Origin of the sequence: Methylobacterium sp. 275MFSha3.1, assembly GCF_900108435.1 — a bacterium.
In the GTDB taxonomy this organism is placed as follows: Bacteria; Pseudomonadota; Alphaproteobacteria; order Rhizobiales; family Beijerinckiaceae; genus Methylobacterium.
The window spans coordinates 1-55,169 of record NZ_FNWP01000021.1; the positions used below are offsets into that span (position 1 = coordinate 1).

General features: G+C 72.4%; 53 protein-coding genes (1 of these 53 running past the window's edge). 22 read left to right on the plus strand and 31 right to left on the minus strand.

Annotated elements, in window-relative coordinates:
* Nucleotides 1-299: 299 nt before the first annotated feature.
* From BLW78_RS22395 to mscL, 3 genes are all read left to right on the plus strand, one after another.
* Nucleotides 300-1,010 carry a phosphatidylserine decarboxylase gene (locus tag BLW78_RS22395; protein ID WP_091682188.1) on the plus strand — a complete coding sequence of 237 codons (711 nt, stop codon included), beginning with the start codon at nt 300-302 and terminating at the stop codon, nt 1,008-1,010.
* Between the two features lie 7 nt (nt 1,011-1,017).
* On the plus strand, nt 1,018-1,893 hold the full coding sequence (locus BLW78_RS22400) for a CDP-alcohol phosphatidyltransferase family protein (RefSeq protein WP_020092369.1): 876 nt from the start codon (nt 1,018-1,020) through the stop codon (nt 1,891-1,893).
* 69 nt (nt 1,894-1,962) lie between these two features.
* Nucleotides 1,963-2,382: a large conductance mechanosensitive channel protein MscL gene (gene mscL, locus BLW78_RS22405; RefSeq protein ID WP_020092370.1), complete on the plus strand. Its 420-nt coding sequence runs from the start codon at nt 1,963-1,965 to the stop codon at nt 2,380-2,382.
* A gap of 4 nt (nt 2,383-2,386) precedes the next feature.
* Here the strand turns inward: mscL and BLW78_RS22410 are convergent, their stop codons facing one another.
* From BLW78_RS22410 to BLW78_RS22475, 14 genes are all read right to left on the minus strand, one after another.
* Nucleotides 2,387-2,662: a hypothetical protein gene (locus BLW78_RS22410; protein WP_091682192.1), complete on the minus strand. Its 276-nt coding sequence runs from the start codon at nt 2,660-2,662 to the stop codon at nt 2,387-2,389.
* A gap of 132 nt (nt 2,663-2,794) precedes the next feature.
* On the minus strand, nt 2,795-3,208 hold the full coding sequence (locus BLW78_RS22415) for a DUF1236 domain-containing protein (protein WP_091682356.1): 414 nt from the start codon (nt 3,206-3,208) through the stop codon (nt 2,795-2,797).
* Nucleotides 3,209-3,334: 126 nt separating this feature from the next.
* Complete coding sequence (locus BLW78_RS22420; RefSeq protein ID WP_020092373.1) at nt 3,335-4,075, minus strand: NepR family anti-sigma factor; 741 nt, start codon at nt 4,073-4,075, stop codon at nt 3,335-3,337.
* Nucleotides 4,076-4,238: 163 nt separating this feature from the next.
* Nucleotides 4,239-5,024 (minus strand): class II glutamine amidotransferase, encoded by a 786-nt coding sequence (locus BLW78_RS22425; RefSeq protein ID WP_020092374.1) that lies wholly within the window; start codon nt 5,022-5,024, stop codon nt 4,239-4,241.
* Nucleotides 5,025-5,102: 78 nt separating this feature from the next.
* On the minus strand, nt 5,103-5,414 hold the full coding sequence (locus tag BLW78_RS22430; RefSeq protein WP_020092375.1) for a hypothetical protein: 312 nt from the start codon (nt 5,412-5,414) through the stop codon (nt 5,103-5,105).
* A 1-nt stretch (nt 5,415) separates the two neighbouring features.
* A complete protein-coding gene (locus BLW78_RS22435; RefSeq protein ID WP_056523414.1) occupies nt 5,416-6,075 on the minus strand; it encodes a cytochrome c oxidase subunit 3 in 660 nt (219 codons plus the stop codon).
* Nucleotides 6,072-7,748: a cytochrome c oxidase subunit I gene (locus BLW78_RS22440; RefSeq protein WP_056523416.1), complete on the minus strand. Its 1,677-nt coding sequence runs from the start codon at nt 7,746-7,748 to the stop codon at nt 6,072-6,074. Before BLW78_RS22440 ends, BLW78_RS22435 begins: the two co-directional genes overlap by 4 nt.
* Nucleotides 7,745-8,734: a cytochrome c oxidase subunit II gene (gene coxB, locus BLW78_RS22445; RefSeq protein WP_020092378.1), complete on the minus strand. Its 990-nt coding sequence runs from the start codon at nt 8,732-8,734 to the stop codon at nt 7,745-7,747. Before coxB ends, BLW78_RS22440 begins: the two co-directional genes overlap by 4 nt.
* Nucleotides 8,731-9,219 carry a hypothetical protein gene (locus BLW78_RS22450; protein WP_020092379.1) on the minus strand — a complete coding sequence of 163 codons (489 nt, stop codon included), beginning with the start codon at nt 9,217-9,219 and terminating at the stop codon, nt 8,731-8,733. The genes coxB and BLW78_RS22450 overlap by 4 nt, the downstream gene beginning before the upstream one ends.
* Complete coding sequence (locus BLW78_RS22455; RefSeq protein ID WP_091682193.1) at nt 9,216-10,277, minus strand: hypothetical protein; 1,062 nt, start codon at nt 10,275-10,277, stop codon at nt 9,216-9,218. Before BLW78_RS22455 ends, BLW78_RS22450 begins: the two co-directional genes overlap by 4 nt.
* Nucleotides 10,274-10,804, minus strand: coding sequence for a c-type cytochrome (locus tag BLW78_RS22460; protein WP_091682194.1), 531 nt, complete (start codon nt 10,802-10,804; stop codon nt 10,274-10,276). The genes BLW78_RS22455 and BLW78_RS22460 overlap by 4 nt, the downstream gene beginning before the upstream one ends.
* The gene (locus BLW78_RS22465; RefSeq protein ID WP_091682195.1) at nt 10,801-12,798 is read right to left on the minus strand and encodes a DUF3341 domain-containing protein; all 1,998 of its coding nucleotides are present in this window, start codon (nt 12,796-12,798) and stop codon (nt 10,801-10,803) included. The genes BLW78_RS22460 and BLW78_RS22465 overlap by 4 nt, the downstream gene beginning before the upstream one ends.
* A gap of 2 nt (nt 12,799-12,800) precedes the next feature.
* On the minus strand, nt 12,801-15,773 hold the full coding sequence (locus BLW78_RS22470; RefSeq protein WP_091682196.1) for a TAT-variant-translocated molybdopterin oxidoreductase: 2,973 nt from the start codon (nt 15,771-15,773) through the stop codon (nt 12,801-12,803).
* Entirely contained in the window at nt 15,770-16,429 is a 660-nt protein-coding gene (locus BLW78_RS22475; RefSeq protein WP_020092384.1) for a cytochrome c3 family protein, read from the minus strand. The genes BLW78_RS22470 and BLW78_RS22475 overlap by 4 nt, the downstream gene beginning before the upstream one ends.
* A 354-nt stretch (nt 16,430-16,783) precedes the next feature.
* Here BLW78_RS22475 and BLW78_RS22480 point away from each other — a divergent pair, with 354 nt between their 5' ends.
* The 3 genes from BLW78_RS22480 (at nt 16,784) to BLW78_RS22490 (ending at nt 21,892) form a co-directional block, all read left to right on the plus strand.
* The gene (locus BLW78_RS22480) at nt 16,784-19,369 is read left to right on the plus strand and encodes a P-loop NTPase family protein (protein WP_091682202.1); all 2,586 of its coding nucleotides are present in this window, start codon (nt 16,784-16,786) and stop codon (nt 19,367-19,369) included.
* A gap of 182 nt (nt 19,370-19,551) precedes the next feature.
* Nucleotides 19,552-20,745 (plus strand): L,D-transpeptidase family protein, encoded by a 1,194-nt coding sequence (locus BLW78_RS22485; protein WP_091682203.1) that lies wholly within the window; start codon nt 19,552-19,554, stop codon nt 20,743-20,745.
* 205 nt (nt 20,746-20,950) lie between these two features.
* Nucleotides 20,951-21,892, plus strand: a complete 942-nt coding sequence (locus tag BLW78_RS22490; RefSeq protein WP_020092387.1) for an MBL fold metallo-hydrolase — start codon at nt 20,951-20,953, stop codon at nt 21,890-21,892.
* 9 nt (nt 21,893-21,901) lie between these two features.
* Here the strand turns inward: BLW78_RS22490 and BLW78_RS22495 are convergent, their stop codons facing one another.
* Entirely contained in the window at nt 21,902-22,084 is a 183-nt protein-coding gene (locus BLW78_RS22495; RefSeq protein ID WP_020092388.1) for a hypothetical protein, read from the minus strand.
* A 271-nt stretch (nt 22,085-22,355) separates the two neighbouring features.
* On the opposite strand from BLW78_RS22495, the gene BLW78_RS22500 reads away from it, so the two are divergent.
* The gene (locus tag BLW78_RS22500; RefSeq protein ID WP_091682205.1) at nt 22,356-23,594 is read left to right on the plus strand and encodes a complex I NDUFA9 subunit family protein; all 1,239 of its coding nucleotides are present in this window, start codon (nt 22,356-22,358) and stop codon (nt 23,592-23,594) included.
* A 26-nt stretch (nt 23,595-23,620) separates the two neighbouring features.
* Nucleotides 23,621-24,649, plus strand: coding sequence for a GDP-mannose 4,6-dehydratase (locus BLW78_RS22505; protein ID WP_091682206.1), 1,029 nt, complete (start codon nt 23,621-23,623; stop codon nt 24,647-24,649).
* Nucleotides 24,650-24,676: 27 nt separating this feature from the next.
* Here BLW78_RS22505 and BLW78_RS22510 read toward each other — a convergent pair whose 3' ends face one another.
* Complete coding sequence (locus BLW78_RS22510) at nt 24,677-25,456, minus strand: class I SAM-dependent methyltransferase (RefSeq protein ID WP_091682208.1); 780 nt, start codon at nt 25,454-25,456, stop codon at nt 24,677-24,679.
* Nucleotides 25,457-25,544: 88 nt separating this feature from the next.
* Here BLW78_RS22510 and BLW78_RS22515 point away from each other — a divergent pair, with 88 nt between their 5' ends.
* Both BLW78_RS22515 and BLW78_RS22520 read left to right on the plus strand, forming a co-directional pair.
* Nucleotides 25,545-26,000 (plus strand): Rrf2 family transcriptional regulator, encoded by a 456-nt coding sequence (locus BLW78_RS22515; RefSeq protein WP_210186896.1) that lies wholly within the window; start codon nt 25,545-25,547, stop codon nt 25,998-26,000.
* 74 nt (nt 26,001-26,074) lie between these two features.
* Complete coding sequence (locus BLW78_RS22520; RefSeq protein WP_020092393.1) at nt 26,075-26,452, plus strand: PH domain-containing protein; 378 nt, start codon at nt 26,075-26,077, stop codon at nt 26,450-26,452.
* Nucleotides 26,453-26,483: 31 nt separating this feature from the next.
* On the opposite strand, the gene BLW78_RS22525 is transcribed toward BLW78_RS22520, so the two are convergent.
* The 4 genes from BLW78_RS22525 to BLW78_RS22540 are packed head-to-tail and all read right to left on the minus strand — an operon-like array spanning nt 26,484 to nt 30,332.
* The gene (locus BLW78_RS22525) at nt 26,484-27,692 is read right to left on the minus strand and encodes a CaiB/BaiF CoA transferase family protein (RefSeq protein WP_091682211.1); all 1,209 of its coding nucleotides are present in this window, start codon (nt 27,690-27,692) and stop codon (nt 26,484-26,486) included.
* 11 nt (nt 27,693-27,703) lie between these two features.
* Nucleotides 27,704-28,573, minus strand: coding sequence for an IclR family transcriptional regulator (locus tag BLW78_RS22530; protein ID WP_244527028.1), 870 nt, complete (start codon nt 28,571-28,573; stop codon nt 27,704-27,706).
* A complete protein-coding gene (locus BLW78_RS22535; protein ID WP_020092396.1) occupies nt 28,570-29,307 on the minus strand; it encodes an enoyl-CoA hydratase-related protein in 738 nt (245 codons plus the stop codon). The genes BLW78_RS22530 and BLW78_RS22535 overlap by 4 nt, the downstream gene beginning before the upstream one ends.
* Nucleotides 29,304-30,332 carry an NAD(P)H-dependent flavin oxidoreductase gene (locus tag BLW78_RS22540; RefSeq protein WP_170855220.1) on the minus strand — a complete coding sequence of 343 codons (1,029 nt, stop codon included), beginning with the start codon at nt 30,330-30,332 and terminating at the stop codon, nt 29,304-29,306. The genes BLW78_RS22535 and BLW78_RS22540 overlap by 4 nt, the downstream gene beginning before the upstream one ends.
* A gap of 337 nt (nt 30,333-30,669) precedes the next feature.
* Between BLW78_RS22540 and BLW78_RS22545 the strand changes: the two genes are divergently transcribed.
* From BLW78_RS22545 to BLW78_RS22560, 4 genes are all read left to right on the plus strand, one after another.
* The gene (locus BLW78_RS22545) at nt 30,670-32,739 is read left to right on the plus strand and encodes a 3-hydroxyacyl-CoA dehydrogenase NAD-binding domain-containing protein (protein WP_091682214.1); all 2,070 of its coding nucleotides are present in this window, start codon (nt 30,670-30,672) and stop codon (nt 32,737-32,739) included.
* 14 nt (nt 32,740-32,753) lie between these two features.
* On the plus strand, nt 32,754-33,941 hold the full coding sequence (locus BLW78_RS22550; protein ID WP_091682216.1) for an acetyl-CoA C-acyltransferase: 1,188 nt from the start codon (nt 32,754-32,756) through the stop codon (nt 33,939-33,941).
* A gap of 4 nt (nt 33,942-33,945) precedes the next feature.
* Entirely contained in the window at nt 33,946-35,142 is a 1,197-nt protein-coding gene (locus BLW78_RS22555; protein WP_091682218.1) for an acyl-CoA dehydrogenase family protein, read from the plus strand.
* Between the two features lie 74 nt (nt 35,143-35,216).
* Complete coding sequence (locus BLW78_RS22560; protein WP_091682220.1) at nt 35,217-36,371, plus strand: acyl-CoA dehydrogenase family protein; 1,155 nt, start codon at nt 35,217-35,219, stop codon at nt 36,369-36,371.
* Nucleotides 36,372-36,479: 108 nt separating this feature from the next.
* Here the strand turns inward: BLW78_RS22560 and BLW78_RS22565 are convergent, their stop codons facing one another.
* From BLW78_RS22565 to BLW78_RS22580, 4 genes are all read right to left on the minus strand, one after another.
* Nucleotides 36,480-37,352, minus strand: a complete 873-nt coding sequence (locus BLW78_RS22565; protein WP_020092402.1) for a tetratricopeptide repeat protein — start codon at nt 37,350-37,352, stop codon at nt 36,480-36,482.
* A 332-nt stretch (nt 37,353-37,684) separates the two neighbouring features.
* Complete coding sequence (locus BLW78_RS22570; protein WP_091682221.1) at nt 37,685-38,797, minus strand: 5-(carboxyamino)imidazole ribonucleotide synthase; 1,113 nt, start codon at nt 38,795-38,797, stop codon at nt 37,685-37,687.
* Nucleotides 38,794-39,294 carry a 5-(carboxyamino)imidazole ribonucleotide mutase gene (gene purE, locus BLW78_RS22575; protein WP_091682223.1) on the minus strand — a complete coding sequence of 167 codons (501 nt, stop codon included), beginning with the start codon at nt 39,292-39,294 and terminating at the stop codon, nt 38,794-38,796. Before purE ends, BLW78_RS22570 begins: the two co-directional genes overlap by 4 nt.
* Nucleotides 39,295-39,372: 78 nt before the next feature.
* Nucleotides 39,373-39,633: a YdcH family protein gene (locus BLW78_RS22580; RefSeq protein ID WP_244527029.1), complete on the minus strand. Its 261-nt coding sequence runs from the start codon at nt 39,631-39,633 to the stop codon at nt 39,373-39,375.
* A gap of 131 nt (nt 39,634-39,764) precedes the next feature.
* Here BLW78_RS22580 and BLW78_RS22585 point away from each other — a divergent pair, with 131 nt between their 5' ends.
* Both BLW78_RS22585 and BLW78_RS22590 read left to right on the plus strand, forming a co-directional pair.
* Nucleotides 39,765-39,947 (plus strand): YdcH family protein, encoded by a 183-nt coding sequence (locus BLW78_RS22585; RefSeq protein WP_091682226.1) that lies wholly within the window; start codon nt 39,765-39,767, stop codon nt 39,945-39,947.
* A gap of 205 nt (nt 39,948-40,152) precedes the next feature.
* A complete protein-coding gene (locus tag BLW78_RS22590) occupies nt 40,153-42,081 on the plus strand; it encodes a propionyl-CoA synthetase (protein WP_091682228.1) in 1,929 nt (642 codons plus the stop codon).
* Nucleotides 42,082-42,129: 48 nt separating this feature from the next.
* Here the strand turns inward: BLW78_RS22590 and BLW78_RS22595 are convergent, their stop codons facing one another.
* The gene (locus BLW78_RS22595) at nt 42,130-42,603 is read right to left on the minus strand and encodes a phospholipase A2 family protein (RefSeq protein WP_091682230.1); all 474 of its coding nucleotides are present in this window, start codon (nt 42,601-42,603) and stop codon (nt 42,130-42,132) included.
* 187 nt (nt 42,604-42,790) lie between these two features.
* On the opposite strand from BLW78_RS22595, the gene BLW78_RS22600 reads away from it, so the two are divergent.
* Complete coding sequence (locus BLW78_RS22600) at nt 42,791-43,909, plus strand: NADH:flavin oxidoreductase/NADH oxidase (RefSeq protein ID WP_091682232.1); 1,119 nt, start codon at nt 42,791-42,793, stop codon at nt 43,907-43,909.
* Nucleotides 43,910-43,918: 9 nt separating this feature from the next.
* On the opposite strand, the gene BLW78_RS22605 is transcribed toward BLW78_RS22600, so the two are convergent.
* A complete protein-coding gene (locus tag BLW78_RS22605) occupies nt 43,919-44,668 on the minus strand; it encodes a phosphodiester glycosidase family protein (RefSeq protein WP_091682360.1) in 750 nt (249 codons plus the stop codon).
* Nucleotides 44,669-44,891: 223 nt separating this feature from the next.
* Here BLW78_RS22605 and BLW78_RS22610 point away from each other — a divergent pair, with 223 nt between their 5' ends.
* From BLW78_RS22610 to BLW78_RS22620, 3 genes are all read left to right on the plus strand, one after another.
* Nucleotides 44,892-45,416: a hypothetical protein gene (locus BLW78_RS22610; RefSeq protein WP_020092410.1), complete on the plus strand. Its 525-nt coding sequence runs from the start codon at nt 44,892-44,894 to the stop codon at nt 45,414-45,416.
* Nucleotides 45,417-45,555: 139 nt separating this feature from the next.
* Nucleotides 45,556-46,860: an MFS transporter gene (locus BLW78_RS22615; RefSeq protein WP_026604804.1), complete on the plus strand. Its 1,305-nt coding sequence runs from the start codon at nt 45,556-45,558 to the stop codon at nt 46,858-46,860.
* Nucleotides 46,861-46,862: 2 nt separating this feature from the next.
* The gene (locus BLW78_RS22620) at nt 46,863-47,732 is read left to right on the plus strand and encodes an amidohydrolase family protein (RefSeq protein WP_091682237.1); all 870 of its coding nucleotides are present in this window, start codon (nt 46,863-46,865) and stop codon (nt 47,730-47,732) included.
* A 102-nt stretch (nt 47,733-47,834) separates the two neighbouring features.
* Here BLW78_RS22620 and BLW78_RS22625 read toward each other — a convergent pair whose 3' ends face one another.
* From BLW78_RS22625 to BLW78_RS22635, 3 genes are all read right to left on the minus strand, one after another.
* Nucleotides 47,835-48,032 carry a hypothetical protein gene (locus BLW78_RS22625; RefSeq protein ID WP_091682246.1) on the minus strand — a complete coding sequence of 66 codons (198 nt, stop codon included), beginning with the start codon at nt 48,030-48,032 and terminating at the stop codon, nt 47,835-47,837.
* A gap of 68 nt (nt 48,033-48,100) precedes the next feature.
* The gene (locus tag BLW78_RS22630; protein WP_091682248.1) at nt 48,101-49,420 is read right to left on the minus strand and encodes an MFS transporter; all 1,320 of its coding nucleotides are present in this window, start codon (nt 49,418-49,420) and stop codon (nt 48,101-48,103) included.
* Between the two features lie 118 nt (nt 49,421-49,538).
* Entirely contained in the window at nt 49,539-50,099 is a 561-nt protein-coding gene (locus BLW78_RS22635) for a cupin domain-containing protein (RefSeq protein ID WP_091682250.1), read from the minus strand.
* A gap of 165 nt (nt 50,100-50,264) precedes the next feature.
* On the opposite strand from BLW78_RS22635, the gene BLW78_RS22640 reads away from it, so the two are divergent.
* On the plus strand, nt 50,265-51,599 hold the full coding sequence (locus BLW78_RS22640; RefSeq protein WP_091682252.1) for an omega-aminotransferase AptA: 1,335 nt from the start codon (nt 50,265-50,267) through the stop codon (nt 51,597-51,599).
* A 238-nt stretch (nt 51,600-51,837) separates the two neighbouring features.
* The gene (locus BLW78_RS22645) at nt 51,838-52,899 is read left to right on the plus strand and encodes an SDR family oxidoreductase (RefSeq protein ID WP_091682256.1); all 1,062 of its coding nucleotides are present in this window, start codon (nt 51,838-51,840) and stop codon (nt 52,897-52,899) included.
* 112 nt (nt 52,900-53,011) lie between these two features.
* On the opposite strand, the gene BLW78_RS22650 is transcribed toward BLW78_RS22645, so the two are convergent.
* Together BLW78_RS22650 and BLW78_RS22655 are read right to left on the minus strand one after the other, a co-directional pair.
* Nucleotides 53,012-54,304 carry an ArgE/DapE family deacylase gene (locus tag BLW78_RS22650; protein ID WP_091682258.1) on the minus strand — a complete coding sequence of 431 codons (1,293 nt, stop codon included), beginning with the start codon at nt 54,302-54,304 and terminating at the stop codon, nt 53,012-53,014.
* Between the two features lie 99 nt (nt 54,305-54,403).
* Nucleotides 54,404-55,169: the 3' portion of a LysR family transcriptional regulator gene (locus tag BLW78_RS22655; RefSeq protein ID WP_091682259.1), read on the minus strand. Its footprint extends 125 nt past the window's final position; 766 of the gene's 891 nt are visible here — the last part of the coding sequence; the start codon falls outside the window, past its right edge; it ends in the stop codon at nt 54,404-54,406.

The following is a 55,169-nucleotide window of genomic DNA, read 5'->3' on the forward strand; positions in this document are numbered from 1 at the left end:
CGGGGATCGGATCCCGCGCGTACTTGGCCGACACCTGGGTTCCCGCGGCGTCCCGCGTCCCTCGTGCTCGCCTCCCGGGCCATGCCCCCGGCGCCAGTCGGCGCGCGGGGACGATCACGCGTGTCCGCGAGCCTCGGCGTTTCGCGCCCGAATCGGCGCAGGAGCGCCCCCTGGCCGGAGCGGGCGCCCAAGCCCGCGGTGACCCGCGACCCCTGGAAAGTTGACGGCGGCCCGGCGGACTGCCATCCGCCCGTCCGACACGTCCGCCCGCCCGCGACATCCTCGAGTCTGAAGAGCCCATGACCGACCTGATCGAGACGATCCGCCGGACGCTCGTGCCGATCCACAAGGAGGGCTATCCCTTCATCCTGATCGGCATCGTGCTGACGGTGCTGGCCGGCTACTTCTCCCAGTTCTTCGGCTGGATCTTCCTGATCCTCACCCTCTGGGTCTGCTACTTCTTCCGCGATCCCGAGCGCGTCACCCCGGTGGCGGACGGGCTCGTGATCTCGCCCGCCGACGGGCGCGTGAACCTCATCGCCACCGTCCTGCCGCCGCCCGAGCTCGACCTGCCGCAGGTACCGACCCTGCGGGTCTCCGTGTTCATGAACGTGTTCGACTGCCACGTGAACCGGGTGCCGGTGGCGGGCCGGATCGGCCAGATCCACTACACGCCGGGCCTGTTCCTCAACGCCGAGCTCGACAAAGCCAGCGACGACAACGAGCGCAACGGCATGGTCGTCGAGACGACCCATGCCGGCCAGCCGAAGCGGGTCGGCGTGGTGCAGATCGCCGGCCTCGTGGCCCGGCGAATCGTCGGCTTCGTCGCGGCGGGCGACGTGCTCGGCGTCGGCGAGCGGTTCGGCCTGATCCGCTTCGGCTCGCGGGTGGACGTGTACCTGCCGGCCGGCTCGACCGTGCTGGTCGGCCTCGGCCAGAAGGCGGTGGCCGGCGAGACGGTGCTGGCCGATCTCGGCGGCGGCCCGGAGCGGCTGTTCAAGCGGATCTGAGGCGGCCATGGACGATCTCTTCCCGCCCTTCGCGCCCGACCCGAACGAGCCGCGGCCGCGCCGGTTCAAGCCGGTTCCGTTCCGGATGATCGCGCCCAACATGATCACCCTGATGGCGCTCTGCCTCGGGCTGACGGCGATCCGGCTCGCCTTCGAGGGCAAGTTCGAGCCCGCCGTCATCGCCGTGGTGGTGGCCGGGGTGCTCGACGGCATCGACGGGCGGGTGGCGCGGCTGCTCAAGGGGACGTCGCGCTTCGGCGCGGAGCTCGACTCGCTCGCCGACTTCGTGAATTTCGGCTGCGCCCCGGCCCTGATCCTCTACGGCTTCGTGCTGTTCCACCTGAAGTCGGTGGGCTGGATCGTGGCGCTGATCTTCGCCATCGCCATGGCGCTGCGCCTCGCCCGCTTCAACGCGATGCTGGACGACCCGAACCGGCCGGAATGGAAGAAGGACTTCTTCGTCGGCATGCCGGCGCCGGCGGGGGCGCTCACCGCGATGCTGCCGCTCTACCTGCACTTCCTGGGCTTCGGCATCGAGACCTGGGCGGCGCCCGCGGTCCTGATCTACGTGCTGTGCATCGCCCTCCTGGTGGTCTCCACGGTCCCGACCTACTCGGGCAAGACCATGGGCAAGCGGGTGCCGCGCAGCCTCGTCCTGCCGATCTTCCTGTTCGGCGTCGCGGCCTTCGGCATCCTGATCAGTTACCCGTTCGAGGCGCTGGTGGCGGTGAGCGGCGGCTACCTGCTGACCATCCCGGTCGTCGCTGCCCAGTATCGCCGGCGGCTCAAGGCAGAGCCGGCGCTCCCGGCCGGGGAGCGGCCCGCGGCCGGGGCGGATGCGCAGCCCGAGAGCGGTGCGGAGGCGCGGCCGCCGGCCGTCTAGCCGGACCGGGCGCTGGCCGCCGCGGGATTCTCCCCTACCTTGGCAGCGTTCGTGGAGGGGGTTCCGGAGATGCTCGAGGAATTCAAGAAATTCGCGCTGCGCGGGAACGTGGTCGATCTCGCGGTCGGCGTGATCATCGGCGCGGCCTTCGGGGCCATCGTCAATTCAGCCGTGCAGGACATCTTCATGCCGGTGATCGGCGCGATCACGGGCGGGCTCGATTTCTCGAACTACTACATCCCGCTCTCGTCCAAGGTGCAGGCCGGCTTGCCCTACGTGGACGCGAAGAAGCAGGGCGCCGTCCTCGGCTACGGCCAGTTCCTGACGCTGACGCTCAACTTCGCCATCGTCGCCTTCGTGCTGTTCCTGGTGATCCGGGCGATGAATCGTCTGCAGCACGCCGAGGTCAAGAAGCCCGACGAGGTGCCGGCCGACGTGAAGCTGCTCTCCGAGATCCGCGACCTGCTGGCGACGAAGCCGCGCGTCTGACGGCTCAGCCCGCGCGCGTGTCGTCGTCCGACGGCTTCACCCCGAAGGCGTCGAGGATCTGGTCGAGGGCCTGCCCGACGGCGCCGGTGCCCTCCTCGTGGGTCTTCAGGCGGGTCTCGAGCCTGCGGATCTGCGGCTCGAACGCGTCCGGCACCGGATCGTCGCCGAGGAAACGCGGCTTGTCGGGACCGACCGGCAGCACGCTGCGCAGTTGCTGGCCGAGATGATCGCGCACCGGCTCGGGGAGCGTGGATTTCGGATCGGTGGGAGTGTCGCTCATGATCGCCTCACGGGTCGAACCGTCGTCAACGGCCGGACGGATGAAGCGTTGCGCCGGCGGCCGCGTCTGCGGGACTGCCCCCGGAGCCAAGCTCCGGGGGCGTTCGGGCCGGCATGAGACCGGCCCAGGGTCTTAGTCGATGACCTCGACGATGCGGTGACCGCGGTCGACCAGCACCGGGCGGTCGTTCACCACGGTGTAGCGGTAGCCCGGCTGCACGCGGTACTCGCTCGGGACGTCGTAGTAGGTCACGCCCGAGTTCGGCAGGGTCGCGCCGACGGCGACGCGGCCGTCGTAGTCGTACGAGCGGACGTTGCGCTCGCGGACGTAGCTGCGGAAGCGCGGGGCCATGTCGACGCCGAGGATGCCGCCCACCGTGCCGGTGGCCGCGCCGACCGCGCCGCCGACGATGCCGCCGATCGGGCCGGCCGCGTCGGCACCCGCGGCGGCGCCGCGCTCGGCGCCCGGGATGGTGCCCTGGGCCTGCGCGGCCAGCGGCAGCGACAGGGCGAGGGCCGAGGCGGCGATGAGGGTCTTGAAGGTCATGCGGTGCGTCTCCATTCCGTGGTGTTTCGCCGCGCTGGCGCAGCGAAGCTCGGGCCGGTAACGCCCGATCCCCGGAATCGGATGCATCTTTTTTTGTGGAGCGCCGGCCCGCGGCGGCCCGGGCGCCTACGCGTCCTTGGGCATCGCCGACTGGATGAACCGGTCGGAGCCGAGATCCTCCTCGTCGTAGCCCAGGAGCTCCGCGAGGCGGCCGCGGGCGCGGCTGACGCGGCTCTTCACGGTGCCGACCTTGCAGCCCATGATCGTCGCGGCCTCCTCGTAGGAGACGCCCTCGGCGCCGACCAGCACCAGCGCCTCGCGCTGGTCCGGCGGCAGCTTGGCGAGCGCCGACTGCAGGTCCTCGACGTCGAGCCTGTCGCCCTGGTGCGGCGCGGTGGCGAGCCGGGCCGCGTAGGACCCGTCCTGGTCCTCGACCTCGCGGACCCGCTTGCGATGGTCCGAGTAGAAGATGTTACGCAGGATCGTGAACAGCCACGCGTTCAGGTTCGTCCCCGGCTGGAACCGGGCGCGGTGCTGCCAGCCCTTCAGCAGGGTGTCCTGGACGAGGTCGTCCGAGCGGGCCGGGTTCGAGGTCAGCGACAGCGCGAAGGCGCGCAGCGACGGAACGGCCGCGAGCAGGCCGTTGCGGAATTCGGGCTCGATCGCCTCGCCCCGGGCGCGCAGCGCCGCTTCGAGCTTCTCGATCAGCTCGGCGAAGCGGGACGGCAGCGTCTCCTCGCCGATCCGGTCGTAGACCGTGCGCAGGTGCTCCCCGAGATGCGTGCGGATGCCGGGCGCCAGGTTCGGGCGGCCATCCCGAGTCCCGTCCTCCTGGGACAGGACGGTGTCGGTGTCGTCGCGGGTCATGCGTATCGCGCTCGTCAACTCATCGTGGCTCGACCTGTGGTCCCGAGCGGGTCGAGGCGGAGCGCTTGCCGGCTCGAACCGGTGGTGAGGTCCGGCCGATGCGCTCCTGTTACCGGGATTCTAGCGCATCGGCCGCGGCCATGCACCCTCGGGCAAAACACACTTAAGCTAAGTTGGCCGGTCTCAACAGCCGGATCGCCCCGTCGCGCAGGGTCAGGACGTCGCCGCGGGCGAGATCGGTCCAGCACTCGTCCCGGGTCAGCGCCTGCGTGGCGATGACCGTCACCACGTCGTGCTCGGTGGTCTCCTGGGCGAAATCCACCTGCCAGTCCTCGTCGATCAGGGTGGCCTTCCCGAAGGGGGCGCAGCGGGTGAGGTAGCAGAGGCGCTTGCCGCAATGGGCGTAGAGGGTGCGGCTGTCGGTGAGCAGCATGTTGAACACGCCGAGCGCGTGCAGCTCGCCCGCGAGGTCGGCCACCGCCCGGTCGAGGGTCTCGGGGCGGGGCAGGGCGCGGAACCGGGCCTGGAGCCGGCCGAGCATCCAGCAGAAGGCGTGCTCGCTGTCGGTGGAGCCGATCGGCATGAAGCCGCCCAGCGGCAGCCGCTTCACGCCCTTGAGCTGACCGTTATGCGCGAAGGTCCAGCGGCGGCCCCACAATTCCCGGGAGAACGGGTGGGTGTTCTCCAGGCTGACCCGGCCGCGATTGGCCTTGCGGACATGGGCGACCACGATCCGGCTCTTGATCGGCATGTCGCGCAGGAGCCGGGCCAGCTGCGAGCGGGCGCTGGGCTCCGGCTCGTGGAAGCTGCGACAGGTGCGGCCGTCGTAGAAGCTGATACCCCAGCCGTCGGCGTGCGGCCCGGTCTCGCCGCCGCGCCGGGCGAGGCCCGCGAAGGAGAAGCGGATGTCGGTCGGCACGTTGGCGCTCATGCCGAGCAGTTCGCACATCGTCTTTCAGCCGGGCCATGCGGGGAAGCGGCCCCGTTTAGGAGCGTTCGGCCGTCCCGACAACGGCTTTCGCGCGGGTCAGCGGGCGAGATAGTCGGTCAGCGTCATGCCGACCATGATGGCGACCCAGAAGAAGCCGAGCCCCGAGAACAGCCGGATCAGGGGCGGCTCGTGGATCACCTCCATGGAGACGAGGAGGATCAGCGCCACCATCACGGCGACGACCGCGAGCTCCACGATCCAGACCTGCGCGAAGGGGAGGGTGGCGCCCAGCGTCACGTTGACGGCGAGCAGGGCGAGCAGCGCCAGGAAGGTGAGGACGGGCGTGCGCAGGCGCTTCCGGAGCAGGGCGCGGTCGTCGGCGCTCAGGGTCGCGAGGGGGTTCCGCATCCTACCGGTTCACCACGTAGAGGATCGGGAAGGCGAGGATCCAGACCAGATCGATGAAGTGCCAATACAGGCCGTAGACCTCGATCCAGTTCTGGTGCCGGGCGAGGAACCCGGCCCTGGCGGCCATCCACGTCATGCCGAGCAGGAGCGCGATGCCGGTGAACAGGTGCAGCGCGTGGAGCAGCGTCGCGACGTAGTAGAGGTTCACGAACAGCCGCGCCGCCGGCGTCTCGGCGAGGGCGAAGGGCCTGTCGCTGAGGAACGGCATCATGTGCTCGGCCCAGTCGGCGTAGTACTCGTAGCCCTTGAGCACGAGGAACAGGCCACCCAAAGCCGCGGTCGCCAGCATCGCCCGGACCATGGCGCGCTGCCAGCCCATGCGCGAGAACTCGATCGCCATCGACATGGTCAGGCTGGAGCAGATCAGAACCACGGTGTTGGTGGCCCCGATCCAGAACTTCAGATGCTTGGCCGCCGCGACCGTCGCCTCGGGGTGCTGGATCCGGGTGATCAGCGCCACCAGGAACAGGGCCGCGAACAGCAGCAACTCGGTGATCAGCCACGCCCAGATGCCGAGCGTCGCCGCTTCGCGCTGCTGCGCCACGCTCTCGAAATGGTGGGCGCGGGCGACCCCGACGCCGTCGGCGAGGGGCTCGCTCATCCGTGCTGGTCCCGGGCTTCCTGTGCCTGGATCGGGTAGTCGTAGGGGATGCGCGGCACCTCCGGCGGGGACAGGAAATTGTGCGTCGGCGGCGGGGACGACGTCTCCCACTCGAGCCCCTTCGCGTTCCACGGGTTGGCGGGCGCCTTCCGCCCGAACCAGAGGGAGTAGACGAGGTAGAGCATCGGGAAGAGGTAGCCCGCCGCCAGGATCGTGGCGCCGGCCGAGGACAGGACGTTCAGGAGCTGGAACTCGGCCGGGTAGGTCGCGTAGCGCCGCGGCATCCCCAGATAGCCGAGGATGAACTGCGGGAAAAAGGTCACGTTGAAGCCGAGGAAGATCAGCAGCGCCGAGACCCGCCCCCAGGGCTCGCTGTACATGCGGCCGGTGAATTTCGGCCACCAGAAGTGCAGGCCGCCGAGGAAGGCCAGCACCGTGCCGCCGACCATGATGTAGTGGAAATGCGCGACCACGAAGTAGGTCGCGTGGATGTGCTGGTTGATGGCGAGCGTCGCGAGGTAGAGCCCGGTGAGCCCGCCGAGCACGAACAGGCCGATATAGCCCATCGCGTAGAGCATCGGCGTGTCGAGGCGCAGCGCCCCCTTATGGATCGTGGCCGTCCAGTTGTAGACCTTCACGGCCGAGGGCACCGCCACCGCGAAGGACAGGGCGGAGAACACCAGCGAGGCCAGGTCGCTCTGCCCGTTGACGAACATGTGGTGGCCCCACACGAAGAAGGTCACCGAGGCGAGCCCGATCGACGCGTAGGCGACGAAGCGGTAGCCGAACAGCTTCTTCTGCGCGAAGGCCGGGACGATCTCGGAGATCACCCCCATGCCGGGCAGGACCATGATGTAGACGGCCGGGTGCGAGTAGAACCAGAACAGGTGCTGGAACAGCACCGGGTCGCCGCCGTAGGCCGGGTCGAACACGCCGATGTGGAAGGCACGCTCCGCGATCAGCAGGATCAGCGCGGTGGTGATGACGGGGGTGGCGAGCAGGAAGATCAGGCTCGTGGCGTAGTGCGACCAGACGAAGATCGGCAGCTTGAACCACGTCATGCCGGGCGCCCGCATGGTGTGGATCGTGACCACGAAATTGAGCCCGGTCAGGATCGACGAGAAGCCCACGATCGTGACGCCGATCAGCGCCGGCAGCACCCAGGTGTTCGAGAAGGCGGTGGAGAGCGGCGCGTAGAAGGTCCAGCCGGTGTCGACGCCGCCGAGCACCACCGAGACAAGGGTGAACAGGGCGCCGGCCATGAACACGTACCAGCTCGTCAGGTTGAGCTTCGGGAAGGCGAGGTCCTTGGCCCCGATCATCAGCGGGATCAGGAAGTTGCCGAAGGTCGCGGGGATCGACGGGATCAGGAAGAACCAGACCATCACCACCCCGTGGATGGTGAAGGCCTTGTTGTAGGTATCGTTGGTCATGATCGCGCCGTTCGGCACGACGAGCGCGAGGCGCACCACGCCGGCCGCCAGGGCCCCGATCACGAAGAAGCCGGTGATCGAGGCGAGGTAGAGGATCGCGATGCGCTTGTGATCGGTGGTGAGGAACCACGAGCGCAGGGTCGATTCCGCGTGCAGGTAGTCGGATTTTCGCCCGATCGTGGATTCCGGGGCGTGGGGTTCCCGGCGGGCGGTGCCGCCGACGCTGCCCGATGCGCTCATCGTGTCGCTCCCGGCAGCGTCGCGTCCGCGGCCTTGCCGGAGGCCGGACCCGCGTAGGATTTCAGGAAATCGATCAGCGTGCCGAGCTCGTCCGCCGGGATCCGGCCGGCGAAGCTCGGCATCACCTGCTTGCCACCGCCGGCGAGCCGGTCGCCGTTCGGGTTCAGGATCTTCTCGCGCAGCCACGCGTCGTCGGCGGTGACGGTGCGCCCGTCCGCGAGCTTGACTTGGCTGCCGTAGAGGCCCGCGAGGCTCGGCGCCTTCACGGACGAACCGGGGTCGTGGCAGCCGGCGCAGCCATAGGCCTCGTAGAGCGCCCGGCCCGCCGCGACCTTGCCCTGCTGCGCGCCGGCGTGGGTCAGCCAGTCCTGGTAGTCGCCGGGATTCATGAAGGTGACCTCGCCGCCCATCACGGAATGGTCGGTGCCGCAATATTCCGAGCAGTAGAGATGGTAGGTGCCGGTCTTCTCGGCCTTGAACCACAGGTCGGTGTAGCGGTCGGGCAGGGCCGCCACCTGCATCCGCACGGCCGGCAGGTAGAGGGCGTGGATCACGTCCTGGCTGATGATGTGCAGCCGGATCGGCTGGCCGATCGGCAGGTGCAGGTTGTTGATCTCGGACTGGCCCGTCGGGTGCTGGAACTTCCACATCCACTGCCGGCCGATCACCTCGACCACCATGGCGTCGGGGGGCGGGTTCTTCGACTCGACGAACAGTCGGGCGCCCCAGACGAAGAAGATCAGCGTCAGCAGGAACGGGATCAGCATCCAACTGATCTCGATGAGGTTCGACCGGATGCCCGAGGGGCTCCGGTCCGCCTCGGAGCCCTCGCGGTAGCGCAGGGCGAAGTAGGTGATCGCCACGAAGACCGGCACGGTCAGCAGCAGCGTCAGCACCGTGAAGGCCAGGATCAGCCAATCGGTCTCGATCGCCGTGGCGGAGACCGCGGCGGGCCAGAGCTGGAGGGAATCGTGGCTCGGCGTCATCGCGCGGCGGGCTCCGCCGGTTCGAGGGAGCGGCCGACGGTCAGGTCCATGGCGCGCCCGATCGGGATGCGGGCGCGAGTGTGGGCCTCGTCCCGGTAGCCGTAGCCGGAGAGCCGCGCCGCGGCCTCGGCCCGCTCGCGGTCGAGGTCGGCGTAGGGGTCGGCCTGCAGGTTCGGCGGCGGCGGCGCCAGCCGCGTCGTCTGCTGCGGCGTCAGGGTGGGCAGCGCCCGGCGCTGGCTCGCCGCGAAGGTGCCCATCAGCCAGACCATCGCGCCGACGACCGCCAGCGCCGCGAGCGCGAGGCCCGCCATCACCAGCACGGTGTTGCGGACGTTGACGTCGCGCGTCTCGTGCCCGGGATCGTCGGGATGGCGCTGCGTGTTGGCCGCCGGGCGCGGCGGCCGCCCGTTCAGGAGGCCGCTGCCGCGCAGGGTCAGCCCCGCGAGGATCGCCGGGATCAGGCCGGTGGGTCCGTCCGCGCTCATGCCGGCCTCCCGGCGCGGCGGGCGGTCGAGGCCGCGCGGTCGGCGCGCGGACGCATCAGCGGGCGCAAAGCGGCCGCGAGGCAGGCCACGGCGCCGGCGGCCAGCACGTCGCTCGGGCGGAGGAAGAAGCGGTCGCGCACCGCCGGGGTGATCAGCCAGAACATCTCCAGGGCGTGGATGGCGAGCGCCGCGCCGGCCAGGATCCGGGTGGTCGGGCGGCCCGGCCGCAGGGTCGCGAGCCCGGCCAGGACCACGACCGCGCCGGCCACGATCGCCAGCGCCCGCCCGACCCAGCCGCCGCGGGCGAGGTACCACGCCACCTCGGGCGGAAGGTTGGCCGACCAGACGATCAGGAACTGCACGAAGTGCATGTAGGCCCAGAGGCCGAGGAGGACGACGAGGGGGACGAGCCGGCCCCGGCCGGGGGCCGTGCGGCCGCGCCCCACGGGCTCCGGCTCCTCCCAGGCCAGCAGGATCGCCGCCGCGAAGGCGAGGCCGCTCCACGCCGTCATTACCAGGAGACCCAGGAGGGTGGAGTCGAGCCGCGGATCCAGGGAGGCGACGACGTCGGTGACGAACAGCGTGCCGATGACCGCGTGCAGGCCCACCGCCGGCACGGTCCGCCCCTCGCCGGGCGCCTCGAACGGCCTGGCGAACCGCAGCGCCAGCCAGGTCCAGGCGGCCAGATAGACGATCACCCGGACCGCGAAGAACGGCACCGTGAACCACAGGGCGGCCAGCGGCGTGCGCGCCGGGGCGCTCACCCACGGATAGAGCAGCGGCGCGGCGGCCAGCAGCGGCAGCGCCAGCACGGCCGCGACCGGCATCAGCGCCGTCAGCCGGCGCAGGCCCGCCAGCATCTCGATGCCGCCGCGCTCGCGGACCCGCTTGCCGAAGCGCTCGGCCACGATGACCACCGGCAGGGCGCCGACCGGCAGGGCGAGGAGGACCAGCCACGCCGCGAGATACGAGGCCGCGGCTCCGCGCCAGCCGCCCGCGATCAGGCAGACGGCCAGGAGGACGAGGCCGGCGAGGCCGAGAAGGGCGGGGCGCCTCACCGCGTCGCCTCCAGCCGCGCGCGATCCGCCTCGGGCAGGCTCGCCACCGGGGCGTCCTGGCTCAACTGGAGAGCGCGGACGTAGGCGACGATCGCCCAGCGGTCGGCCGAGGGGATCATCTGGGCCATGCCGAACATCGCCTTCCGGCCGTTCGAGATGGCGTCGTACAGGTCGGACGCGGAGGCCGCGCGCACCGGCCCGGCGGTGAGGTCGCCGGCGGACGGGAAGCCCCGGGCCACGATCATCCCGGCGCCGCGGCCGTCCTGCCCGTGGCAGGGGGTGCAGAACACCCCGTAGCGCTCGCGGCCCTGGTCGAGCAGCGCCCGGCTGATCGCCTGCGGCTGCGGCGCCGCGCGGGCCGGATCGATCCGCGGCACGGTGCCGGCCACCGGCTGGCGCATCGTGATCTCGCGGGGGAAGAACGGGTTCTTGTCCCAGGTCTTGGCCCGGGCCTGATCGGCCATGTCGGCCTCGCCGCAGGCGGCGAACGGCGCGAGGGCCAGGCAGGCGAGGAGGGCGCGCCTCATCGCGGGATCCGCCGGATCTCGAGGGGGCGCCCGGCCTCGGCCGGCAGGGAGGCGAGCCGCCGCTCGATCCGCGCCGCGTCGAACCGGTCGCCCCGCGCCTCGGCGGAGAGGAAGAACCGGTCCTCCGAGGCGCGCAGGAAGCCCGGGATGTTGAAGGCCGGGTGGTTCAGGCGCGGCAGGCGGTTGAGCACGAGGAGCGCGAGGTGGATCGCCACGCAGCCGGCCATCATCGCGAAGGAGACGCTCGGGACCACGAAGGACGGCCAGGACAGGCGCGGGCGGCCGCCGATCAGGAACACGTAGTCGTAGGCCGTGGCGTAGATGCACAGCGCGAAGAAGCCGAAGCCGCCGAGCAGGGCGCCTGCCAGGGCGTAGGGCAGGATCGAGCGCCCCTCCAGGCCCAGGGGCCGCAGGGTGCGGGGCATCGGCACCGGTCCGTGCCCGTCGAGATGGACGTGGTCCGGGCCGATCCCGGAGACCGCCTGGAGGGCGGCGGCGAGGTCGCCCTGGCTCGCGAAGGTCGCGGACACGCCCCACAGGGGCGCGGTGACCGGGTTCTCCTCGGGGCGACCCGTGGCCCCGGACGCGGCCGCGCGGGCGGCCTCCTGCGCGGCCGGCGACGCAGTCAGGGCGAGGCGGCGGCTCTCGACGATCGAGACGGCCGGCAGGTAGCGCAGGAACAGGAGCAGCAGGGTCAGGAACAGCCCGATCGAGCCCGCGAAGGTGGCGATGCCCCAGATGTCGGTCGTGTAGGGCAGCCTCGAGGAGGGCAGGAAGTCCTGCGTCAGGGTGACGACCAGGACCATGACGTGGTCGGCGTAGGCACCGATCGCCACGAGCAGCCCCACCGCCGCGATCGCCGGCGGCGCCGTGCGCGCCCGGGCCGACCAGAGGATCTGCGCGGGCAGGACGAGGCACAGGACCGCCGTCCAGGACACCAGGGCGTGGTCGCCGGTCATGCGCCGGACCAGGACGCCGCGCCCCTCGGCGTCGCCGTTGAGGAAGGTGTCGAAGTACTCGGCCGCGTAGCAGTAGGCGCTGGCGCAGCCGAGGCAGAGCAGCAGCCGCCCGAGGACGTCGAGATGGCGGTCCGTCACCAGGGCGTCGAGGCCGTAGACGAGGCGGATCAGCATCACGGTCACCGCCGTGACGCCGACGCCCGAATAGACCGCGTTGACCAGGAAGCTCACCGGCAGCAGCGTGCTGTGCCAGCCGGGCATCAGCGAGCCCGCCAGCATGACCGAGGCCCCGGTCTGGACCGAGACCACCAGCAGCACGCCGAGGAGCGCCACCGTCCGGTAGGCCTGGACCCAGATCTGCCAGTGGGCCGCCGAGCCGCGCCAGCCCGAGGCGAGGATGCCGTAGACCTGCGCGCGCAGGAGGGAGAGCTTGCGGGTCGGCGCCTTCGCGTCGAATTGGCGGAGCGCCTCGACGTGGGCCCGGTCGCGCAGCGTCGCGAGGTCCGGCAGCAGGCCGATGAACCAGAGGCTGACGCAGATCACCAGGAACGACACGATGTCGATCGCGTCCCACAGGAGCGGCGAGCGGAACTGCGGCCAGAGATCGTAGGTGTTGGGGTAGGGCAGGTTCCAGAAGAAGAACCAGGGCCGCCCGAGATGGATGATCGGGTAGAGGCCGGCGGCCGCGGTGGCGAGCAGCGCCAGGGTCTCGGCGACGCGGTTCACCGCCCCGCGCCACTCCGCGCCGAGCAGGAGCAGGATCGCCGAGACCAGCAGGCTGCCGGAGGCGACGCCGATCCACCAATCGTAGCTCGCGATGTCCAGCGCCCAGACGACGGCGTTGTTGTTCGCCCAGATGCCGGGGCCGGCGTAGAGCAGGTAGCCGAGGGTGAGGAGGAACAGGCCGAGGAGCGAGGCCGCCCCCGCGAAGGCGATCCACCAGCGCCGATTGCCGGGATGCGTCAGCGGGATCTCCGCGACCGCGCCGCCGATGTCCTCGAGGGTCGCGTCGGGCCGGATCAGGGCGCCGGACATGCTCAGCCCTCCCGTCCGTTCGGATCCGCGGCCGGGGCGAGCTCGGCGAGGTAGGTGGTGCGCGGCCGCGTGTTCAGGTGGCCGAGGAGCGCGTATTCCCGCGTGTCCCGGCGGGCGGCCGAGACCTGGCTCCCCGGGTCGGCGACGTTGCCGAAGGTGATCGCCCGGGTCGGGCAGGCACCCTGGCAGGCGGTCTCGACGCTCCCGTCGGGGATCGGCGCGTGGGCGTCCTTGGCCGAGGTGATCCGGGCCGCCGTGATCCGCTGGATGCAGTAGGTGCACTTCTCCATCACGCCGCGGGACCGGACCGTGACCTCGGGGTTGCGCTGCTGCTGCTCCACCGGGGTCGTGCCGCCGGTATAGTCGCGGTAGTTGAAGCGCCGGACCTTGTAGGGGCAGTAGCTCTGGCAGGTCCGGGTGCCGACGCAGCGGTTGTAGACCTGGAGATTCAGGCCCTCGCTGTCGTGGAGCGTCGCCTCGACGGGGCAGCCGAGCTCGCAGGGCGCCTGCTCGCAATGCATGCAGGGCACCGGCTGGAAATGCGTGGTCGGGGCGTCGAGGCCGCCCGCGTAGTAGCGGTCGACCCGCAGCCAGCCCATCCAGCGGCCGAGCGCGACCTCCTCGCGCCCGACCACGGGGATGTTGTTCTCCGCCTGGCAGGCGGTGACGCAGGCGTTGCAGCCGATGCAGGCGTCGAGGTCGATGGCCATGCCCCACTGCGCGGCGACCCAACGGTCCTGGCTCTCCGGGGGCGGGTAGAACGAGGCGGGGGTCGGCGCGCCCTTCGGGTCGCCCGCGGGCGCGGCGCCGAGCGCCTGCACGCGCACGAGGTCCTGCCCCTCCATCGTGCCGAGGTGCTGGGTAGTGACCGGCTTGCGCACGCGGCCGGTCTTCGTCAGCCGGGCGCCGGCGAGGCGCCAAGTCGAACCGGCCGGGCGCAGGGGCGCGGAATCGTAGCCGAGGCCGCGGGCGAGGTGGTCCGGCACGTCGCGGCCGTAGCCGAGGGTGAGGGTGACGGTGTCGTCGGCCTGGCCGGGCAGGATCCAGGCCGGCCCCTCGACCGCGCGGCCGCCGGCCTCGACCCGCAGGATGTCGCCCGTCGCGATCCCCGCGCGCTCGGCGAGGCGCGGGCTCACCGCGACCACGTTCTCCCAGACCACCTTGGTCAGCGGCTTCGGGAGTTCCTGCAGCCACGCGAGGTCGGCGTGGGTGCCGTCCCAGATCGTCGGATCGGGCCGGAACAGCACCTCGATTTCGCCGGCGGACGCGGGGGATGGGGCGGCCGCGGGGGCCGCCGCCTGCGTCAGCGCGACGGTCTCGGCCGGGCGCGCGCTGCCCGCCCAGAAGCCGAGGCGCAGGGCCTCGGTGAAGCGGGCCTCGAAGGCCGCGTCGTCCTCGCCGGCGCTGCGCGCGCCCGCCTTGAGGAGGTCGAGGGCGTCCTGGCCGCTCTCCCCGCCCTCGCCGCCGGCCAGGAAGGCCAGCATCTCCGAGGGCGTCCGACCGTTGTAGAGGGGCGCGACGGTCGGCTGGATCAGCCCCACGGTCCCGTCGAGGGACCGGATGTCGCCCCAGGATTCCAGCGGGTGGGCGGCGGGCAGGTGCCAGTCGGCATGCGCGCCGGTCTCGTCGTAGTAGAGTCCCGCGTGGATCTTGAGCGGGACGCGCGCCATCCGGGCGGCAAAGTCGAGGGCGCCCGGCGCCTCGTAGACCGGATTGGCGCCGAGCACGACGAGCGCCTTGACGGCACCCTGATCCAGGGCCTCCGCGAGCTCCGCGAGGGTCCCGGCGCCCGTCTCCTCCGCGGGCGCCGTGTGGACCAGGGTCGTGCCGGTGTTGCCGAGGGCGCCGTTGAGGCGGTGGACCAGCGCGTGCAGTTCCGGGCTCGCGGTCAGGCCGGCGGTGACGATGCCGCTTCCCCGGGCCTCGGCGAGCGCCGTGCCGGCACCCCGCGTCCAGCGCGCGACGGGGTCGTCGCCCGCCGGCGCCGCGCCGCCGGCGGCCAGGGCGAGGAGGTCCCGGGCGAGATTCTCCAGCCGGCCGGCCGGGACCGCGAGTCCGTAATCCGCTTTGGCGCTGGTCAGCGTCGGCGTCGGCGCCGCCGCGTGGAGGGTGAGGAGGCGCCCCTCCGCGTAGGCCGCGCGCCGCGCCTCGCTCCAGCGCCGCGACAGGCCGACCTGGCCGGGCCCGAGGTCCAGGAAATCGCCGTCCAGCGCCACGATGGTGCGGGCGCGGCCGAAATCCGGGATGGTCTCCAGCGGCCGGCCGTAGGCCTGGCGGGCGCCCTCGTAGATCCCGCCGCGGCCGGCCCCGGCGCCGGTGTACCAGCGCAGAGCCGGGTAGGCGGCCCGCAGCCGCGCGATCTGGGCCGCCACGTCGGGCGACGTCACCGGGCCGGTGAGCAGGGCGAGACCCTCGCCCCGGCTCTCGCGCCAGCCCGGCATCCGAGCCTGGAGATCCGCCCGGAACGCCGGCCAGGAGCTCGGCCGCCCGAGATGCTGCACCGCCTGGGAGCGGAACGGGTCGTAGAGCCCGAGGACCGAGGCCTGGGCCAGCACGTCGGTGCCGCCGCGGCTCCAGGGATGCTCGGGGTTGCCCTCGATCTTCAGGGGGCGGCCGTTGCGGGTGGTGACCAGGATGCCGTTGCCGAAGCCGTCGAACACCGCCGAGGAGGCGTAGGACAGGTCCGTGCCGGGCACGATCCGCTCGGGCTGGTTGACGTAGGGCACCTCGTAGTCGCGGCCGTTGCCCCCGCCGCAGGCCGTGAGGCCGCCCAGCGCGAAGGAGGCGGCCATGAGCTTCAGGAAGCCGCGCCGCTCCGGGGCAGCGGCGAGCCGGGACGCCGACGGGAACTCGGCCGCCAGGTAGGCGCGGAACTCGGGGCTGTCGGCCACGGCGTCGAGGCTGCGCCAGAAGCGCGGTCCGTCGCCGCCGGCGAGTTTTTCGCGCAGGGCCGCGATGTCGGGGGCGCCGGTCATCGGTGGCAGATCCCGCATTCGGTCAGCCGCTCCCCGCCGCGGATATGGTACTGGGCCACGAGCTTCGGGCCCAGACTCGCCTGATCGGCCGGCGGCTTCCAGGTCATGTTCCAGACCTGATCCGGCGTGCGGACGTACTTCTCCGGGGCCCGGTGGCAATCGAGGCAGAACTGCATCTCGAAGGCGTTGGCCCGGTAGGTCATCTGCATCGACGTGACGTCGCCGTGGCAGGTCGAGCAGCCGATCCCCTTCGTCACGTGGACGGAGTGGTTGTAGTAGACGTATTGCGGCAGCTTGTTCAGCCGCTTCCATTCCAGCGGCTTGTCCTGCGCGTAGCTGTCGCGCACCGGCTTGAGCATCTCGGAGCCGGTCCAGATCTGCGAGTGGCAGGTCATGCAGGTGTGCGTCGGCGGGATGCCGGCGGTGGCCTCCCGGTCGACCGTGGTGTGGCAGTAGCGGCACTGGATGCCGAGCTCGCCGGAATGGTGCTTGTGGCTGAACGGCAGCGGCTGGGCCGGCGCGATCCCGACGCCCGTAACGTAGTTCGAGCGCACGATCCCGGCCGCCAGGACCGGGACGCCCACCAGGCAGGCCACGCCGGTCATCAGCGCGAGGCGGTAGAGCGCGTCGGCGCCGGGGGTGAACAGCTGCGCCATCAGGCCGTCCCGGACGTCGAGCCGGCCGTGCCGTGCCCTTCGGTCTGCTCAGCCCCTCGCCGCACGCGTCACCCCATCCTCTGGTCCCGCCCGAGATCGGCTGCGCCGGCACGCCCACGCGATGCGGTCCGGGCGGACGCGGCGACCGGACCTCGCGGCACGCTCCGGATCGCGCCGCGTGCAGAGAATCGAACCTAGAGCGCTTCCAGACCAGGGCTAGAACTTGGATCAGTCCGGCCGACATGTCGCACGGGGCCGGGCCGCGCCGGCCGCCCTTTCCGCCGCGGCCCCGAAGGCCTATGCCGCGGACGGCGGCGGACCGCGGCGGACCCGCCCGATGCTGTCCGGAGACGCATGGAATCCGATCCTCTCCTCCTGACGTGGCGCGCCGCGCGGCCGCAGCACACCGTCGCGGCGGCCCTCGCGGTCGGGGTCGGCGCGCCGCTCTGCGCGCTCGCGCTCCTGTGCCTGCGCGACCTGATCGCGGTCCTGCCGCGCGACGAGGCGCCGATCCTCCCGTTCCTGCGCGTGGCGGCGGAGCTCCCAGGCCGGGAACTGGTGCTCGTCCCCGGCATCCCGATGCGCCCCGCAGAACTCGAACTCACGGCTTTCCTGTGCATCGCGGTCTGCGCGCTGGCGCTGGCGGGGGTAGGCTGGTTCGTGGCGCGCCTGTGCTTCAAGGCGCAGAACAGGGCCGGGGACGCCGTCCGCGAGGGCGTGCTGCAGGCGATCCTCGACGCCCCCGCGGGCGCGCGAGACGAGGCGCGCGGCCTCACCCGGATCGTCGGCGAGGTACTGGCCCGGGCCGACCGCCTGCTGGCCGCCGGCATCGTCCTGCCGGCGATGACCCTCGCGGCCCTGATCCTGGCCCTCGGCTTTGCGGCGCTCGCCGCGCCCCGGCTGGTCCCCGCGGCGGTGATCGGCCTCGCGGCGATCGGCCTCGCCTACGGGCTGGTTCTCGAGCGCGCGCGCGACCGGCACGAGCTGCGGCTGCGCTCGAGCGCGCGCGCCGAGGAGAGCCTGAACGACCTCGTCCGGCGGCTGCCCGCCGTGCGCAACCACGGCGCGGCGGCCATCGAGCGCCGCCGGATCGCCGCCCGCGTCGCCGCGATGCGGGCCAATGTCGGGCGGGCCGAGGCGCGGCTGGCCTATGCCCGGGCGCCGGCCCTGGCCCTGGCGGTGATCCTTCCGGCGATCGCCGCCGGCACCGCGCTGTGGCGCTCGGGACCGGGCCAGCCGCCCGCGGCCCCGGTGGATCCGGCCGCCCTCGTGGCGGCCGTGGGCGCCTTCGGCCTCGCCGGCTGGCTCGCGGCGATCTGCGCGCGGCTCTGGATGGTCCGCAGGTCGGTGCGCCCGCGCCTGCGCGACCTCGCCCGCACCATCGCGGCCCTCGAGGGGCGGCGGGCGCGGGCCGCCCGCAGCGGCGCCGCCGCCCTGCCGCTGCCCCGGTCCGGGATCCTGGCCACCGAGGGCGTCGGCGCCTTCGATCCGGCCACGGGCGAGCGCCTGACCGGCGTCGACGTGGCCGTGTCGATGCCGGGGCACGTGGCGATCACGGGCAGCCGCGGCAGCGGCGCCCGCGCGCTGGCGGCGGTGCTGGCCGGCCAGGTCGAGCCGACGGCCGGCGCCGTCACCTACGCGGGCACGGACCTGCGCGACTTCGACGCCGCCGAGCGCGCCCGGCGGATCGCCTTCACGTCCGGCGAGGCGATCCTGATGGAGGGCTCCCTCCGGCAGAACCTGCTCTACGGCACCGATCCGGCGACCGCGCCCGACGACATCGCGCTGATCGGTATCAGCCGGCTCACCGGACTCGACGGCTTCGTGTACGCCCGCGGGCTGACCGGGCGGCTCGACCCGGCCGCCCAGCCGCGGCTCGCCGCCGCGATCGTCGCCGCGCGCCGCACCATGCGGGTGGCGCTGGCCGCCAAGGGCGCCGAGCGCCTCGTCGAGCCCTTCGACCCCGACCGCTACAACAATCAGGCGAGCATCGGCGAGAACATCCTGTTCGGCGAGCCGGTGGGCGGCACCTTCGCGCCCCTGCGCTTCGCCCGCCACCCCTACCTGCGGGCGGTCCTGGAGGCCGAGGGGCTGGTCCGGCCGCTCACCGAGATCGGCCTGTCGGTGGCCCGCAGCACGGTGGAGATCTTCGCCGACCTGCCCAACGACCACCCCCTGTTCGACGCCTACTCGCTGTTCCAGGCGGCCGAGCGGGGCTATTTCGAGGATCTCGTGGCGCGCCTGCCCGGGGCGGCGAGCCTGCGGCGGGGACCGGCGGGCCAGCGCGACCGCGCGCGGCTGATCGGCCTCGCGCTGCGCTACAACGAGTCCCGCCACCGCTTCGGCCTGATCGACGGCCCGTTCGAGGAGCGCCTCGTGCAGGCGCGCCGGTCCTTCGCCCGGATGCTGCCGGCCCACCTCGCCGGCGCGGTGGTCTTCCACGATCCCTCGCGGGTCAATCCGGCCGCGAGCCTGGAGGAGAACCTGCTGTTCGGCCGGATCAGCCTCGGCGAGGCCAATGCCGAGCCGCGGGTGCGCGAACTGGTGCGGCGGGTGCTGGCGGACGAGGGCCTCGAGGCCTCGGTCTACGGCCTCGGCCTCGACAGCAAGGTCGAGATCCAGCCCAGCACCGGGGCGCTGGCGGACGGCGCGATCAACGCCCGCGAGCGGGTGGCGATCGAGCTGAGCCGGTGCCTCGCCCGCGACCCCGACATCCTCGTGGTGGCGGTCGCGATGGACGAGCGGAAGGCCGAGGGCGCGCGCGAGCGTCTCGCCCAGCTGCGGCAGGCGCGGGCCGGGCGCGGCCTCATCGTCTTCCTGTCCGAGACGGGCCTCGCCGAGTGCGCCGCGCCGTTCGACGCGGTGATCGCCGTGGAGAACAGCGCGGTCGTCGCGCCCGTGCCGGCGAATGTCGAGCGGGAGCCGGAACCCGCGGCCTGAGGGGAACCGGCGGCGGTGCGGCCGCGCCGTCGTCCCGGCGATGCCCGTCCGCGGGGGAGGGGGCGCCTCCGCGGGGGCGGCGGGCGGGCAGGACGCAGCCTCACGGCCGCCGCAATACTCCGTCAGGTCGCGAGGCCGCGCCCGTCCGGCAGCCATCCCGGCCGATCCAGCGCGGACGGTTCATGCCCCTGTCGACCTCGCTTCCCCTCGCCGCCGGCCTCGTTCTGCTGGCCCTCGCAGGCCCGGCCGCCGCGCAGGCGGGCAAGGCCGAGGCGCCGATTCCGGCCGCGACCCTCGCGCTGATGGCGCAGAAGGGCGTGACGGCCGCCTCGCCGGTCCTGTTCCGGGCCTACAAGAAGGAATCGGAGATCGAGGTCTGGAAGAAGGGCGCCGCGGGCTACGTCTACATCAAGACCTTCCCGATCTGCCGCTGGTCCGGCCAGCTCGGGCCCAAGCGCAAGACCGGCGACCGTCAGACCCCGGAGGGGTTCTACGCCGTGCCCCGGCGCCAGATGAACCCGAACTCGCACTACTATCTGTCCTTCGACGTCGGCTATCCCAACGCCTACGACCGGGCCCATGGCGGGACCGGCTCCGCCGTGATGGTGCACGGGATCTGCTCGTCCATGGGCTGCTTCGCCATGACCAACGGCACGGTCGGCGAGATCTACGCCATCGCCCGGGACGCGCTGAACGGCGGGCAGGCGGCCTTCCAGTTCCAGTCCTACCCGTTCCGGATGACGGCCGAGAACATGGCCCGCCACCGGACCGATCCCAACATCGCCTTCTGGCGGGAGCTCAAGGCCGGCTCCGACCGGTTCGAGGCCAGCCGGGAGGAGCTGCAGGTCTCGGTCGTCGCGGGCCGGTACGCCTTCGCGCCCGCCCGGGATCCCGCCGTCGAGGCGGCCGTCACCACCCGCCGGGCGGTCGAGGAGGCGCGGATGGCCGCGCTCGCCGAGGCGGGCGAGCCCGCCGTGCGCACCACCTATTCCGACGGCGGGCAGAACGCCTTCTGGGCGGCCTACACGGCCCGGGGCGGCGCGGTGGGGGACATCAGCCGGCCGGAGGCCCTGGCCTTCGCCGGGCAGGAGGTGGTGGTCGTGCCGGGCCATCGCGTCCATCGCCCGGTGCCCGAGACGGTCTGGGCCGGCTGGGCCGCGCCCGGATCGGGCCTGTCGCCGCGGCAGATGGCGGGCTTCGTGCCGGTCTACGAGCGGGCGCCCGACCCGTTCGGGTCCCTGGTCGCGCCGCTCCCGACGCGGTACAGCGACGCACTCCCGTCCTGGCTGGCCGCGGGACTCGCCGGATCGGCGACCGGCCGCCCGATTCTGGCCGGGTCGCCGGCCGGTCTCCTGGCCGCCGCGGAGCCCCTCTGAGCATGCGAAGGCCCTTCGCGGCGGCCCGTGCGTGTGCGCGGACGCACATCACGACCGCGTGCGGCACACCAATTCATGATACGGCAGGGGATGAGCGGTACACCTGCTCCGTCGGCCTGCCGTATTCAGAGCTACCTTCCCGGAACGGCGACGGGGTTTCGATCATAAGTGATCGGGACCGACTGTCCGCGGATTCGTGATCGCCATGTCGAACAGTTCCGAGCCGACCATCCTGGCGGCCGACCAGGACCTCGCACTGCGCTTCTGGGGCGTCCGCGGCTCGACGCCCGTCAGCGGCCCGCAATACGCCGAGTTCGGCGGCAGCACGCCCTGCATCGAGGTGCGGTGCGGCCAGCGCATGTTCATCGTCGACGCGGGCTCGGGCATCTACAACCTCGGGCAGGGTCACCGGACCGATCTGCCCCAGGAAGTCGACCTGCTGTTCAGCCACCTGCATCTCGACCACACCGCGGGTCTGCCCTTCTTCAAGCCGGCGGTCCTCGATCCCGACCGGGTGATCAACACCTATTGCGGCAACCTCGGCGGCGAATCGGCCGGGCCGACCCTCGACCGCCTGTTCGCGCCGCCGCTCTTCCCGGTTACGCTCGACAAGCTGTGCTGCACCTTCCACCACCACGGCTTCGAGGCGGGTCAGACCCTGGCCTTCCCGGACGGCACGCGCGTCGCCACGATCCTGCTGAACCATCCGCAGGGATCGGTCGGCTATCGGTTCGAGCACGGCGGCCGACGCCTGTGCTTGATCAGCGACATCGAGCACAGCGACCCGTGGCCGGATCCGGAGCTCGCCGCCTTCGTCGCCGACGCCGACCTGATGGTCTACGACGGCATGTTCACCGACGGGGAATATCCGACCTGCCGGGGCTGGGGGCACTCGACCTGGCAGAAGGGCGTGGAGCTCGCCCGGAACGCCGGCGTGAAGGCGCTCGGGATCATCCACCTGCACCCGGCCCATTCCGACACGGCGCTGCGCGACATGGAGGCCGACCTCCAGGCCGAGATGCCGACGGCGTTCATCGCGCGCGAGCGCCAGAGCCTCATCGTCGGCGCCCCGCGGGCGGTGAGCGGCCGGCCGAGCGCGCGCCCGGCCGTGGCGCGAGAGATGCGCCGCCGAATCAAGGTCGCCTGAGGCCGGGCGTCAGACGGAGCGCCGCCGGCGCGTCCGGCTGTACCGGGCCCAGGTGAACAGCACGAACAGCGCGACGCCGATGATCAGGATGCTCCAGCCGTAGTTGCTGACGAGCTGCGCGTCGATCGGGTGGCCGACGTACCCGAGCGCCACCAGCAGACCGAGCACCGCGATCGCCGCGGAAACGAGCATCCCTACAATCATCGAAGTCCCCGGCGCGTCCCATCCGCGCGATTCGGCAGGGCCGTATGGTGGGGAAGAATGCACGGCGGCGGCACCCGTTCCAGCCCCGTGATCAGCCTGCCGCGAGCCGGCGCGCGGTCCCTCGGCCGCGATCATCCGCCCCGCGCTGTTCACCGGAATGGCGCGGCGGCGCATTCGGCGGCTCCCATCGCGCCGAAGTTAGGCTAAGTAGGCCGCCTGACGGCGCCCCGAGGCGCGCGAGGAGCTCGAGACCACGGCGATGAGCGGCCAAGACAACACGACGGCGTCCGCGACGGCGCACACCAGCGAGCAGACGCATTCCGCCGCCGCCCCGGGCCCCCTGCGCCCGCAGGACCAGCTCGTGACCATCTACGGCGGCTCCGGCTTCCTGGGCCGGCACGTGGTGCGGGCGCTGGCCAAGCGCGGCTACCGGATCCGCGTCGCAGTGCGCCGGCCGGACCTCGCGCTGTTCCTGCAGCCGCTCGGGAAGGTCAACCAGATCGTCGCCGTCCAGGCGAACCTGCGCTACCCGGACTCGGTGGCCCGGGCCGCCGAGCGGTCGGACGTGCTGATCAACCTCGTCGGCATCCTGCAGGAGACCGGCTCCCAGAGCTTCGCGCGGCTGCAGGTCGACGGGGCCGAGGCGATCGCCCGCGCCGCGGCGCGCCAGGGCGCCCGGATGATCCAGGTCTCGGCGATCGGCGCCGATCCGGCCTCGCCGTCGCTCTACGCGCGCACCAAGGCGGAGGGCGAGGCGCGGGTCTTCGCCGCCTGCCCGGACGCGGTCGTGTTCCGGCCCTCGCTGATCTTCGGGCCGGGTGACAGCTTCTTCAACCGCTTCGCCGGCCTCGCCCGGGCGCTCCCGGTCCTGCCGCTGACCGGCGGCCAGTCCCGCTTCCAGCCGGCCTTCGTGGGCGACGTCGCCGAGGCGATCGCCCGCGCGGTCGACGGCACCCTGGCGCCCGGCAAGGTCTACGAGCTCGGCGGCCCGGAGGTGGGCACGCTGGAGCATTTCGTGCGCTACATGCTGAAGACGATCCGGCGGAAGCGGGTCGTCGTGGACCTGCCCGTGCCGGCGGCCAAGCTCCAGGCCCGCATGCTGGAGATCGCCGACACGCTGACCTTCGGCCTGCTGCCGGATTCGCTGAAGCTGACCCGCGATCAGGTCACGCTGCTCCAGAACGACAACGTCGTCTCGGAGGCCGCCAAGGCCGAGGGCCGGACCTTCGAGGGGATCGGGATCACGCCGACCGCCGCGGAGGCGGTGGTGCCGGGCTATCTCTGGACCTTCCGCAAGGCGGGCCAGTTCGCCACCGATCGCGACGAGGAAGTCCTGTCCGAGGTGCCCGACACGCTGGCGTCGCAGCCCCTGGCGGCCGGATCGCAGCACCGGCCGAAGACCGCCTCCGGCCCGGCGATCGGCGCCGATGCCGGCAGCTCGCCGGGGGCCGGGCAGGGCAGCATGGGCGTGCGCTGGGGAACCCGGAACCCGGGCTAGGTGACGCTCCTCGCCCGGATCGCGCCGTGAGCGCACCCTCTCTCCACGGGTCCGGCGGCCCGGTCCCGCGGCGCGTCCTCGTCACCGGGGCGGCCGGTTTCGTGGGCGGCCACGTCCTGCCGCTCCTGGCGGGGGCGACGGCGGGGTCGGCGGTGCGGGCGGGCGACTGCGTGGCCGGGATCGGGCGGGGGCGGTCGCCGCGCCTGCCGGAGGGCGTCACCTACGCGGCGATCGACCTCCTCGACGAGGTCACGCTCGGCGGCTTCGTGGCGCGGTTCCGGCCAACCGCGATCCTGCATCTGGCGGGCCTCGCCTCGGTGGCGGATTCCGCGAGCGGCCCGGGCCAGACGTGGCGGGTCAACGTCAACGGCCTGATGAACCTCGTGGCCGCGGTGGAGGCGGTGCCGGGCTGCACATTCTTCTTCGTCAGTACCGGCGAGGTCTACGGCAGCGCGTTCCTCGCCGGCCACGCCCTCAGCGAGGCGGTCGAGCCCCTGCCGCGCAACACCTACGCCCGGTCGAAATGGGTCGGCGAGCAGCTGCTCCGCGATCTGCTGCCCCGCATCGGCGTGAAGCTCGTCGTGCTGCGGCCGTTCAATCATATCGGTCCCGGCCAGGACGAGCGCTTCGTCGTGGCCTCCTTCGCGGGACAGATCGCCCGGATCGAGGCCGGCCTCGTCCCGCCCTGCCTGGAGGTCGGCAACCTCTCCTCCTACCGCGACTTCCTCGACGTCGCCGACGTGGCGAGCGCCTACGCCGACCTGATCGGCCGCGCGGACTCCCTCGCGGACGGGAGCGTGTTCAACATCAGTTCGGGCCAGCCGCGGACGATCGCCAGCGTCCTCGAGGACCTACGCGCGCGGGCCCGGGTCCCGTTCGAGATCCGCATCGCCCCGGAGCGGGTACGGCCGACCGAGATCCCCCTGGCCGCGGGCGATGCCGGTCACCTCCACGCCGCCACCGGCTGGCAGCCGCGGGTCTCGTGGGACGCGGCCCTGACCCGGGTTCTGGACGATGCGCGGGCGCGGCTCGCGGACGTGCGCGAGACCCGCTGAGACGCTGGCTCTCGCGCGAAGCGGCGCTCAGCGCTCCGCGACGCCGATCAGCGCGGTGGAGGGGATCGGCAGGACGGGTCGACCGCCCGCCATGCGCCGCCCCTCCGCGACCACCGCGGCCCGGTCATCCGCGCTCAGGTCGACCCAGTCCGGCGACAGGCCGAACACTGTGTCGGGGTCGTCGAGCAGGGCGACGTCGAGCACGTAGTCGAAGGTCACCCGGTCGATCCGCGGGGCCGCGTACCCGGCCGCGACCAGTTCCCGGGTGAAGCCGGCCGGATCGCCGAGCGCCCGCACCCCGTCGGGCATCGCCCGGCTCTCGCGCTCGGGGAACAGCCGGCGGCGGATCTCGCCGAGCAGCAGGAACGTCGCCGCGCCCTGGTCCTGCCAGGTCGCCACGACGCCCAGTCCCCCGGGCCGCGTCACGCGCGCCATCTCGGCGAGGCCCTTCCGCCAGTCGGGGAACAGGATCACCCCGAAGATCGAGAACACCGCGTCGAAGCCGCCGTCGGGCAGGTCGAGGGCTTGGCCGTCCATGACCCGCGCGTCGACGTTGGGCAGGCCCGCGCCGGCGATGCGCGCGACCATGCCGGGCGCGAAGTCGACCGCGAGGACCCGCGCCCCCGACCGCGCCGCGGCCAGCGCCAGGGCACCGGTGCCGGCCGCGACGTCGAGGACGCGGCATCGCCCGGTCAGCGGCACCCGCGCGAGCGCCGCCTCCGCGAAGCGCGCGGTGAACGGGTGGGCGGTCGTCGCGTAGTGCTCGGCGACCTTGTCCCACCGATCGGGGTCCTCGAACTCGCGCAATGCTTCAGCTCCGCTCCATCATGTAACTTGATAAGTATCGTGATCGGGCGCGGTTGCCAATCCCGGGCCCGGTGTGATGGATCGGCGGGTGCGCACCGACAGCCGCCTCTCCCGGACGCTCCATGTGCTGCTTCACATGGCCCGCCACGACGGACCGATGACGTCCGAAGCGATCGGGCGGATGCTCGGGACGAACCCGGTGGTCGTCCGGCGGACGATGGCCGGGCTCCGGAACGCGGGCTACGTGAAATCCGAGAAGGGGCACGGCGGCGGATGGTCCATCGCGGCGGACCTGAACGCGGTCTCGCTGCTCGACGTCCACCGCGCGGTCGGCGGCCCCCGCATCTTCGCGATCGGCAGCGATCGCGCGAACCCGGCCTGCGCGGTCGAGAAGGTCGTCAACGCGGCGGTCGAGGACACGCTGCGCGAGGCCGAGGCGCTCCTGGTCGCGCGGCTCGGTTCCGTCAGCCTCGCCGAACTCGCGCGAAGCTTCGACGCCCGGTGCCGGCCCGAAGGGCCGTCGGACGCCTCGACCTGCGCCTGACGGCGGGCGGTTGCCGCGGCGACGCTCAGGCGCCATCCTCGGCATCGACGCGGACCAGCATGAGATGAGCGGCCATGGGCCTACTGGACGGATTGCTCGGACACGGCTCGGCCGTCGACGCGGCCTCCCTGGAGCGCCGGCTCGACGGCATCCTGATCGAGGGCGAGACGGCGCGGCTCGCCTTCAAGATCATCCGGGACGTGTTCGTGTTCACCGAGCGCCGCGTCATCCTGATCGACGTCCAGGGCGTGACCGGCAGCAAGGTCGAGTTCCTGTCGGTGCCGTACCGCGCGATCGTGCGTTTCTCGGTCGAGACCGCCGGCACGTTCGACCTCGACGCCGAGTTGAAGATCTGGGTCTCGGGGGCGGCGGAGCCGATCCAGCGGACCTTGAAGAAGGGCGCGGATGTCCGGGGCATCCAGCGGGCCCTCGCCGAGGGCGTGCTGCGCTAGCCCGGGGCGCGCGCCGGCGGGCGGCGGCAGCCTACCGGACCACGCCCTTGGCCCGCAGCGCGTCGCGCGCGTCCTCGGGATACTCCAGCTGTTCCGCCAGGATCTCGGCGCTCGAATCCCCGAGGCCCGGCGGCATGCGGCGCACCGGCAGCCGGCGACCGTCGAGCCGGTAGGGCGGGGCGATGACGTGGGCGTTCGCGGAGGCCGCCTCCGGTGCCGCGACCACCAGCCCGGCTTCCCGGGCGCGGTCGCAGGTGAGCGCCTCGCGCAGGCCCATCACCTCGCCGCAGGGGATGCCCGCCGCCCGGAGCCGGGCGATCAGCGGCGCGCGCTCCCACTTGGCGAGCTCGGCCTCGAGCACGGGGATGAAGGCGGCGCGGTTGCGCGACCGGTCGAGGTTGGTGGCGAAGCGCGAGTCGGCAACCCAGTCCGGCCGCTCCAGCACCTGCTCGCAGAAGCGGCGGTACTGCCCGTTGTTGCCGACCGTGATCACCACCGGCCCGTCGCCGGCCTCGAACACCCCGTAGGGCACGATCGACGGGTGGGCGTTGCCGTAGCGGGGCGGATCGATCCCCCGGGCGAGCGCCTCCAGGCCGTAATAGGAGGTCAGCGCCACGCCGCAGTCGAACAGGGCGAGGTCGACGGTCCGGCCGCGCCCGGTCCGCTCCCGCTGGTACAGAGCCGCCAGCACCGCCTGGGCGGCGAACTGGCCGGTGAACAGGTCGACCGCCGCGACCCCGAACTTGAGGGGCGGTCCCCCGGCCTCGCCGTTGAGCGCCATCACGCCGGATTCGCCCTGGACCACGAGGTCGTAGCCGGGCCGGCCGGCCTCGGAGCCGTCGGAGCTGTAGCCGGCGATCGAGCAGTAGATCAGGCCGGAATTCTCCGCCGACAGGTCCGCGTAGCCGAGGCCGAGCTTCTCGGCCCCGCCGGTCTTGAAGTTCTGGACCAGCACGTCGCTCTCGCGGGCGAGCGCCTTGACGATCGCCAGCCCCTCCGGCGTGGCGAGGTCGACGCCGATCGAGCGCTTGTTGCGGTTCACGCTGTCGAAATACGAGGTGTTGCCGGGGCTCGTCGGCACGCCCCAGTCGCGGGTGTCGTCGCCGCGCTCCGGGTGCTCCACCTTGATCACGTCGGCGCCGAGATCGCCCAGCACCTGCGCGCACCAGGGCCCGGCCAGGACCCGGGACAGGTCGAGGACGCGGATTCCGGCGAGCGGCAGGTCGGCAACGGCATCCATCGCGATGGTCCTCAGGCTCCCATGACGCCGTCGAGGCTGCGCACGGCGTCGATCAGTCTCGGGCGCGCCACCTCCAGGAGGAAGCGCGCGTCGGTGATGACGGTGGGGGCACCGCAATTGACCGACATGGGCGGCAGCCCGCCGCCGGGATGGAACCCCACCGCGATGGCGCAGACCGTCTCCTGCCACTCGCCGAACGAGGTGCAGCAGCCGAGTTCCCGGTGCTCCTCCACCGCGCGGTCGAGGCCGGCGCGCAGCACCGGCCAGGCCACGGGATCCAGCGCCTTCAGGTCCTCGTAGATGCCCGCGCGCTCCCGGTCCGGGCAGACCGCCACGTAGGCGCGGCCCATGGCGCTGCGGGCCAGCGAGATGCGCGAGCCGGTGTCGAGGTTGAGCGAGATCGCCGCCGGGCCGCGCTGGCAGTCGACGTAGCGCATGCTGAGCCGGTCCCGCACCCCGAGGCCGACCGAGGCGTTGGCCGCCTCCGCGACCGCGCGCAGCACCGGCCGGGCGATGGCGCGGACGTCGAGGCCGCCCAGGGCGGCCGAGCTCAGCGCGATGGTGGCGGTGCCGAGCCGGTAGCGGCCGAGCTCGGCCATGTGCTGCAGGTAGCCGAGCTTGGTCAGCGTGTAGGTCAGCCGCGACACGGTGGAGCGCGGCAGGCCGCAGGCCTCCGCGATGTCGTGGTTGGCGAGGCTCGTGCGCCCCGGGCCGAAGCAGGCGAGCACCGACAGCCCCCGGGCCAGGGCCGTGACGAAGTGCCGGTCCTCCTTCGCGCCGGCGCCGGCCGCGTCGGGCTCGGCCACGTCGGGCTCGGCGGTGTCGAGCCCGATGTCGGATCCGGCGCGCGGGCCGGCCTCCACCTCCATCCGCCCGCTCATCGGCGCAGGAACGCCGCGAAGGCCGCCTGCGCCGCCGGACCGCGGCGGAGAGCGTGGAAGACCTCCGCCTCGGCGTCGAGCGCGCGGGCGACGCTGTCGTCGTGGCCGCGCCGCAGCGCCTGCTTGGTGGCGGCGATCGAGACCCGGGGCAGGACGGCGAGCGCGCGCGCCTTGGCGAGCGCGGTCTCCAGGGCCGTCCCGGCCGGGACGGCGGCGTTGATCAGGCCGGCCGCGGCGGCGTCCGCGGCCGTGAAGGGCTCGCCGAGCATCAGCAGCTCGGCGGCGCGCTTCGATCCCGCCACCAGGGGCAAAAGGTAGCTCGACCCGCCCTCCGGGCTGAGGCCCAGGGCCGTGAAGGGCAGGCGGAACCGTGCCCCGTCCCCCGCGTAGGCGAGGTCGCAGTGGAGCAGCAGCGTCGTGCCGATGCCGACCGCGTGGCCCTCCACGGCGGCCACGACCGGGAGCGGGCAGGCGCGCAGGGCCTTGAGGAAGGTGAGGCCGGGACTGTCGCCCCCGGTCTCGACGTCCTGGAAATCCTTGAGATCGTTGCCGGCGGTGAAGCATCCGCCCGCGCCGGTGAGGACCAGGGCGCGCACCTCCGCGTCCCGTCCCGCGGCCTCCAGGGCGTCGGTCAGGCCCGCGTAGGTCGCCCGGTCGAGGGCGTTGCGCCGGTCCGGCCGGTCGATCGTGACGAGCCGGATCCCGGGCTCCGGATCGGCGAGGCGGACGCTCACGGAACGGCACCGCCGTCGCGGTCCGCAACGTAGTCCGCGGACTGGCCGGCCGTCCGCGCCCGCGCCGCCGCGTATTCCCGGGCGAGCCGGGCGACGAGGTCGGCGGTCGCCGGCGCGTCCGCGATGGTGCCGACACCCTGGCCGGCGCCCCAGACGTCGCGCCACGCCTTCACGCTGGCGCTGCCAAAGTCCATCGCGGTCTTGTCGCGCACCGGCAGGGCCTCGGGATCGAGCCCGGCGGCGCGGATGCTCGGCGTCAGGTAATTGCCCGGAACGCCGGTGAAGTAGGGGGTGTAGAGGATGTCGGCGGCCGCGCTGCCGGCGATCATGTCCTTGTAGGCCGCCGCCGCGTTCGCCTCCCGGGTGGCGATGAAGCGGGTGCCCATGTAGGCGAGGTCGGCACCCATGGCCTGGGCCGCCAGAATCGCGGAGCCCGAGGTGATCGCCCCCGACAGGATCAGCGGCCCGTCGTAGAACCGCCGGATCTCGCCCACCAGGGCGAAGGGGCTCAGTGTCCCCGCGTGGCCGCCCGCCCCGGCGCAGACCAGGATCAGCCCGTCGACGCCGGCCTCCAGCGCCTTCTCGGCGTGGCGGACGTTGGTGACGTCGTGGAACACCACCCCGCCATAGGCGTGGACCGGGCGGATCACCGCGTCCGGCGCCCGCAGGGAGGTGATGATGATCGGCACCCGGTGCCGCACGCAGGCCTCGACATCCTGCGCCAGCCGGTCGTTGGAGGCGTGGACGATCTGGTTCACCGCGAACGGCGCGATCTTCCGCGACGGGTCGGCGGCGCGGGCCTCCGCGAGCGTCTGCGTGATCCGCGCGAGCCACGCGTCGAGGAGTTCGGCCGGCCGGGCATTCAGCGCGGGGAAGGAGCCGACGACCCCGGACAGGCACTGGGCGATGACCAGTTCCGGGCCGGAGACGATGAACATCGGGGCGCAGATCACCGGCAGGGCGAGCCGGCCGCGCAGGATCTCGGGCAGGCGCCCGCCCGGGTCGCGCTCGGGACCGTCGCTCACCGCCCGCTCCCCGCTGCCGGAACCCGCGCCGGACAGGCGCCCCCGGGCCGCTCGCCCCGATCCTTGCCGCGCACCGCGATCCTCCCCCGTGCCTCCGGCGGCCCGGCCTTCGCGCGCCGGGCGGCGTCCGCAACCGAGTCTCGTTCAGGGCCGTTGTGATGGCATGGCCCCGGGCCGCGGGTCAAACGGCCGAGGCGGCACTTTTCTGCATTGCAGAACAGTTGGTCGCACTCCGATGACAGACCTCGCCCGTCCTTGACGCTGGCGGACACTCGGACCAACATCCCGCCGAAATGCGGACACTTATTCTGCATTGCAGAACAACAGGGAGTATCGGGTGGTTCGTCAGGAGGTCGACGGCGGCGTGGCCGTGCTCACGCTCGCCAACCCGCCGGTCAACGCGCTGGGCGCCGCGCTGCGGGCGGTCCTCGACGAGGCCCTGACGAACGCCATCGCGGACGCGTCGGTCCGGGCCGTCGTCCTGGCCGCGGAGGGCAAGGTGTTCATCGGCGGCGCCGATATCGGCGAGTTCGGCAAGCCGCAGCACCCGCCGAGCCTGCCGGACATCCTGGACCGGCTCGATGCCAGCCCAAAGCCGGTGGTGGCGGCGATCGGCGGCGCGGCCCTCGGCGGCGGCCTGGAGCTGGCGATGGCCTGCCACGGCCGCGTCGCGGCCCCGTCGGCGCGGATCGGCCTGCCGGAGATCAAGCTCGGGATCATCCCGGGGGCGGGGGGCACGCAGCGCCTTCCTCGCCTGATCGGGCCCGACGCCGCCTTCGCGATGATGCTCACCGGCGAGCCGGTCTCCGCCGAGAAGGCGGCGGCGCTGGGCATCGTGGACGCCGTGGTGCTCGGCGACCTCGTCGCGGAGGCCCGCAAGCGGGCGCTGGAACTCGCCGATTCCGGCGCCCTGCCGCGGGTGCGCGACCGGTCCGAGACGCTGACGCCGGGAGCGCGGGAGAGCTTCGAGGCGCAGGCCGCGGAGGCCGTCAAGCGCGATCAAGACGCCACCAACGTCCACGCCCTGGCGCGGGCGGTGCGCGCCGGCCTGGAGCAGGATTTCGATGCCGCCGTGGCGGTGGAGCGGGCCGAGTTCCGCGCCCTGGTGGAGGATCCGCGCTCGAAGGCCCTGCGCTACGCCTTCTTCGCCGAGCGCGAGGCCGGCCGGGTGCCCGGCCTGCCGAAGGACACGCCGCGCCGCCCCGTCCGCACGGCCGCGGTGATCGGCGCCGGCACGATGGGCGGCGGCATCGCCATGTGCTTCGCCAATGCCGGGATCCCCGTGACGGTGATCGAGACGGAAGAGGGCGCCCTGGCGCGCGGCCTCGACCGGGTGAGGGGGCTCTACGCCGGCTCGGCCAAGCGCGGCTCGATCACCGAGGCCCAGCGCGACGAGCGGGTCGGCCGGATCACGGGGGCGCTCGGCCTGGAGAACGCCGGGGAGGCCGACATCGTCGTCGAGGCGGCCTTCGAGGACTTGGGCGTCAAGCGCGAGATCTTCACCAAACTCGACCAGGTCGCCAAGCCCGGCGCGATCCTGGCCACCAACACCTCCTACCTCGACGTGAACGCCATCGCGGCGGTGACCAACCGGCCGCAGGACGTGCTCGGCCTGCACTTCTTCAGCCCGGCCAACGTCATGCGCCTCGTGGAGGTGGTCCGTGCGGAGAAAACCGCGCCGGACGTCCTCGCCACCGCCCTCGACCTGGGCAAGCGCCTCAACAAGCTGCCGGTGACGGTGGGGGTCTGCTTCGGCTTCGTGGGCAACCGCATGCTGGAGCGCCGCAGCCGGGCCGGCGAGCGGCTGCTGCTCGAGGGCGCGCTGCCGCACGAGGTCGACGCGGCGGTGACCGGGTTCGGCTTCCGGATGGGCTCCTTCGCCATGAGCGACCTCGCGGGGCTCGATATCGGCTGGCGCTCGCGCAAGGATTTCGGCGGCCGGGCGCCGGTGGCGGACTCGCTCGCCGAGCAGGGCCGGTTCGGCCAGAAGACCGGCCGCGGCTTCTATCTGTACCCGGACGGCGCCCGCGCCGGCACGCGCGACCCGGAGGTGGAGGCGCTGATCGCGCGCGTCGCCGCCGAGCACGGCGTCGCGCGCCGCAGCTTCACGGCCGACGAGATCGTCGCGCGGCTCATGTACCCGATGGTCAACGAGGGCGCGCGGATCCTGGAGGAGGGCATCGCGGCCCGGCCCGGCGACATCGATACGATCTGGATCAACGGCTACAATTGGCCCGCCTGGCGCGGCGGCCCGATGCACTGGGCCGACACGGTCGGATTGAAGACCGTCGCCGAAGCCTTGTCGCGCTTCGCGGCCGAGACCGGCGACGACAGCCAGGAGCCGGCGCCGCTCCTCAAGAAGCTCGCCGCCGAGGGCGGCAGCTTCGCCGGCCTGAAGAACGCCTGAGCGGGAGAGCGATCATGACCGACGCGGTGATCGTCTCGACTGCCCGCACGCCCATCGGCAAGGCGCATCGCGGCGCGCTGAACCTCACCCGCGGCGCCGACCTCGCGGCCCACGCGATCCGCGGCGCCCTGGACCGGGCGTCCCTGGAGCCCGCGGCCGTCGAGGAGGTGGTGCTCGGCTGCGGCTATCCCGAGAACGCCACGGGCGGCAACGTCGCCCGCCACGCCGCCCTGGTGGCGGGGATCCCGGTCGAGTCGGCCGGCGTCACCGTCTCGCGCTTCTGCGCCTCGGGCCTGGAGGCGATCGCCAGCGCGGCGCGCCGGATCATCCTCGACGGCGTGCCGGTGGCGGTAGCCGGCGGCGTCGAGTCGATCAGCCTCGTCCAGCCGAAGGTCCAGCGGGAGCTGACCCGCAACGCGTGGCTGGAGGCGCACCTGCCGGCGATCTACATGCCGATGGTCGAGACCGCCGACATCGTGGCGGAGCGCTATCGGATCTCCCGGGAGGCGCAGGACCACTTCGCCCTGGAGAGCCAGCGACGGACCGCGGCGGCGCAGGAACGCGGGCTGTTCGACGACGAGATCGTCCCGATGAGTGCCGTCATGGCGGTGACCGACAAGGCCACCGGCGAGACCCGGGAGGTCGAGACGCGGCTCGCCAATGACGAGGGCAACCGCCCGGACACGAATCTGGAGGGTCTCGCCAGGCTCAAGCCCGTGCGCGGGGAGAGGGCCTACATCACGGCGGGCAATGCCAGCCAGCTCTCGGACGGCGCCTCGGCCAGCGTGCTGATGTCGGCCGACGAGGCGGCGCGGCGGGGCCTCACGCCACTCGGCACTTTCCGGGGCTTCGCCTCCGCGGGCTGCGGGCCGGACGAGATGGGCATCGGCCCGGTCTTCGCGGTGCCGCGGCTCCTGGAGCGACAGGGCCTGCGCGTCGCCGACATCGACCTGTGGGAGTTGAACGAGGCCTTCGCGTCCCAGTCGGTCTATTGCCGCGACACGCTCGGGATCGACCCTGCGAGGGTCAACGTCAACGGCGGCGCCATCGCGGTCGGCCACCCGTTCGGCATGTCGGGAGCGCGGCTCGTGGGCCACGCCCTGCTGGAGGGCCGCCGCCGCGGCGCGCGCTACGCCGTCGTGACCATGTGCGTCGCCGGCGGCCAGGGCTGCGCCGGCCTGTTCGAGATCGCCCGGAGCTGAGCCGATGGACCTGCGCTTCACCGACGACGAGATCGCGTTCCGCGACGAGGTCCGGACCTTCTGCAGGACGGAAATCCCGGCGGAGATCCGGAAGAAGGTCTCGGAGGGGCGCAGTCTCTCGAAGGAGGACTACGTCACGAGCCAGCGAATCCTCAACGCCAAGGGCTGGGCGGTGCCGCACTGGCCGCAGGAATGGGGAGGCCGGGACTGGACCCCGATCCAGCGCTACATCTACACCGAGGAGCTGTTCCAGGCGGCGGTGCCGCTGCCCCAGCAATTCAACTGCTACATGTTCGGCCCGGTGCTGGCGACCTTCGGGCGGCAGGACCAGAAGGCGCGCTTCCTGCCGCGCGCCGCCAACCTCGACGACTGGTGGTGCCAGGGCTTCTCCGAGCCCGGCGCCGGCTCGGACCTCGCCTCGCTGAAAACCAGGGCGGTGCGCGACGGCGACCACTACGTCGTGGACGGCCAGAAGACCTGGACGACGCTCGGCCAGCACGCCGACTGGATCTTCTGCCTGGTCCGCACCGATTTCGAGGCCAAGAAGCAGCGCGGCATCTCCTTCCTGCTCATCGACATGACGACGCCCGGGATCACCGTGCGGCCGATCCTGACGCTGGAGGGGCGGCACGAGGTCAACGAGGTCTTCTTCGATTCCGTCCGCGTGCCCGTCGAGAACCTCGTCGGCGAGGAGAACCGGGGCTGGGACTACGCGAAATTCCTGCTCGCCAACGAGCGCACCGGCATCGCCCGGATCGGGCTGACCAAGGAGCGGATCGCCCGCATCAAGCGGCTGGCCCGCGAGATGCCGGCCGGGTCCGGCACGATGTGGGACGATCCCGCCTTCCGCGCCCGCGTCGCGGAGGTCGAGGTCGAGCTGAAGGCCCTGGAGATCACCCAGATGCGGGTGGCGGCCAAGCAGGGAAGGGCGGATTCGGTGGAGCCGGACCCGGCCTCGTCGCTGCTCAAGATCCGCGGCTCGCAGCTCCAGCAGGCGGCGACAGAATTGCTGGTGGAGCTCGCCGGGCCCTTCGCCCTGGCGGCACCCGCGCGCGGGGCCGGGGCCAACAACCTGCCCGGCGGCTTCGACTGGGTCGACGCGGCGGCGCCGAGCTACTTCAACAACCGCAAGGTCTCGATCTACGGCGGCTCGAACGAGATCCAGCACAACGTCATCGCCAAGGGCATCCTGGGGTTGTGAGCGGTCGCCTCGTCCCGTCCTCCCCCTCATCCTGAGGTGCCGGGCGCCTCCGACGATTTCCGCGAGGGAACACCATGGATTTCGACCTGAACGAGGACCAGTCGCTCCTGCGCGACAGCGTCGAGCGGCTGGCCGCCGACCTCTACCCGTCGCTGGAGAGCCGGCAGGCGCGCCTCAAGGCGCCCCTCGGCTTCCCCGAGGACGGCTGGGCGGCCTTCGCGGAACTCGGCGTCGCCGGCCTGCCCTTCTCCGAGGACGAGGGCGGCCTCGGCGGCGGCCCGGTCGAGACCATGCTGGTCATGGAGGCGGTGGGCCGCAACCTCGTGGTCGAGCCCGTGCTCGCGAGCCTCGTGCTGGGCTCGACGGCCCTGCGGCTCGGCGGCAGCGCCGCGCAGCGGGAGCGCCTCGTCCCGGGACTCGTCGCCGGCGACCTCCGCCTGACCCTCGCCCACACCGAGCGCCAGTCCCGCTACGACCTCGCCGACGTGGCGACGACCGCCCGTCGCAGCGGCGACGGCTACGTGCTGAGCGGGGCGAAGAGCGTCGTGCCCAATGCCGACGCGGCCGGCCTGATGGTGGTCTCGGCCCGCGTCTCGGGCGAGCGGCGCGACCCGAGCGGGATCGGCCTGTTCCTCGTCCCGACCGACGCGGCGGGCGTCGCCATCGAGGCCTACCCGACCCAGGACGGCGGCCGGGCCGCCGAGGTGTCCTTCTCAGACGCGACGCTCCCGGCCGACGCCGCGCTCGGCGACCCGGAGGGCGGCCTGCCGCTCCTAGAGCGGGTGGTGGAGCACGGGATCGCGGCGCTCGCCGCCGAGGCGGTCGGCTCCATGGACGCGCTCCACAAGCTCACGGTGGAGTACCTCAAGACCCGCAAGCAGTTCGGCGTCAGCGTCGGCTCGTTCCAGGCGCTGCAGCACCGGGCCGTCGACATGCTGATCCAGCTGGAGCAGGCCCGCTCCATGGCGCTCTACGCCGCCATGATGGTGGACACACCCGAGCCGCGCGCGCGGGCGGCGGCCCTGTCGGCCGTGAAGGTGCAGATCAACAAGGCCTGCCGCTACGTCGGCCAGGAGGCGGTGCAGCTCCACGGCGGCATCGGCATGACGCTCGAGTATATCGGCGCCCACCACTTCAAGCGGCTCGCCATGATCGAGTACCAGCTCGGCGACACCGCCCACCACCTGCGCCGGATCACGCAGGACGAGAATGGCCTGCTGGCGGCGTAGTTCGCCTCAGGCGCTGGCACCGTCTCCGCGCGCGGAGCGGAGCGATCCGGCGGCGGAACGTGTCGCGCTGCCCTTCGTCTCTCCGCTCCGCGCGCGATGACGGAGCGATCAGTTGAACAGCGTGCCGACACCGCCCTGAACGCGGCCGAGGCCGGCCCGCGCGACGGTGTTGTTGGGGTCGATCGTCGAGGCGCGCTGGTAGTTCTCCATCGCCTCCTTGCGCTGGCCCTGCTTCTCGTAGGCGAGGCCCCGATAGGCCCAGGAGGTGGCGTCCTTGGCGTTCACGTTGAGCGCGGCGTTGTAGTCCTCGATCGCCTTCGCGTACTGGTTGGTCGCGATCAGGCTCTGGCCGCGGGCCGCGTAGGGCGCGGCCACGAACGGGTCGCGGTCGATGGCGGCGTCGAAATCGGCGATCGCCTGGGTGTCCTGGCCCTGCTTCTGCTTCACGAGGCCGCGGGCATGGTACGCCTGCGCGGATTCGGGGCTCAGGCGGATCGCGACGTTGAGGTCGTTCAGCGCCTGGTCGAGGTTGCCCTGCGCGCGCTCGACATTGGCCCGGCCGATATAGGCCGGCCCGTAATTCGGATCGATCCCGATCGCCTTGGAGAAGTCCTGCAGCGCCGGGCCGTCGCGGCCGATCTGGCGGTTCGCCAGGGCGCGGTTGTTGTAGGCGGAGGCGGAGTTCGGATCGAGCTGGATCGCCTTGGTGAAGTCGCCGATGGCGTCGTTGAACTGGCCGGCGCGGGCGTAGGCGGCGCCGCGGGTGTTGTAGGCCGCCGCGTCGTTCGGGTTGCGCTGCACGACCTCGGTCAGGGAGGCGATGTTGACGTTCGTGGCGCCGGTCGTGTCCTTCTCCAGGACCGCGTATTGCCGCGGACCGGCCGCGCTGCCGACGGTCTCGCAGCCCGCGAGGCCGGCAGCCGAGACCAAGGCCGCGCCGATCAGTGCCGTCTTCCGTCCCAGCCGGTTGCGTACGTTCATTGCCCCACTCTCCCCGAGGCGTCGCCCGCTCCGCGCGCGCCCGCCCCGCCCCTCACAGTCCAAGAGCCCGCGCCGAGCGCCGGGCACGCCCGAGTTCGGGGCACCGTCGCGCATCACGGTGAAGGCCGGCTTAAGAAGCGCCGCGTCGTGATCCGGCCCCCGCCGGTCCCGGCGGGACCGAGCGGTGCGGGCGGGTTCGAGCGACAGCATACGGAACCGACCACACTGTCGTGGAAGCGGCGGGATGTGGCGAAGGTATGGCTCGACCGTTCCGCGGGGCCGCGGACGGCCCTCCGGCGATCACGCGGCGACGCGGGTGTGCCCTCGAAGCCTCAGGATCCGGTCGGACCCGGCCCGAGGCGCGTGACGTGGCCCATCTTGCGGCCGGGGCGCGCCTCGCCCTTGCCGTACAGGTGCAGGTGGGCGCCGGGCTCGGCCAGCAGGGCGTGCCAGTCGTCGGCCTGGGCGCCGATCAGGTTGCGCATCTCGACGGGCAGGCCCCCGACCCGGCCCGCATCGCCCAGCGGCCAGCCGCAGACGGCGCGGACGTGCTGGGCGAACTGCGAGGTCAGCGCGCCCTCGCTGGTCCAGTGGCCGGAATTGTGCACCCGGGGCGCGATCTCGTTGACCACCAGCCGCTCCGCCCCGTCCTCGCGGACGAGGAACATCTCGACGGCGAGCACGCCGACATAGTCGAGGGCGTCGGCGATCCGCCGGGCGATCTCGACGGCGGCGCGACCCGTCTCGGCGGACACGCCGGGCGCCGGCACCCGGGTCAGCGCGAGGATGTGGTCGCGGTGCTCGTTCTCGCAGAGATCGTAGGCCGCGAAGCTGCCGTCGCGCCCGCGCGCGCCCACCACCGAGACCTCGCGCTCGAACGGCACGAAGCCCTCCAGGATCAGCGGCGCGCCGCCGAACTCGGCGAACAGGGCGTTGCGGTCGCCCTCGGCCCGCTCGCGGAGCATGCGCTGCCCCTTGCCGTCGTAGCCGAAGCGGCGGGTCTTGAGCACGGCCGGCAGGCCGATCACCTCGATCGCCCGGTCGAGGTCGTCGGGCGTGTCCACCGCCCGGAACGGCGCCGTCGGGATGCCCAGGCCGTTGATGAACTCCTTCTCGGAGAGCCGGTCCTGCGTGGTCGAGAGCGCGCGCGCGTTCGGATGCAGGGCGGCGTGCCGGGCGAGGACGTCGGCGGTGGCGTGCGGGATGTTCTCGAACTCGTAGGTCACGACGTCGACGCCGCGGGCGAAATCCGCCAGCGCCGCGGCGTCGTCGTAGGCCGCGCAGGTGGTCCGGGCGGCCACGTCGAAGGCGGGGCTGTCCGCGTCGGGCGCGTAGACATGCGCCTTGAGGCCGTAATCGGCCGCCGCGAGCGCGATCATGCGCCCGAGCTGGCCCCCACCGACGATGCCGAGGGTGGAGCCGGGGCCGAGGATCTTGTCCGTCACGCGTTCTCTTCCGTCACCGGCCGTTCGGCCACCGAGGCGCTCTGGGCCGCGCGCCACGCCTCAAGGCGCTCCGCCAAGCCCGGGTCGGTCAGCGCCAGGACGGCGGCGGCGAGCAGGGCCGCGTTCGCCGCCCCGGCCCGGCCGATCGCCAGGGTCCCGACCGGGATGCCCGCCGGCATCTGGACGATGGAGAGCAGGCTGTCCTGGCCGGAGAGGGCCTTCGACTCCACCGGCACGCCGAAGACCGGCAGGCGGGTCATCGCGGCCGCCATGCCGGGCAGGTGCGCGGCGCCGCCCGCACCGGCGATCACCACCTTGAGGCCGGCCGCGACCGCGCCCTTGGCGAAGGCGACGAGCCGGTCCGGCGTGCGGTGGGCCGACACGATGCGCGCGTCGTACGGTACGCCGAGCGCGTCGAGCGTCTCGGCGGCATGACGCATGGTCGCCCAGTCGGACTGGCTGCCCATGATGATCGCGACCGGAGGAGGCGACGCCATCGTTGATCCCGGCAAAAGAGGGCGCTTACAGGCGGCGCGGGCCCGCGGCAAGGCGGGGCCGGAGGGCGTCCACCGGCATCAGGCGATGATGTCCGGCGTGAGCGCGTCCTCGATGTGATAGATGCGGTCGCGCAGCGTGAGCTTGCGCTTCTTCAGGCGCTGGATCTGGAGTTGATCGCCGGCGACGCTGCGCTCCAGCGCCTCGATGGCGCTGTCGAGATCCCGGTGCTCCTCGCGCAGCCGCGCCAGCTCGCCCTGGAGGTCCGACTGCGCACCCTCACCCGCCTCGTCCGCCATCGTCACCTGAGAACCCGAAGACCGTTCGTCGCCCGAGAGCATGCGTCACGCTCCGGCGCCGGACAAGGCGGCGCGGTAAGCAATCATCAGACTTAGCAGCAGAAAACGCTTCGACAGGTCCGGCATCCTGTGCCAATCTCGTTGTGTCGAAACGATGACAGGAGATTCGACTCATGTCGCTGCAGACGCATCTGAACCAACTCGCCCGGAAGCACGAAGCCCTCGAGCGCGAGATTCAGGAAGCGATCCACAGACCTTCGGCGAACGACCTCCACATCGCCGAGATGAAGCGACGGAAACTCCTCCTCAAGGACGAGATCAACAAGCTTCAGGCGGGCAACGACACGTTGCACTGACGCCTGAGACGTCCAATCTGATAGCGAATTCAAGCTGACGACCGCCGCATCGGGAGCCCCGGTGCGGCGGTTTTCTCATGGGGGGCACCGAGCCGCGGCCGTCACGCCCGTGGCCACTCCCTCCCGTGGCCACTCCCGTGCGCGCGAGAATGGGCTACTCTGCGGCCCGCCGCCGGAGAGCGGTCCGCGAGGAAACGCCCAACCGATGACGAGAGCCAGCCTGCCGGGCCGCTACCCGGAGATCTACGAATCGGCCTGCCGCGACCCCGAGGCGTTCTGGCTCGGTGCGGCGCGGGCCCTCGACTGGGCGCGGGCGCCGGAGCGGGCCTTCGCGCCGGATTCCGGCCCCTACGGACGCTGGTTCCCGGACGGCACCCTGAACGCCTGCCACAACGCGGTGGACCGCCACGCGGACGGGGCCCGGGCGGATCAGGTGGCGATCCGCTACGACTCGCCCGTGACCGGGACCAAGCGCAGCATCACCTACCGGGCGCTGCGCGACGAGGTGGCGGTGCTGGCCGCCGTGCTGGCCGACCTCGGCGTCGGCAAGGGCGACCGGGTGATCCTGTACATGCCGATGGTGCCCGAGGCGCTGTTCGGCATGCTGGCCTGCGCCCGGCTCGGCGCGGTCCACTCGGTGGTGTTCGGCGGCTTCGCGGCCAACGAGCTGGCGGTGCGGATCGAGGACGCGGCGCCGAAGGTGCTGCTCGCCGCCTCCTGCGGGATCGAGCCGAACCGCGTGGTCGCCTACAAGCCGCTCCTCGACGCGGCGATCGCGGCCTCGCGGCACAAGCCGGAGGCCTGCCTGATCCTCCAGCGCCCGCAAGGGCCCGCGACCCTCGTCGCGGACCGGGATCGCGACTGGGGTGAGACCGTCGCGGCCGCCCGGACGGCGGGGCGGAGCGCGGCGTGCGTGCCGGTCGCCGCCACCGACCCGCTCTACGTCCTCTACACCTCCGGCACGACCGGGAAGCCGAAGGGCGTGGTCCGCGATACCGGCGGCTACCTCGTCGCCCTGGCCTGGTCGATGCCGAACCTCTACGGCGTCCAGCCCGGCGAGACCTACTTCTGCGCCTCCGACATCGGCTGGGTCGTCGGTCATTCCTACATCGTCTACGCGCCGCTCCTGCATGGCTGCATCACGGTCCTCTACGAGGGAAAACCTGTCGGCACGCCCGATGCCGGTGCCTTCTGGCGGGTGGTCGCCGAGTACGGGGTGGTCTGCCTGTTCACCGCGCCCACGGCCCTGCGGGCAATCAAGAAGGAGGATTCGAAGGGCGCCCGGATCGCCGATCACGACCTCTCGGCCTTCCGCAGCCTGTTCCTGGCGGGCGAGCGAGCTGACCCCGACTCGGTCGCCTGGGCCGAGCGCGTATTGGGCCGACCGGTCGTCGACCACTGGTGGCAGACCGAGACCGGCTGGCCGATCGCCGGCAACCCGATGGGCCTCGGCCTCCTGCCGGTGAAGCACGGCAGCACCTGCGTGCCGATGCCGGGTTACCGGGTCGAAGTCCTGGACGAGGGCGGGAAGCCGGTTCCGGCGGGGACCATGGGCACCATCGCGATCCGCCTGCCCCTGCCGCCCGGCTGCCTGCCGACCCTCTGGGGCTCGGACGACCGGATGCGGTCGAGCTACCTCGCCACCTTCCCGGGCTACTACGACACGTCGGATGCCGGGGTGATCGACGCCGACGGCTACATCACGGTCCTGGGACGGACCGACGACATCATCAACGTCGCGGGCCACCGTCTGTCCACCGGCGGCATGGAGGCGGTGCTGGCGAGCCACCCGGACGTGGCGGAATGCGCGGTCATCGGCATCCGCGACGCGCTGAAGGGAGAGGTGCCCTGCGGGTTCGTGGTGCTGAAGGCCGGCGTCGCCCGGCCGACCGAGACGATCGAGCGGGAACTCGTCGCCAAGGTGCGGGACGAGATCGGCCCGGTGGCGGCCTTCAAGCTGGCGCTGACCGTGCCGCGGCTGCCAAAGACCCGATCGGGCAAGATCCTGCGGGCCACAATGAAGCGCATCGCCGATCACGAGCCCTGGACGATGCCGGCGACGATCGACGACGCGGCGGCCCTCGACGAGATCGGCGACAGCCTGAAGGATCGGGGGATCGGCGCGGACCGGTAGGGTGCCGGACCGCGCCGCTTGCGAGTTGACGGGCGATCGCGGCCCGCCTCAATCCGCGTCGGCGCCGTCGTCGTCGGTGTCGATATCGACCGTCGGCGCCGGCTGCGTCAGGGCGGGCGCGTAGGTCCCCGCGGTCGGACCCGTGGTGACCGAGGCCGGGACGCGCCGGGCGTTCGGCTCGGAGGGGATCAGCGTCGCGGTGGCGGCCACGAGGCCGGCGAGGGACCGGACATCGTCCGGCTGACGGGGGTCGCGGGAGATCAGCGCGGCCTCCCGCTGCAGGCGGAGATTGCAGGCCTCCGTCGGCAGGCCGCCGTTCGGCGTGCAGGCGTCGTGGCGGGCGCAGGCGGCATCGAGGGCGTCGATCGGCGGGAGGGGCGCGTTGTTGCCCGGTCCGCAGTAATTCCCGTGGATCAGCATCTTCGGCCCACCGAAGGCGGCGGGCTGGGCCTGCGCCGTGGCCGCGAGGGCGGCGCAGCCGGCGGCCAGGGCGAGCGGGACGGCGAGTCTGGTGAGCATCATCTGGACCTCGGGCGATCTCGCCCCCTCAGGCGGTTCGCGTCGATTGCCGCGATGCGGCGACAGGCCAGGAAACGGGCGGCCTCATCCGCAAGTTCCCGCAACGCCCGCCCGCAGAGGTGCTCTGCCGCACCGCACTGGCCGCCGCGCCCGTCCTGGGCCAGAGTGAACCCTCCACCAGGAGTTGCCGATGACCGCTCGCCTGTTCGAACCGCTGACACTCGACGCGCTCACGCTCGAGAACCGCATCCTCGTCGCGCCGATGTGCCAGTACTCGGCGCGGGACGGCGAGGCGACCGACTGGCACATGATGCATCTCGGCCAGCTCGCCATGTCGGGGGCCGGCCTGCTGACCCTGGAGGCCACCGCGGTCTCCCCGGAGGCGCGGATCACCGCCTGGGATCTCGGCCTCTACAACGACGGCTGCGAGCGGGCGCTGGGCCGGGTGCTCGACGCCGTGCGCGAGTACGCGCCGATCCCGGTCTGCATCCAGATCGCCCATGCCGGGCGCAAGGCCTCCAGCGAGGCCCCCTGGGCCGGCGGCCAGCAGATCCCGCCGGAGCACGCCTACGGCTGGCGCACCGAGGCGCCCTCGGCGGTCGCGCACGGGGAGGGCGAGGTCCCGCCCCACGCCCTCGACGCCGCCGACCTGAAGCGCGTCCGCGACCAGTTCGTGGCCACCGCCAAGCGGGCCGTGCGCCTCGGTATCGAGGCCGTCGAGCTGCACGGCGCCCACGGCTACCTGCTGCACCAGTTCCTGTCGCCGATCGCCAACAAGCGGACAGATGAATACGGCGGCAGCCTCGCCAACCGAATGCGCTTCCCCCTGGAGGTCTACGACGCGGTGCGGGATGTCGTGCCTGCCGGCAGCCCGGTCTGGCTGCGGGTCTCGGCCACCGACTGGGTCGAGGACGGCTGGGATCTCGACGAGACGGTGGAGCTGGCCCAGGCGCTCAAGCGGGCGGGATCGCCGGCGATCCACGTCTCCACGGGCGGCGTCTCGCCCAAGCAGGCGATCAGGCTCGGGCCGGGCTATCAGGTGCCCTACGCGGAGCGGATCAAGGCCGAGACGGGCCTCACCACCATCGCGGTCGGGCTGATCACCGAGGCGCACCAGGCGGAGACGATCCTGCAGGAGGGCCGGGCGGACGCGATCTCGCTCGCCCGAGCCATGCTGTACGATCCGCGCTGGCCCTGGCACGCGGCGGCCGAGCTCGGTGCCCGGGTGCGGGCGCCCAAGCAGTACTGGCGCTCGCAGCCGCGGGAGTACAAGGACCTGTTCAAGGACACGGCCTTCGGCCAGCGCTGAGGGCGGCCCTCACCGCGGCAGCGCGCCGACCAGCGGCCCGAGAGGGCGGCTGATGTCGGTGCGGCCGAGGTTCGGCGCGTAGAGGCTGGAGACCGAGCCGTCGAGGAATAGGGCGTTGCGGCAGCCGAGATCGTCGCGGAACAGCCGCGCGAAGGCGCCGAAGGTAACCGGGCGCTCGGAGATCGCGAAGATCGCCACGTGCCCGTCGCCGGGCACGCCGACGCCGTTCCGGATCTTCTGGCTCGGCCCGTCGGCGGCGATCTTCGGGTGGATCTGGCCGTCGATCACCAGCATCGGCCCGGACTGCGTGGCGAAATCCGGCCGGATCTTCGCCCGCAGGTAGCGGGACGTGTCGACCACCCCGGCGCGCTCACCCTTCAGCCAGAAGATCCCGTTGGGCTTCAGGTGGAAATTGCCCGGCCCGTCCGCCGTGGAGACGCGCTTCAGCTCGTGCCCGTTCTCGACGTAGAGGCCGACCGGCGCCTGGTCCTTGTCGTACATGCCGGCGTTCATCGCGAAGGCGAGGCGGCCGCCCTGCTTCTCGGCGAGGGTGCCGAGGGCGCCGTAGGGCCTGCCGTCGTCCTGGAGCCAGAACAGCCGCAGCCGCTGCTTCCGGAGGTCGATGGTGCAGACCGTGAAGGTCTCACCCTGCGCCTCGACCGCCCGGCAGGGCTCCGTCGCGGCCGGGGCGGCCGCCCGGGCCGGGGCCGCGAGGGCGAGCAGCGTGATCAAGAGGGCGTGAGCCGGGCGCAGCATCATCATTCGTTCCAGGCAGCTCGGGGACGGCGAGTCGGGGACGGCGAAGCTCGTTCGGCCCGCCCTTCGCCCTGGAAAGCGGCGAATTTCGTGTCCGAGCCGCGCCCGGATGGGTCCGGACGCGGCCGGGTGCGTCTCGCGACCGCGCGCCGCGGCCGGGGCTGGACCGTTTTACCGGTTCGAGCGTTCTTAGCCGCAGAGGGCGTGTTTCCACGGAGATGACGTGATGAAGGGTGCAGTGCTCGGCTCGGCCCTGCTGGCGGCGGGTGCTCTGGCCTTGGCGCCGGCCAGCGCGGACGCGCGCGGCTTCGGCGGCGGCGGCTTCCATGGCGGCGGTTTCGGCGGCGGCTTCCACGGTGGCGGGTTCGGCGGCGGCTTCCGCGGCGGCGGGTTCGGCGGGTTCCGCAACGGCGGCTTCGGAGGCGGCTTCCGCGGCGTCGGCTTCCGACCGGGCGGCTTCGGCTACGGCCGCGGCTTCTACGGCCGGGGCTACGGCTGGCGCGGCGGTTACGGCTACCGCGGCGGCTACGGCTACGGGCTCGGCGGCCTGGGCCTCGGTGTCGGGCTCGGCCTCGCGGCCGGCGGCCTCTACGGCGGCTACGGTGGCTACGGCTATCCGGGTTACGGCTACGGCGGCTACTACGCCCCGGCGGCCTACGATTATGGCTACGGCGGCGGCTGCTACACGGTCCCGCGGGTGCGCTGGACGCCCTACGGCTACCGCCGGGTTCTGGTCGAGCGCTGCTACTGAGCGTCGATCGAGCGTGAAAAGAACGGGACAGGCCGCCTCCGGGCGGCCTTTTCCTTTCCGGTTGCTTGCGTGACCCGCCGCATCGTTGGACAGCTCTGCCCGGGACGCTGATACTGGTATCGGGCGGCGGGAGGCGGTGATGAGTTCAGCAACCGGGCAGGGGCCCACGGGCGTGGACGCGGTCGAGATCCGCGACGCCAGCCTCACCGCCTTCTACCGATCGATGACGCCGCCGGAGCGGCACACCTTCTGGGCGTGCGCCGCCGGCTGGTGCCTCGACGGCATGGACTTCATGATCTACCCGCTGGTGATCGGCACGATCATGGCGCTGTGGCACGTCGATGCCGGCACGGCCGGGCTCGCCGCCACGGTGACGCTGCTGGCCTCGGCGCTCGGGGGCTGGCTCGCGGGCTTCGTCGCCGACCGCATCGGCCGGGTGCTGACGCTGCAGATCACGATCCTCTGGTTCTCGCTGTTCTCCCTCCTCTGCGCCTTCGTGCAGAACTTCGAGCAGCTGCTCATCGCGCGGGCGCTGCTCGGCCTCGGCTTCGGCGGCGAGTGGGCGGCCGGCGCCGTGCTGATCGGCGAGACGATCCGGGCCGAGTATCGCGGCCGGGCGGTGGGCTCGGTCCAGTCCGGCTGGGCGATCGGCTGGGGCCTCGCGGTCCTGTCGCAGGCGGTGCTGTTCTCGCTTCTGCCGCCCGAGACCGCGTGGCGCTGGATGTTCGCGGTGGGCGCGCTGCCGGCGCTGCTGGTCTTCTACCTGCGCCGCTACGTGAAGGAGCCGGAGGTCGCCGCCGAATCCCGCGCCCGGGCCGCCGCCACGGGCGACCGGCCGCAAATCTGGGAGATCTTCTCCGGTCCGATCCTCAAGACCACCCTGCTCGCCTCCCTGGCGGCGGCGGGCTGCCAGGGCGGCTACTACGCGATCACCACCTGGGTGCCGCGCTTCCTGACCACCGAGCGCCACCTGTCGATCGTGTCCTCCACCGGCTACCTCGCGGCCCTGATCATCGGCTCGTTCACCGGCTACCTCGTGGGCGCGTGGCTCGCCGACCGGCTCGGCCGGCGGCCCCTCTTCCTGATCTTCTCGCTGGGCGCCATCGCGGTGATCGTCGCCTACACGCAGATCCCGCTCTCGAACGGCGTGCTCTGGGTGCTGGGCTTCCCGCTGGGCTTCTTCGCCTCCGGCTACTTCTCCGGCATGGGCGCCTTCCTGACCGAACTGTACCCGACCCGCCTGCGCGGCTCGGGGCAGGGGTTCTGCTACAATTTCGGCCGCGGCATCGGCGCCCTGTTCCCGGCGCTGGTCGGCTACCTCGCGGAGCGCGCCGGCCTCGCCTCGGCCATCGCGATCTTCGCGGCCGTCGCCTACGGGATCTTCTTCCTGGCGGCCTTCGCGCTGCCCGAGACGCGCGGCAAGGTCCTGCACGCGGATTCCTGATCATGCCCGAGATCCGAGACTGCCCCGCCCCGGACCCGCATCCGGAAGGCCCGACCCGCTACGCCGTGCCGGAGGGCGCGGTCGACACGCACGCCCACGTCATCGGCCTGCCGCCGGACTATCCCCTGGTGGCGGACCGCAGCTACACGCCCCCGGCGGCGCCGGCCGAGCGGTATCTGGCGATGCTCGACGGGACCGGCATGGCCAAGGGCGTGCTGATCCAGGTCAGCGTGCACGGCACCGACAACCGGCTGATGGTCGAGACGCTGCGCGCCCACCGGCGGCGCCTGCGCGGCGTCGCGGTGATCCCGCTCGGCCTGCCCGACGCGGAACTCGCCGCGCTGAAGGAGGCCGGCGTGGTCGGCCTGCGCCTCAACGTCCTGTTCGGCGGCGGGGTCGGGCTCGACGCGGTCGAGTCCTACGGGGCGCTCGCCCGCGAGATGGGCTGGCACCTCCAGTTCCTGCTCGATGCCCGCGAGTTGCCGCCGATCGCCGGCCGCCTGGCGCGGCTGCCCGTGCCGCTGGTCTTCGACCATATGGGCCACATGCCGACCTCGGCGGGCGTGGACCATCCGGGGTTCCGGGCACTGCTCGGCCTCGTCGCCGACGGCAACTGGGTGAAGCTGTCGGGCGCCTTCCGGGACTCCGTCACCGGGCCCCCCTACGCCGACACGATCCCCTTCGCCCGTGCGCTCAACGACGCCGCGCCGGACCGCTGCCTCTGGGGCTCGGACTGGCCGCACGTGGCCGCCTGGGACGGGCCGCCGCGGACGCGGGACCTCCTCGACCTGATGGCCGACTGGGTGCCGGACGCGGCCAGGCGCCGGATGGTGTTCGTGGACAACCCACGGCAGCTCTACGGCTTCGGGTAGGGGCGGCCGTTCAACGGCCGCCGGAGAGCCCGCCGACATCGCGCGCGCAGCGAAGCACCCCAGGTTCGCGCGAGGCCCGGAAAGCGGAGCGCGGCGTCTCCGTCAGACCCGCAGGTCGACGCTCTGGCCCTGTCCGGGAGGAGCCGGTGGGCCGGCGCTCGCCGCCTGGGCGGCGCTGTCCGCCACCAGCCCGGCGACCGCCTTGTCGGCGGAGAGCTGCTGCTTGGCGACGGCGATGCCGATCTGCTGGTTCTGGGACGAACCCAGCATCTGGACGGCGGCTGCGGCGATCGAATCCATGCCGCCGATCCTGGACCACCGGTCTGAATCCCGCGTTACCCGGATCCGGCGCCTTTGACCGGTCGCGCTCACCCGTCCAGGAAGCCCCGCTGCCGCGCCCGGTAGCCGCCGATCGCCGTGACGCACAGGAACGACACACCGGCCAGCGCCGTGCCGAACACCGCGATCGGCCACCAGTGGCCCTGGAAGCGCTCGGCCAGCACGGTGCCGACGATCGGCGTCAGACCGCCGGCGAGCGCACCGCAGAATTGGTAGGCGATGGAGATCGCCGTGTAGCGCACCCGCGTCGGGAACGCGCCCGCGAGGTAGCCGGCGATCACCGCGTAGAAGGTCGCGCTGCCGACCACGTTGAGGGCGAGACCCAGCACGATCAGCGGCACAGACTTGGTCTCGACCAGCCAGAACAGCGGGTAGGGGGCCAGCATCGCCCAGACCAGCGTCCCCTGGAGGAACAGCCGCTCGTTGCGGATCAGCTCGGCGATCCGGGCGCCCACCGGGGTCATCACCAGCTGGACCACGGCGGCGATCAGGAGGGCGTCGAGGATCGTCGCCCGCGCGATGCCGAGATACTGCGTGGTGAACGCGATCATGAAGGTGTTGAACAGGTAGACCGAGGCGATCGCGAAGGTGTTGGCCCCCGCCGCCAGCAGCACCGGCTTCAGACAGGTCGTCAGCACCTCGCGCACCGGCGCCGGCGGCGGCCCGCCGGCGGCCCGGGCCTTCTCGAAGGCCGGGGATTCCGCGACGCCGAGGCGGATCGCGAGCCCGACGCCGAGCAGCAGGATGCTGACGAGGAACGGCACCCGCCAGCCCCAGGTCAGGAAGCTCTCCTTGTCGAGGAGGCCCGCGAGCCGGAAGGCCAGCAGCGACAGGATCTGCCCGGCCGGGCTGCCGAGCTGCGCGAAGGAGGCGAAGAAGGTGTTGCGCCCGGCCGGCGCGTGCTCGGCGGCCATCAGCACCGCGCCGCCCCACTCGCCGCCGACCGCGAGCCCCTGGATCAGCCGCAAGACGACCAGCATCACCGGCGCCCAGAGGCCGACCGACGCGTAGGTCGGCAGCAGGCCAATACACGAGGTGGCGATGCCCATCATCACGAGCGTCGCCACCAAGGCGCGCTTGCGCCCGAACCGGTCGCCGAGATGGCCGAAAATCAGGCCGCCGAGTGGTCGTGCGAGGAAGCCGACCGCGAAGGTGCCGAAGGCCGAGAGCGTCGCGATGTAGGGCGATTCCGCCGTGAAGAAGAGCGGCCCGAACACCAGGGCCGCCGCCGTGCCGTAGATGAAGAAGTCGTACCACTCGATCGTGGTGCCCACGAAGGCCGCGAGCGCCGCGCGCGCCGACTGGTTCTGTCCGGGCCCGGCGGCCGGGCTTGCGGTCGTGACGGCCATCGATCCTCGCGCGGCATTATGAATTCAAACGCCGCCCTGCATGCGCCACTCTGCTGGCCGACCGCAACGCCTGCACGCGACAGGGCGGGCGTTTCATCCGCCGCAGCCGGGCTCCGTCTCAGAAGCTCGGCGGCGTGCAGGCGCTCACCACCTCGCAGGGGTTGGGCCCGACGCAGCGGAACCGGTGCGGGCGGCGGCTGTCGAAGCTGTAGGCGTCGCCGGGGCCGAGGATCCGGCGCTCGGCATCCACCGTGACCTCGAGGCGCCCGGAGAGCACGATGCCGCCCTCCTCGCCCTCGTGGGAGAGCGGCACCCGGCCGGTATCGGCGCCCGGCTCGTAGCGCTCCTTGAGGATCTGGAGCTTGCGCCCGAACAGGCTGTCGCCGACCTGACGGTACGAGATCGCCCCCTTGGCGGCCCGGCGGCCGATCTCGGTGAGTTCCTCGGCGGCGAAGAACGCCTTGCTCTCCGGCTCCGGCTCCAGAGCGAAGAACTCGGCCATGCCGATCGGCACCCCGTCGAGGATCCGCTTCAGGGCGCCGACCGACGGGTTCACGCGATTCGCCTCGATCAGCGAGATCGCGGAATTGGTCACCCCGGCCCGCTTGGCCAGCGTCCGCTGCGACAGGCCGTGGCGGACCCGAACGAAGCGCAGGCGCGCGCCGACATCGATGCTCATCCGGCCAGGGCCCGTTTCAGGTGTTGCGGATCCCGCAACGGTGCCACCCGCGGCCCCGATCCTGCAAGGGGTTGGCGGCGACCAGAAAAGGACTTGTTGCCCGATCGGCGAAGGTGTCCCCTGGTCCCGCCGCCGATCCGCGTCGCCCGTCCCGGAGAACCGCCCATGACCGACCATCCGCTCCGCAATACGCCCGCGATGGACGCCTTCTGGATGCCGTTCACGGCCAACCGCCAGTTCAAGGCGGCGCCGCGCCTGCTCGTCTCGGCCGAGGGCATGCACTACACCGCCGATGACGGCCGCAAGGTCCTCGACGGCTCCGCGGGGCTCTGGTGCGTCAATGCCGGCCACGGGCGGCGGGGCATCGCCGCCGCGGTGGAGCGCCAGCTCGCGACCCTCGACTTCGCCCCGACCTTCCAGATGGGCCACCCCGTCGCCTTCGAGTTCGCCGAGCGGCTGGCCGAGATCGCCCCGGGCGGTCCCGACAAGCGCCTCGACCGGGTGTTCTTCACCAATTCCGGCTCGGAATCGGTCGACACCGCCCTCAAGATCGCGCTCGCCTACCAGCGGGCGATCGGGCAGGGCACGCGGACCCGGCTCGTCGGCCGCGAGCGCGGCTATCACGGCGTCGGCTTCGGCGGCCTGTCGGTCGGCGGCATCGTGTCGAACCGGCGGGTCTTCCCGACCCTCAACGGCACCGACCACCTGCGCCACACCCACGATCCGGCCCGCAACGCCTTCGTGAAGGGCCAGCCCGAGCACGGGGCCGAGCTCGCCGAGGATCTGGAGCGGCTGGTGGCGCTCCACGGGGCCGAGACCATCGCGGCCTGCATCGTCGAGCCGGTGGCGGGCTCGACCGGCGTGCTGATCCCGCCGAAGGGCTACCTCGAGCGCCTGCGCGAGATCTGCACCAAGCACGGCATCCTGCTGATCTTCGACGAGGTCATCTCCGGCTTCGGCCGCCTGGGTGCGCCCTTCGCGACCGATTTCTTCGGCGTCGTCCCCGACCTCGTGACCAGCGCCAAGGGCCTGACCAACGGCACGGTGCCGATGGGCGCGGTCTTCGCGAGCCGCGCGGTCCACGACGCGCTGATGCAGGGTCCGGATGGGATCGAGCTGTTCCACGGCTACACCTATTCCGGGCACCCGATCGCCTGCGCGGCCGGCATCGCGACGCTCGACATCTACCGGGAGGAGGGTCTGCTCACCCGCGTCGCCGACATCGCCGACGACTGGGCGGCGGCGATCCACGACCTGCGCGGGCGCAAGGGCGTCATCGACATCCGGACCATCGGGCTCGTCGCCGGCGTCGAGCTGGCGCCGCGCCCGGACGCGCCGGGCAAGCGCGCCTACGACGTGTTCGTGAACTGCTTCGAGCGCGGCCTGCTCACCCGGGTGACCGGCGACATCATCGCCCTGTCGCCGCCGCTGATCATCGAGCGAGGCCAGATCGGCGAGATCGTCGACATCCTCGGCGCCGCGATCGACCGGGTCGCCTGAGAGCTTTCTCGGCTGCCCCACCGTCTTTGCGAGCGGAGCGAAGCAATCCAGGATAGCGCCATGCTTCGAAACCGCGCGCTGCCCTGGGTCGCTTCGCTACGCTCGCGATGACGTGGGGCTCGCGATCACACAACCCTTGCGCGCCGCACAGGCGTCCCCGCCGCGCGGCGGGGTTGTCGCGACACCACCCGCGCCCATCTGCCCCGGACCCGGATTTAAGCCGGGCACGAGGGTTTCCATGTCGAACACCGCCCTGATCGTCGGCGCCAGCGGGATCGTCGGCAGCGCCACCGCGGCGCTGCTTCACCAAGAGGGCTGGCACGTCGCGGGCCTCGCCCGCCACCCCGTGCGGCAGGACGGCGTCGTGCCGGTGGCCGGCGACCTGCAGGATCCGGCCTCCCTGGAGGAGGCGCTCTCCGACCTCGCCCCGAGCCACGTGTTCCTGGCGACCTGGCAGCGGCGCCCGACCGAGGCGGAGATGATCCGCGTCAACCGGGCTATGGTGGAGAACCTGCTCGACGCGCTCCGCCCCAAGAAGAGCGTCCGCCACGTCGCCCTGGTGACCGGGCTGAAGCACTATCTCGGCCCGTTCGAGGCCTACGGCAAAGGCACCCTGCCGCAGACGCCGTTCCGCGAGGACCAGGGCCGCCTCGACATCGAGAACTTCTACTACGCGCAGGAGGATGCCGTGTTCGCGGCCGCCGCGCGCGACGGCTTCACCTGGAGCGTGCACCGCCCGCACACGATCATCGGCAAGGCGGTGGGCAACGCCATGAACATGGGCACGACGCTCGCCTGCTACGCCACCCTGTGCCGGGAGCTGGGACGCCCGTTCATCTTCCCGGGCTCGGCCGCGCAGTGGAACGGCCTCACCGACATGACCGACGCGCGGCTGCTCGTCCGCCAGCTTCTCTGGGCCTCGACCGAGCCGAGGGCCGCCAACGAGGCGTTCAACGTCGTGAACGGCGACGTCTTCCGCTGGAGCTGGATGTGGGGCCGGATCGCCGCGTGGTTCGGGATCGAGGCGGTGCCGTTCGACGGCACGCACCGGCCGCTGGAGCCCCGGATGGCGCAGGACGGCCCGGCCTGGGCCGAGATCGCGCAGCGCCACGGGCTCGCCGAGCCGAACCTCGAGAAGCTGGCCTCGCCCTGGCACACGGATGCCGATCTCGGCCGGCCGATCGAGGTCGTCACCGACATGAGCAAGAGCCGCCGCCTCGGCTTCACCGCCTACCAGCCGACGGACGACGCGTTCTACGGCCTGTTCGCCCAGCTCCGCGCGGACCGGCTGATCCCCTGACGGAGGACACCACCGTCATCGCGAGCGCAGCGAAGCGACCCAGGGCGGCGCGACACCCGTGCGCGTGGCCTGCCCTGGATTGCTTCGCTCCGCTCGCAAAGACGGCGGCGGATCAGGAGACCTTCCGCTCCGTCCCGCACCACTCGGCCACGAACAGCGCCATGGCGGTCGTGATCCGCTTCACCGAGGCGAGGCTCACGCGCTCGTCGAAGCCGTGGATGTTCTGGGAGGTCGGGCCGTAGCAGAGGGCCGGCACCCGGTCGTAGAGGGCGTGCACCCGGGTATCGAGGTAGCCCGCCGTCATGAAGCTCTGGAGCGGCGACCCGATCGCCCGCTCGTGCGCGCGGCCGAGCACCGCCTCGGCCTCCGAGCCTTCCTCCAGCACGTAACCCTCGGCGAAGAAGCCGTTGAACACCACCCGCGGCGGGCTGTTGGCCAGGAACGGGTCGGTGCGGGAGAAGCCCGACACCGCGGCCTCGATCTCGGCGGCGGCCTGCGCGGCGGTCACGCCCGGGTAGAGCGCCACCCGGCAGTGGATCCGGCACCAGGCCGGGACCGAGGAGGCCCAGTCGCCGCCCTCGATCTTGCCGATGTTGAGATTGATCGGGTGGTCCTCGGTCTCGAAATGCGGGTGCGCGGCCTTCTCGGCGTTCCAGCGGGCCTCGACCTCGCGCAGCGCGCCGATCACCCGGTAGGTGGCGTCGATCGCGTTGGCGCCGGCGCCCATCTCGCGCACGTGGACCGGGACGCCTCGCACCTCGACGGTGAACCAGAGCACGCCGGTATTGGCGCGCACGAGCTTCTCGTCCTCGGGCTCGGGGATCAGCACGGCGTCGGCCCGGTAGCCGCGCAGATGGGTCATCAGGGCGCCGTTGCCGGTGGATTCCTCCTCGACGACCGACTGCACCGTCACGGCGGCCGCCGGCTGGAGGCCGAGGCGGGCGAGCGCGTCGAGGGCGAACAGGTTGGCGGCGTGCCCGGCCTTCATGTCACCGGCGCCGCGGCCATACATCCAATCGCCCTGGATTACCGGATCGAAGGGGCGGTGGGTCCAGAGGTCGGCGGGCCCCGGCGGCACCACGTCGACATGGGCTTGCAGGATCAGGGACCGGCCGGTCTCGGTGCCCGGCCGGTGGTGGCAGACCACGATCGGCGCGTCCGAGTGGTGCGCCGCGTCGATCTTCGAGCCGCCCGGATGTTCCGCGATGGCCGCCCGGTCCATGGCGAAGCGCTCGGTGGCGTAGCCGCGGGCGCGGAACTGCTCGAACACGTAATCCTGGCAGGCATGCTCCTCCCCGCGCAGGGACGCGAACCGGACCAGCGCCTGCGTGTGGGCGACCTGATCGGCGAAGCCCTCCGCCACGGAGGCTTCGATCTCGGCGGCGAGGGTGGGGTCGAGGGCCATGGAAACTCCGAACCGTCTGCGGCCGGGAGGAAGCGCCCGGGCCCGGGCCGCTGTCAACCGGCGGTTGCCGAGAGCATGGCGCGTGCCGGAACCGGGATCCTAGGTCACATCCGGGAGCGCCGTCCGGACCTGCTCGGCGAACCGCGCGAAGGCCGCGCTCGGCCGGTCGTCTGCGCGGTGGACCACCAGCGTCGGGGCGTGCCCGTCCCCGTCGGGCACGGGGTGGATCGAGACCCGGCCGGCGCGGTGCGCCGGCGCCGCCACGGCCCGCGGAACCAGGGTCACGCCCAGGCCGGCCGCCACGCAGCCGAGGATGCCGTCGAGGGTCCCGAACTCCATGCGCCGCACATGCACGAGGCCCTGGCGGGCCAGGAACGCCTCCAGGCGCCTCCGGTACGAGCAGCCGGCCCGGAAGACGAGCACCTTCGCGTTGCGCGCCCGGGCCAGCCGGTCGAGCAGCGCCGCGAGGTCGCCGACGGCCGCTTGCGCCACCAGCACCAGCTCCTCCGTGAAGACCGGGAGCCCGACGAGGTCGGCCTGCGCGACCGGGCCGGCCACGAAGGCCCCCTCCAGGCTCCGGTCGAGGACCCGGGCGATCAGGTGCTCGGTCGGGCCGGTCTCCAGCTCGATGTCCACGTCCGGGTGGCGCGCGGCGAAGTCGGCGAGCGGGCCGGGCAGGCGCAGGGCCGCGGTCGTCTCCATGGCGCCGATCCGCAGGGGTCCGCGCGGCTCGCCCTCGGCCAGCAGGGCGTGGCGCGCCTCCGCGAGCAGCTGTCCGACCTGGAGCGCGTAGGGCAGGAGCCGCTCACCCGCCCGGGTCAGCGTCACACCGCGGCTGCCGCGGTGGAAGAGCGGCACGCGCAGG

Bases quoted from the DNA above. Each gene is read 5' to 3' on its own strand.
- BLW78_RS22395 (WP_091682188.1), top strand. From the start codon at position 300: ATGACCGACCTGATCGAGACGATCCGCCGGACGCTCGTGCCGATCCAC.
- BLW78_RS22400 (WP_020092369.1), top strand. From the start codon at position 1,018: ATGGACGATCTCTTCCCGCCCTTCGCGCCCGACCCGAACGAGCCGCGG.
- mscL (WP_020092370.1), top strand. From the start codon at position 1,963: ATGCTCGAGGAATTCAAGAAATTCGCGCTGCGCGGGAACGTGGTCGAT.
- BLW78_RS22410 (WP_091682192.1), bottom strand. From the start codon at position 2,662: ATGAGCGACACTCCCACCGATCCGAAATCCACGCTCCCCGAGCCGGTG.
- BLW78_RS22415 (WP_091682356.1), bottom strand. From the start codon at position 3,208: ATGACCTTCAAGACCCTCATCGCCGCCTCGGCCCTCGCCCTGTCGCTG.
- BLW78_RS22420 (WP_020092373.1), bottom strand. From the start codon at position 4,075: ATGACCCGCGACGACACCGACACCGTCCTGTCCCAGGAGGACGGGACT.
- BLW78_RS22425 (WP_020092374.1), bottom strand. From the start codon at position 5,024: ATGTGCGAACTGCTCGGCATGAGCGCCAACGTGCCGACCGACATCCGC.
- BLW78_RS22430 (WP_020092375.1), bottom strand. From the start codon at position 5,414: ATGCGGAACCCCCTCGCGACCCTGAGCGCCGACGACCGCGCCCTGCTC.
- BLW78_RS22435 (WP_056523414.1), bottom strand. From the start codon at position 6,075: ATGAGCGAGCCCCTCGCCGACGGCGTCGGGGTCGCCCGCGCCCACCAT.
- BLW78_RS22440 (WP_056523416.1), bottom strand. From the start codon at position 7,748: ATGAGCGCATCGGGCAGCGTCGGCGGCACCGCCCGCCGGGAACCCCAC.
- coxB (WP_020092378.1), bottom strand. From the start codon at position 8,734: ATGACGCCGAGCCACGATTCCCTCCAGCTCTGGCCCGCCGCGGTCTCC.
- BLW78_RS22450 (WP_020092379.1), bottom strand. From the start codon at position 9,219: ATGAGCGCGGACGGACCCACCGGCCTGATCCCGGCGATCCTCGCGGGG.
- BLW78_RS22460 (WP_091682194.1), bottom strand. From the start codon at position 10,804: ATGAGGCGCGCCCTCCTCGCCTGCCTGGCCCTCGCGCCGTTCGCCGCC.
- BLW78_RS22465 (WP_091682195.1), bottom strand. From the start codon at position 12,798: ATGTCCGGCGCCCTGATCCGGCCCGACGCGACCCTCGAGGACATCGGC.
- BLW78_RS22470 (WP_091682196.1), bottom strand. From the start codon at position 15,773: ATGACCGGCGCCCCCGACATCGCGGCCCTGCGCGAAAAACTCGCCGGC.
- BLW78_RS22475 (WP_020092384.1), bottom strand. From the start codon at position 16,429: ATGGCGCAGCTGTTCACCCCCGGCGCCGACGCGCTCTACCGCCTCGCG.
- BLW78_RS22480 (WP_091682202.1), top strand. From the start codon at position 16,784: ATGGAATCCGATCCTCTCCTCCTGACGTGGCGCGCCGCGCGGCCGCAG.
- BLW78_RS22485 (WP_091682203.1), top strand. From the start codon at position 19,552: ATGCCCCTGTCGACCTCGCTTCCCCTCGCCGCCGGCCTCGTTCTGCTG.
- BLW78_RS22490 (WP_020092387.1), top strand. From the start codon at position 20,951: ATGTCGAACAGTTCCGAGCCGACCATCCTGGCGGCCGACCAGGACCTC.
- BLW78_RS22495 (WP_020092388.1), bottom strand. From the start codon at position 22,084: ATGCTCGTTTCCGCGGCGATCGCGGTGCTCGGTCTGCTGGTGGCGCTC.
- BLW78_RS22500 (WP_091682205.1), top strand. From the start codon at position 22,356: ATGAGCGGCCAAGACAACACGACGGCGTCCGCGACGGCGCACACCAGC.
- BLW78_RS22520 (WP_020092393.1), top strand. From the start codon at position 26,075: ATGGGCCTACTGGACGGATTGCTCGGACACGGCTCGGCCGTCGACGCG.
- BLW78_RS22525 (WP_091682211.1), bottom strand. From the start codon at position 27,692: ATGGATGCCGTTGCCGACCTGCCGCTCGCCGGAATCCGCGTCCTCGAC.
- BLW78_RS22530 (WP_244527028.1), bottom strand. From the start codon at position 28,573: ATGAGCGGGCGGATGGAGGTGGAGGCCGGCCCGCGCGCCGGATCCGAC.
- BLW78_RS22550 (WP_091682216.1), top strand. From the start codon at position 32,754: ATGACCGACGCGGTGATCGTCTCGACTGCCCGCACGCCCATCGGCAAG.
- BLW78_RS22555 (WP_091682218.1), top strand. From the start codon at position 33,946: ATGGACCTGCGCTTCACCGACGACGAGATCGCGTTCCGCGACGAGGTC.
- BLW78_RS22560 (WP_091682220.1), top strand. From the start codon at position 35,217: ATGGATTTCGACCTGAACGAGGACCAGTCGCTCCTGCGCGACAGCGTC.
- BLW78_RS22565 (WP_020092402.1), bottom strand. From the start codon at position 37,352: ATGAACGTACGCAACCGGCTGGGACGGAAGACGGCACTGATCGGCGCG.
- purE (WP_091682223.1), bottom strand. From the start codon at position 39,294: ATGGCGTCGCCTCCTCCGGTCGCGATCATCATGGGCAGCCAGTCCGAC.
- BLW78_RS22580 (WP_244527029.1), bottom strand. From the start codon at position 39,633: ATGCTCTCGGGCGACGAACGGTCTTCGGGTTCTCAGGTGACGATGGCG.
- BLW78_RS22585 (WP_091682226.1), top strand. From the start codon at position 39,765: ATGTCGCTGCAGACGCATCTGAACCAACTCGCCCGGAAGCACGAAGCC.
- BLW78_RS22590 (WP_091682228.1), top strand. From the start codon at position 40,153: ATGACGAGAGCCAGCCTGCCGGGCCGCTACCCGGAGATCTACGAATCG.
- BLW78_RS22595 (WP_091682230.1), bottom strand. From the start codon at position 42,603: ATGATGCTCACCAGACTCGCCGTCCCGCTCGCCCTGGCCGCCGGCTGC.
- BLW78_RS22600 (WP_091682232.1), top strand. From the start codon at position 42,791: ATGACCGCTCGCCTGTTCGAACCGCTGACACTCGACGCGCTCACGCTC.
- BLW78_RS22605 (WP_091682360.1), bottom strand. From the start codon at position 44,668: ATGATGCTGCGCCCGGCTCACGCCCTCTTGATCACGCTGCTCGCCCTC.
- BLW78_RS22610 (WP_020092410.1), top strand. From the start codon at position 44,892: ATGAAGGGTGCAGTGCTCGGCTCGGCCCTGCTGGCGGCGGGTGCTCTG.
- BLW78_RS22615 (WP_026604804.1), top strand. From the start codon at position 45,556: ATGAGTTCAGCAACCGGGCAGGGGCCCACGGGCGTGGACGCGGTCGAG.
- BLW78_RS22620 (WP_091682237.1), top strand. From the start codon at position 46,863: ATGCCCGAGATCCGAGACTGCCCCGCCCCGGACCCGCATCCGGAAGGC.
- BLW78_RS22625 (WP_091682246.1), bottom strand. From the start codon at position 48,032: ATGGATTCGATCGCCGCAGCCGCCGTCCAGATGCTGGGTTCGTCCCAG.
- BLW78_RS22630 (WP_091682248.1), bottom strand. From the start codon at position 49,420: ATGGCCGTCACGACCGCAAGCCCGGCCGCCGGGCCCGGACAGAACCAG.
- BLW78_RS22635 (WP_091682250.1), bottom strand. From the start codon at position 50,099: ATGAGCATCGATGTCGGCGCGCGCCTGCGCTTCGTTCGGGTCCGCCAC.
- BLW78_RS22640 (WP_091682252.1), top strand. From the start codon at position 50,265: ATGACCGACCATCCGCTCCGCAATACGCCCGCGATGGACGCCTTCTGG.
- BLW78_RS22645 (WP_091682256.1), top strand. From the start codon at position 51,838: ATGTCGAACACCGCCCTGATCGTCGGCGCCAGCGGGATCGTCGGCAGC.
- BLW78_RS22650 (WP_091682258.1), bottom strand. From the start codon at position 54,304: ATGGCCCTCGACCCCACCCTCGCCGCCGAGATCGAAGCCTCCGTGGCG.